Annotated in this window: 37 protein-coding genes; 20 read left to right on the top strand and 17 right to left on the bottom strand. The window is 69.5% G+C overall.

The window, feature by feature from the left end:
• From ACK59X_RS01400 to ACK59X_RS01385, 4 genes are all read left to right on the top strand, one after another.
• Window positions 1–1,375: polyamine aminopropyltransferase (locus tag ACK59X_RS01400; RefSeq protein WP_409954654.1), on the top strand; the 1,375-nt coding region annotated here is incomplete at its 5' end.
• A 211-nt stretch (window positions 1,376–1,586) separates the two neighbouring features.
• Window positions 1,587–5,366, top strand: coding sequence for a PAS domain S-box protein (locus ACK59X_RS01395; protein WP_409954653.1), 3,780 nt, complete (start codon window positions 1,587–1,589; stop codon window positions 5,364–5,366).
• Between the two features lie 75 nt (window positions 5,367–5,441).
• Window positions 5,442–6,437, top strand: a complete 996-nt coding sequence (locus ACK59X_RS01390; protein WP_409954652.1) for an HD domain-containing phosphohydrolase — start codon at window positions 5,442–5,444, stop codon at window positions 6,435–6,437.
• Between the two features lie 197 nt (window positions 6,438–6,634).
• Window positions 6,635–8,353 carry an FAD-dependent oxidoreductase gene (locus ACK59X_RS01385; RefSeq protein ID WP_409954651.1) on the top strand — a complete coding sequence of 573 codons (1,719 nt, stop codon included), beginning with the start codon at window positions 6,635–6,637 and terminating at the stop codon, window positions 8,351–8,353.
• Here the strand turns inward: ACK59X_RS01385 and ACK59X_RS01380 are convergent.
• The 3 genes from ACK59X_RS01380 to ACK59X_RS01370 all read right to left on the bottom strand — a co-directional run bounded on the left by ACK59X_RS01380 (window position 8,350) and on the right by ACK59X_RS01370 (window position 11,313).
• The gene (locus ACK59X_RS01380; RefSeq protein WP_409954650.1) at window positions 8,350–8,991 is read right to left on the bottom strand and encodes an aspartate/glutamate racemase family protein; all 642 of its coding nucleotides are present in this window, start codon (window positions 8,989–8,991) and stop codon (window positions 8,350–8,352) included. The genes ACK59X_RS01385 and ACK59X_RS01380 overlap by 4 nt on opposite strands.
• 20 nt (window positions 8,992–9,011) lie before the next feature.
• A complete protein-coding gene (locus ACK59X_RS01375) occupies window positions 9,012–9,881 on the bottom strand; it encodes a transporter substrate-binding domain-containing protein (RefSeq protein WP_409954655.1) in 870 nt (289 codons plus the stop codon).
• A gap of 76 nt (window positions 9,882–9,957) precedes the next feature.
• The gene (locus ACK59X_RS01370; protein ID WP_409954649.1) at window positions 9,958–11,313 is read right to left on the bottom strand and encodes an aspartate aminotransferase family protein; all 1,356 of its coding nucleotides are present in this window, start codon (window positions 11,311–11,313) and stop codon (window positions 9,958–9,960) included.
• Between the two features lie 165 nt (window positions 11,314–11,478).
• Here ACK59X_RS01370 and ACK59X_RS01365 point away from each other — a divergent pair, with 165 nt between their 5' ends.
• The 4 genes from ACK59X_RS01365 (at window position 11,479) to ACK59X_RS01350 (ending at window position 15,104) form a co-directional block, all read left to right on the top strand.
• Window positions 11,479–12,339, top strand: coding sequence for a MurR/RpiR family transcriptional regulator (locus ACK59X_RS01365; RefSeq protein WP_409954648.1), 861 nt, complete (start codon window positions 11,479–11,481; stop codon window positions 12,337–12,339).
• The gene (locus ACK59X_RS01360; protein WP_409954647.1) at window positions 12,336–12,836 is read left to right on the top strand and encodes a L,D-transpeptidase family protein; all 501 of its coding nucleotides are present in this window, start codon (window positions 12,336–12,338) and stop codon (window positions 12,834–12,836) included. Before ACK59X_RS01365 ends, ACK59X_RS01360 begins: the two co-directional genes overlap by 4 nt.
• Before the next feature lie 76 nt (window positions 12,837–12,912).
• Window positions 12,913–14,277 carry an esterase-like activity of phytase family protein gene (locus ACK59X_RS01355; protein WP_409954646.1) on the top strand — a complete coding sequence of 455 codons (1,365 nt, stop codon included), beginning with the start codon at window positions 12,913–12,915 and terminating at the stop codon, window positions 14,275–14,277.
• A 122-nt stretch (window positions 14,278–14,399) separates the two neighbouring features.
• The gene (locus ACK59X_RS01350) at window positions 14,400–15,104 is read left to right on the top strand and encodes a riboflavin synthase subunit alpha (RefSeq protein WP_409954645.1); all 705 of its coding nucleotides are present in this window, start codon (window positions 14,400–14,402) and stop codon (window positions 15,102–15,104) included.
• A gap of 6 nt (window positions 15,105–15,110) precedes the next feature.
• Here ACK59X_RS01350 and ACK59X_RS01345 read toward each other — a convergent pair whose 3' ends face one another.
• On the bottom strand, window positions 15,111–15,506 hold the full coding sequence (locus ACK59X_RS01345) for a nuclear transport factor 2 family protein (RefSeq protein WP_409954644.1): 396 nt from the start codon (window positions 15,504–15,506) through the stop codon (window positions 15,111–15,113).
• A gap of 138 nt (window positions 15,507–15,644) precedes the next feature.
• Here ACK59X_RS01345 and ACK59X_RS01340 point away from each other — a divergent pair, with 138 nt between their 5' ends.
• From ACK59X_RS01340 to ACK59X_RS01325, 4 genes are all read left to right on the top strand, one after another.
• Window positions 15,645–16,184 (top strand): GNAT family N-acetyltransferase, encoded by a 540-nt coding sequence (locus tag ACK59X_RS01340; protein ID WP_409954643.1) that lies wholly within the window; start codon window positions 15,645–15,647, stop codon window positions 16,182–16,184.
• An 85-nt stretch (window positions 16,185–16,269) separates the two neighbouring features.
• Complete coding sequence (locus tag ACK59X_RS01335; RefSeq protein WP_409954642.1) at window positions 16,270–16,755, top strand: NUDIX hydrolase; 486 nt, start codon at window positions 16,270–16,272, stop codon at window positions 16,753–16,755.
• A 142-nt stretch (window positions 16,756–16,897) separates the two neighbouring features.
• Window positions 16,898–17,200, top strand: a complete 303-nt coding sequence (locus ACK59X_RS01330) for a hypothetical protein (RefSeq protein ID WP_409954641.1) — start codon at window positions 16,898–16,900, stop codon at window positions 17,198–17,200.
• A gap of 42 nt (window positions 17,201–17,242) precedes the next feature.
• On the top strand, window positions 17,243–18,907 hold the full coding sequence (locus ACK59X_RS01325; protein ID WP_409954640.1) for a DUF692 family multinuclear iron-containing protein: 1,665 nt from the start codon (window positions 17,243–17,245) through the stop codon (window positions 18,905–18,907).
• Here the strand turns inward: ACK59X_RS01325 and ACK59X_RS01320 are convergent.
• The 5 genes from ACK59X_RS01320 to ACK59X_RS01300 form a co-directional block, all read right to left on the bottom strand.
• On the bottom strand, window positions 18,894–19,871 hold the full coding sequence (locus ACK59X_RS01320) for a Bug family tripartite tricarboxylate transporter substrate binding protein (RefSeq protein ID WP_409954639.1): 978 nt from the start codon (window positions 19,869–19,871) through the stop codon (window positions 18,894–18,896). The two genes, ACK59X_RS01325 and ACK59X_RS01320, sit on opposite strands and share 14 nt — an antisense overlap.
• A gap of 30 nt (window positions 19,872–19,901) precedes the next feature.
• A complete protein-coding gene (gene tcuB / locus ACK59X_RS01315; protein ID WP_409954638.1) occupies window positions 19,902–21,089 on the bottom strand; it encodes a tricarballylate utilization 4Fe-4S protein TcuB in 1,188 nt (395 codons plus the stop codon).
• Window positions 21,076–22,500 (bottom strand): FAD-dependent tricarballylate dehydrogenase TcuA, encoded by a 1,425-nt coding sequence (gene tcuA, locus ACK59X_RS01310; RefSeq protein ID WP_409954637.1) that lies wholly within the window; start codon window positions 22,498–22,500, stop codon window positions 21,076–21,078. Before tcuA ends, tcuB begins: the two co-directional genes overlap by 14 nt.
• A gap of 146 nt (window positions 22,501–22,646) precedes the next feature.
• The gene (locus ACK59X_RS01305; protein WP_409954636.1) at window positions 22,647–23,627 is read right to left on the bottom strand and encodes a LysR substrate-binding domain-containing protein; all 981 of its coding nucleotides are present in this window, start codon (window positions 23,625–23,627) and stop codon (window positions 22,647–22,649) included.
• 77 nt (window positions 23,628–23,704) lie between these two features.
• Complete coding sequence (locus ACK59X_RS01300) at window positions 23,705–24,532, bottom strand: IclR family transcriptional regulator (RefSeq protein WP_409954635.1); 828 nt, start codon at window positions 24,530–24,532, stop codon at window positions 23,705–23,707.
• Window positions 24,533–24,635: 103 nt separating this feature from the next.
• Between ACK59X_RS01300 and ACK59X_RS01295 the strand changes: the two genes are divergently transcribed.
• Genes ACK59X_RS01295 through ACK59X_RS01275 form a run of 5 tightly spaced genes read left to right on the top strand, consistent with a single transcriptional unit; the run spans window position 24,636 to window position 29,536 of the window.
• Window positions 24,636–25,649, top strand: coding sequence for a tripartite tricarboxylate transporter substrate binding protein (locus ACK59X_RS01295; protein ID WP_409954634.1), 1,014 nt, complete (start codon window positions 24,636–24,638; stop codon window positions 25,647–25,649).
• Between the two features lie 32 nt (window positions 25,650–25,681).
• Window positions 25,682–27,175 carry a class I adenylate-forming enzyme family protein gene (locus ACK59X_RS01290; RefSeq protein ID WP_409954633.1) on the top strand — a complete coding sequence of 498 codons (1,494 nt, stop codon included), beginning with the start codon at window positions 25,682–25,684 and terminating at the stop codon, window positions 27,173–27,175.
• A gap of 14 nt (window positions 27,176–27,189) precedes the next feature.
• The gene (locus ACK59X_RS01285) at window positions 27,190–27,981 is read left to right on the top strand and encodes a citryl-CoA lyase (RefSeq protein ID WP_409954632.1); all 792 of its coding nucleotides are present in this window, start codon (window positions 27,190–27,192) and stop codon (window positions 27,979–27,981) included.
• Window positions 27,978–28,706, top strand: coding sequence for an SDR family oxidoreductase (locus tag ACK59X_RS01280; protein WP_409954631.1), 729 nt, complete (start codon window positions 27,978–27,980; stop codon window positions 28,704–28,706). Before ACK59X_RS01285 ends, ACK59X_RS01280 begins: the two co-directional genes overlap by 4 nt.
• On the top strand, window positions 28,703–29,536 hold the full coding sequence (locus ACK59X_RS01275) for an SDR family NAD(P)-dependent oxidoreductase (protein ID WP_409954630.1): 834 nt from the start codon (window positions 28,703–28,705) through the stop codon (window positions 29,534–29,536). Before ACK59X_RS01280 ends, ACK59X_RS01275 begins: the two co-directional genes overlap by 4 nt.
• 5 nt (window positions 29,537–29,541) lie before the next feature.
• Here ACK59X_RS01275 and ACK59X_RS01270 read toward each other — a convergent pair whose 3' ends face one another.
• The 3 genes from ACK59X_RS01270 to ACK59X_RS01260 are packed head-to-tail and all read right to left on the bottom strand — an operon-like array spanning window position 29,542 to window position 32,787.
• The gene (locus ACK59X_RS01270; protein WP_409954629.1) at window positions 29,542–30,612 is read right to left on the bottom strand and encodes a porin; all 1,071 of its coding nucleotides are present in this window, start codon (window positions 30,610–30,612) and stop codon (window positions 29,542–29,544) included.
• Between the two features lie 37 nt (window positions 30,613–30,649).
• Window positions 30,650–31,645 carry a Bug family tripartite tricarboxylate transporter substrate binding protein gene (locus tag ACK59X_RS01265; RefSeq protein ID WP_409954628.1) on the bottom strand — a complete coding sequence of 332 codons (996 nt, stop codon included), beginning with the start codon at window positions 31,643–31,645 and terminating at the stop codon, window positions 30,650–30,652.
• Window positions 31,646–31,692: 47 nt separating this feature from the next.
• Window positions 31,693–32,787, bottom strand: coding sequence for a 4-oxalomesaconate tautomerase (locus ACK59X_RS01260; protein WP_409954627.1), 1,095 nt, complete (start codon window positions 32,785–32,787; stop codon window positions 31,693–31,695).
• A gap of 175 nt (window positions 32,788–32,962) precedes the next feature.
• Between ACK59X_RS01260 and ACK59X_RS01255 the strand changes: the two genes are divergently transcribed.
• Both ACK59X_RS01255 and mnmA read left to right on the top strand, forming a co-directional pair.
• On the top strand, window positions 32,963–33,904 hold the full coding sequence (locus ACK59X_RS01255) for a LysR family transcriptional regulator (protein ID WP_409954626.1): 942 nt from the start codon (window positions 32,963–32,965) through the stop codon (window positions 33,902–33,904).
• On the top strand, window positions 33,901–35,022 hold the full coding sequence (gene mnmA / locus ACK59X_RS01250) for a tRNA 2-thiouridine(34) synthase MnmA (RefSeq protein WP_409954625.1): 1,122 nt from the start codon (window positions 33,901–33,903) through the stop codon (window positions 35,020–35,022). The genes ACK59X_RS01255 and mnmA overlap by 4 nt, the downstream gene beginning before the upstream one ends.
• Window positions 35,023–35,029: 7 nt before the next feature.
• On the opposite strand, the gene ACK59X_RS01245 is transcribed toward mnmA, so the two are convergent.
• Both ACK59X_RS01245 and ACK59X_RS01240 read right to left on the bottom strand, forming a co-directional pair.
• Window positions 35,030–37,609 (bottom strand): DUF5682 family protein, encoded by a 2,580-nt coding sequence (locus ACK59X_RS01245; RefSeq protein ID WP_409954624.1) that lies wholly within the window; start codon window positions 37,607–37,609, stop codon window positions 35,030–35,032.
• A 2-nt stretch (window positions 37,610–37,611) separates the two neighbouring features.
• Complete coding sequence (locus ACK59X_RS01240) at window positions 37,612–38,718, bottom strand: AAA family ATPase (protein WP_409954623.1); 1,107 nt, start codon at window positions 38,716–38,718, stop codon at window positions 37,612–37,614.
• A 93-nt stretch (window positions 38,719–38,811) separates the two neighbouring features.
• Here ACK59X_RS01240 and ACK59X_RS01235 point away from each other — a divergent pair, with 93 nt between their 5' ends.
• Complete coding sequence (locus ACK59X_RS01235; protein WP_409954622.1) at window positions 38,812–38,955, top strand: hypothetical protein; 144 nt, start codon at window positions 38,812–38,814, stop codon at window positions 38,953–38,955.
• 99 nt (window positions 38,956–39,054) lie between these two features.
• Here ACK59X_RS01235 and ACK59X_RS01230 read toward each other — a convergent pair whose 3' ends face one another.
• The 3 genes from ACK59X_RS01230 to ACK59X_RS01220 all read right to left on the bottom strand — a co-directional run.
• Complete coding sequence (locus ACK59X_RS01230; RefSeq protein ID WP_409954621.1) at window positions 39,055–39,768, bottom strand: Bax inhibitor-1 family protein; 714 nt, start codon at window positions 39,766–39,768, stop codon at window positions 39,055–39,057.
• Window positions 39,769–39,857: 89 nt separating this feature from the next.
• Window positions 39,858–40,421: a hypothetical protein gene (locus ACK59X_RS01225; RefSeq protein ID WP_409954620.1), complete on the bottom strand. Its 564-nt coding sequence runs from the start codon at window positions 40,419–40,421 to the stop codon at window positions 39,858–39,860.
• A 232-nt stretch (window positions 40,422–40,653) separates the two neighbouring features.
• Window positions 40,654–44,203: DUF4132 domain-containing protein (locus ACK59X_RS01220; RefSeq protein WP_409954619.1), on the bottom strand; the 3,550-nt coding region annotated here is incomplete at its 5' end.

Below are 44,203 nucleotides of genomic sequence, written 5' to 3'. Positions count from 1 at the left end.
GGGCTCCTGGCTGTCGCGCTACTTCGAGCGGCAGCTGCCGGCGCACTTCCTGCGCGTCGAGCTGCTGGTGGCGCTGATCGGCGGCGTGCTGCCGGCCACGCTGTTCCTGGCCAACGCCTATGCGCCCGGTGCCTTCCGCCTGCTGCTGTACGGCATGGTGTTCATGGTGGGCACGCTGGCAGGGCTGGAGATTCCGCTGGTCATGCGCATCCTCAAGCGCAACGTGGCGCTCAAGGACCTGGTCTCGCAGGTGCTGACCTTCGACTACCTGGGCGCGCTGGCCGTGTCGATGGCGTTCCCACTGCTGCTGGTGCCGCAGCTGGGGTTGATCCGCACGGGGCTGCTGTTCGGTCTCATGAATGCCTTCGTTGCGCTCTGGGCCGTGTGGCTGTTCCGCCATGAGCTGCGCCGCCTGCGCGCGCATGCCTTCGCCTGCCTGGGCGTGATCGCGCTGCTGCTGGCCGGCCTGGTCGGCGCCGACCACATCACCAGCTTTGCCGAGGACAAGTTCTACCAGGACCGCATCGTCATCAGCACCGCCTCGCCCTACCAGCGCATCGTGGTCACCAACGGCAAGCTGGGCCACCGGCTGTACCTCAACGGCAACCTGCAGTTCGCCGAGCGCGACGAGTACCGCTACCACGAGGCCCTGGTCCATCCGGCCATGGCGGCGCATGGCGCGCCCCGGCGCGTGGCCGTGCTCGGTGGCGGCGACGGCATGGCCGTGCGCGAGATCCTCAAGTACCCCTCGGTCGAGTCCGTCACCCTGGTGGAACTGGACCCGGCCATGACGCGCCTGTTCAGCGAGGACCCGACGCTTGCCCGGCTCAACGGTGGGGCCCTGCGCTCGCCCAGGGTGCAGGTGGTCAACACCGACGCCTTTCGGTGGCTGCAGCAGTGCAAGGCCCCGGGCTGCGACGCGGCGGAAGATGTCTTCGACGTGATCGTGGTGGATTTTCCCGACCCGACCAATTTTTCCATCGGCAAGCTCTACACCAACAGCTTCTACGCGCTGCTGGACAAACGCCTGGCGGCCAGTGGCTACGCCGTGGTGCAGACCACCTCGCCGCTGGTGGCGCGCCAGAGCTACTGGACGGTGGTGCAGACCATCGAATCCGTGGGCCTGCAGACGGCGCCCTACCACGCCCACGTGCCGAGCTTCGGCGAGTGGGGTTTCGTATTGGCCAGCCGCCGGCCCTGGCGCATGCCCGAGGCGCTGCCGGCGGACCTGCGCTTCCTGAGCGCGGGCACGCTGCCTTTGCTGTTCGACTTTCCGCTCGACATGGCGCGCCTGCCGGCCGAGGTGAACCGCCTGTCCAACCAGGCCCTGGTGCATACCTATGAGCGGGAGTGGGGCAAGGTCGTAGGGCATTAGGCGGGCCCCTGAGTCGCTGCGTGCTATCCCCCGGAGCGATCCCGAGGTCCGCACCGGCCTCTGCTTGTGGTGAGGCGCGGGAAGCTGAGTTGTTGCATCCATGCCGCGCGGATGTAACAAACGGGGGTGTGGAGGGGTTTCACGGCTCCGTGCTTGGATCGTTCACCGCGTTCCCGGCAGAATGGATACCAACGCTTACATTTTTCGCCCGATGCTCGACAGATTCTTCGTAGTCGGCGCTGAGCGGGATCCGCAGAACCTCTGGGGGCACGATCCGTGGCTCGTGGCCCTGTCGGTCGTGCTCGCGGTCGCCTCCTCCCTGATGGCGCTTCACCTGGCCGCGCTGGCGCAGCGTGCGCCGGACCGGCTGCGCCGCAACCTCATCGTCGCTTCGGGCTCGCTGGCGCTGGGCGGCGGGGTCTGGTCCATGCATTTCGTGGGCATGCTGGCCTTCGACCTGTGCGCCAACGGGCATTTCGCCCCCTGGGTCACGGCCCTGTCCTTTCTGCCCAGCCTGGTGGCGTCCTGGGTCGCCCTGCATGTGCTCACGCAGGAGCAGCCCACGGGCCGTACCATCACCTGGGGCGGGGCCCTGGTGGGCGCGGGGATCGGTGTCATGCACTACTCCGGCATGGCGGCGTCCGACATGGCGCCCCTGATCCGCTACGACGTGGGCGGCTTCCTGGCCTCGCTGGTGTTCGCCGTGGGCATGGCCATCCTGTCGCTCTGGTTGCGCTTCGGCATGCTGCGCTTCTGGTCGCGCCGGCCCTGGGTGAGCACCCTGCTCGGGGGCCTGGTCATGGGCCTGGCGATCGCCGGCATGCACTACGTCAGCATCGCGGCCGTGCGCGTCGCGGGCAACGTCGCGCCGCTGGGCCCGGTGTCCGAACAGGCCAAGTACATGGCGCTGGCCATTGCGCTGATGGCGGTTCTGGTGGGGTTGGTGGTGACCACGGTCAATATCGGCCTTCGGGCGCGCTGGCTGCTGCGCACCTCCGAGCAGAGCGAGTCGCGCCTGCGCGCCGTGGTGGAAACGGCGATGGACGCCATCGTCATGGCCGATGCAGATGGCAGCATCCGCTCCTTCAATGGCGCGGCGCAGCGCATGCTGGGCTGGACCTCTGACGAGGCCGTGGGGCAGTCGGTGCGCATGTTCGTGGACCCGGCCTACGCGGACAGCCCGGACCGCTACCTGCCGCGCGACCTGGCCCGCGGCGAAGCGCGCCAGGTCGGCAAGGACAAGGACATCCATGTGGTGCGCAAGGATGGCACCCTGTTGCCCGTTCGCCTGGTGGTGGGTCGTGTGGACCTGCCGGGTCCGCCGCTGCTGGTGGGCTTCCTCACCGACCTGACCGAGCGCAAGGCCCTGGAGCTGGAGCGCAGGCGGGGCGAGGAGCAGTTGCGCTCCCTGGTGCGCAACATTCCCGGCGTGGCCTTCCGCTGCCGCTGCGATGCGGACTGGTCCATGCTGTTCATCAGCGATGCCGTCGAGGAGATGACGGGCTGGCCGGCCGAGGATTTCCTGGAGGGCAGCATCTCCTTTGGCCGCATCATCCACGAGGATGACGCCGCACGTGTCGGGCTCGAGGTGGAGCGCGCCCTGCAGGCGGGCGAATCGTATGTGCTGGAGTACCGGCTGCATACGCGGCAGGGCGCGGTGCGCTGGGTGTCGGAAACCGGCCGCGGTGTCATGGGCCCCAGGGGCGAGGTCCAGTGGATCGATGGCGTGATCACCGACATGACGGCCTCCAAGGCGCAGAACGCCGAATTCGTGGGTACTGTCACGGCCATCGGCCGGTCGCAGTCGGTGATCGAGTTCGACCTCGCCGGCCATGTGCTGGCGGCGAACCAGAATTTCCTGGACCTCATGGGCTATACGCTCGCCGAGATCGAAGGCCGCCACCACCGCATCTTCTGCAAACCCGAGTACGCCGGCAGCGAGGCCTACCAGGCCTTCTGGGCGCGCCTGGGGCAGGGCGAGTTCGATGCCGGTGAATACATGCGTGTGGGCAAGGACGGACGCGAGGTCTGGATCCAGGCCACCTACAACCCGATCTTCGACGCGCAGGGCCAGCCGTTCAAGATCGTGAAGTTCGCCACCGACCTGACCGAGCGGCGCCGCATGGAGACCGACCTGCGTGCCGCCAAGGAGCAGGCCGAGCAGGCAGCGGCGGCGCGCAGCAGCTTCCTGGCGAACATGAGCCACGAGATCCGCACGCCCATGAACGCCATCATCGGCTTCACCGAGGCGCTGCTCGACACCCCGCTGGAAAGCACCCAGCGCCGCCACCTGGGCACGGTGCACCACTCGGCGCGCTCCATGCTGCGCCTGCTCAACGACATCCTGGACACGGCCAAGCTCGAAAAGGGCGCGGTCGAACTGGAGGTGGCCGACTTCAGCCTGCGCGAGCTGTGCGACCAGATCCTGGCCTCGCTGCGCATCAACGCCGCCAAGAAGGGGCTGGACGTCATCCTCGACTTCCCTTACGACCTGTCCGACCACTGGCAGGGCGATGCCTTCCGCATCCAGCAGATCCTGCTCAACCTGATGGGCAACGCCATCAAGTTCACGCACCAGGGCCATGTCACGCTGCGCGTGTCGGGGTCCGACGGGCAACTGGTGCTTTCGGTGATCGACACCGGCATCGGCATCGATGCGGCCGGCGTGGAGCGCATCTTCGACCCCTTCGCGCAGGCCGACGCCTCCACCACGCGCCGCTACGGCGGCACGGGCCTGGGCACGACCATCGCCCGCCAGCTGGCCGAGCTCATGGGCGGCACCATCGGCGTCGTGAGCCAGGTGGGCCAGGGCAGCACCTTCACCGTGCAACTGCCGCTGCGTACGGGCCAGGCGCCCGCGGACGGCGGTGCCTCCATGCGCGACTGGCTGCGCGCACCCCTGCCCACGCTGCGTGTGCTGGCCGTGGACGACGTGCCCGCCAACCTGGAGCTGCTGCAGCTCATGCTGGAGCGCGGGGGCCACAAGATCACCACCGCAGACAGTGGTGCCCAGGCCTTCGAGTCCTTTGCACAGGAGCGCTTCGACGTGGTGCTGATGGACCTGCAGATGCCCGACATGGACGGGCTGGAGACCACGCGCCACCTGCGCAGCTTCGAGCGCGCGCGCCAGCGCAAGGCCACGCCCATCATCGCCCTGTCGGCCAGCGTGCTGGAGCAGGACCGGCGCAACGCGCGCGCAGCCGGCATGGACGGCTTTGCCAGCAAGCCGGTCGAGCCCGTGCGCCTGATGGCCGAGATCGCGCGCGTGATCGGTGTGCGCGAGGCCGGCGCCGACCCGGTGTTTGCCGTGACCAGCGCCTTCGGCACCTTGCATCCCCAGGAGGGTCTCAAGGTACGGCCTGAGAGGCCCCAGGTATCGCCACCCGCTGCACCCGCCATCGAATGGGAGCGCGGCGTGCGCCTGTGGACGCAGGCGCGCTACCTGCGCGAGGCCATCGAGCGCTTCATGCAGGAAAGCGGTGTGGCGCTGGCGGGCCTGCTGTCGGCGCACCAGGCCGACGATTGGGACACCCTGGCCGCGCGGGCCCACCGTCTGCGCGGTGCCGCCGGCAACCTGGCGCTGCCCACAGTGGACAAGCTGGCGGCGCAGATCGAGAACGCCGCCCGCGGGCGCGATACCGCGCGCGTGCAGTCCGCGCTGCTGGCGCTTGCCACCGCGCTCGATGCGGTGAACGGCGCCCTGCTCAGCCCCCAGGCACCCGATGCGCAGCGCCAGGGTTCGGCCCCGGCGCCGGCGCCGCTGCAGCAGGACCAGCGCGAGCGGGCGCTGGCTGCCATCGAGGCGCTGGCTGCCGCCCTGGCCCAGGGCGAGTTGGCCGACGCGCCCCTGGCGGTGCTGGAAGCCGAGCTGTCCCCCGTGACCCTCAACAGCCTGCACGAGGCGCTGGACCGCTTCGACTTCGACGAGGCGCAGGCCTGCCTGCAGGCCTTGCAGGGCCACCTGCGCGCTCCCGGGGAAATGCCGGCATGAGCCGGAGCATCGCCAGGTGCGGGACAATCAAGGCATGAACCCGTCCCGCCCGCCAACCTGCAGGAAACCTGCCGCATGAGCACCGTGCAGGAAGACCATCGCCCGCGCCTGCTGCTGGTGGACGACGAGCCCACCAACCTGCAGGTGCTGCGCCACATCCTGCAGGAGCACTACCGCCTGCTGTTCGCCACCGATGGCGCGCGTGCGCTGCAGGTCGCGCAGCATCAGCGGCCGGCCCTGGTGCGGCTGGACGTGATGCTGCCGCAGATGGATGGCTATGCCGTGTGCCAGGCCCTGAAGGCCGAGCGCGCCACCGCGCACATCCCCGTGATCTTCGTCACCGCGCTCACCGAGGTGCAGGACGAGGCACGTGGCTTCGACGTGGGCGGCGTGGACTACATCACCAAGCCCGTGAGCGCGCCCGTGGTGCGCGCGCGCGTGCGCACCCACCTGTCGCTGGTGCGCACCGAGGAGCTGCGCGAGACGCGGCTGCAGATCGTGCAGCGCCTGGGCCGGGCGGCCGAGTACAAGGACAACGAGACCGGCATGCACGTCATCCGCATGAGCCACTTTGCCCATGTGCTGGCGCTGGCGCTCGGCTACTCGCCGGCCTGGGCCGAGGATCTGCTCAATGCCGCGCCCATGCACGATGTAGGCAAGATCGGCATCCCCGATGCCGTGCTGCGCAAGCCCGGCCCGCTCGATGCAGGCGAGTGGGACACCATGCGCCGCCACCCCCAGATCGGCGCCGAGATCATCGGCGAGCACCCCTCGGGCGTGCTGCGCCTGGCCCATGCCATCGCGCTCACGCACCACGAGAAATGGGATGGCAGCGGTTACCCCCAGGGCCTGGCGGGCGAGGCCATCCCGGTGGAGTCGCGCATCGTGGCGCTGGCCGACGTGTTCGATGCGCTCACGGCACGACGGCCCTACAAGGAGCCCTGGAGCACCGAGGACACCGTGGCCCACCTGCGCGCGCAGGCGGGCAAGCACTTCGATCCGTCCATGGTGGAAGTGTTCATCGCTCAACTGCCCCAACTGCTGGAGATCCAGGCGCGCTGGAAAGATTAGGCTCCCCCTGAGTCGCTTCGCGCCTTCCGCCTGAGGGGGAGTTCCCCAGCGCACGCAAGCGAAGCGCCGCATGCGCGGCTTGGCGGCCCTTGCGCGGGGGCGCTGGCCTGAGGCAATGCCAGTTTCCTGGGCTGCGCCAGGTGCCGGCGACCCTTGGGCGCACTCCGGCGGGTTCGGGTGACGTAGAGTACGGCCCCATGTCCCCTGTGCCCCTCTCTTCTCCGCCCTCACCGCGCCGCCGGCAACTGCTGCAGGCTGGTGCCCTGCTGGCTGCGGGGGCTGCGCTGCCCGGCTGCGAGAAGGCGCCGCGCACGCTGGAGGGCGGCTTTGCCGGCATCGACATGGAGCGCGGCCATGCGCTGCGCGAGATGCTCCAGAAAGGTACCCTGCCCGAGCCCGCGGTGGTGCGGCGCGCGCAGGTCATCATCGCCGGGGGCGGGGTGGCCGGCCTGGCGGCGGCGCGTGCGCTGCGCCTGGCCGGGGTGGAGGACTTTGCGCTGCTGGAGCTGGAAGACCAGGCCGGCGGCAACAGCCGTGGCGGCATGGTCGGTGGCATCGCCTGCCCGATGGGTGCGCACTACCTGCCCGTGCCCGGCGACGATGCCAGTGAGGTGCAGGACCTGCTGGAGGAACTGGGCCTGCGCCAGCGCGTGGCCGGGCGCTGGCGCTACGACGAGCGCCACCTGTGCCACAGCCCACAGGAGCGCCTGTACTTCCAGGGCGAGTGGCAGGAAGGGCTGCTGCCCGTGCAGGGTGTGGGCGAAGCGACGCTGGCCCAATACCGCCGCTTCTCCGAGCGCGTGGATGCACTCTCCAAGGCGGCGCGCTTCACCATGCCCATGTCCAAGGCCTTCGCCGACGGCAAGCGGCCGCTGTCGCCTACGCACCAGGCGCTCGATGCCCTGAGCTTTGCCGCCTGGCTAACGCAGGAGGGCCTGGACGACGCGCACCTGCGCTGGTACCTCGACTACTGCTGCCGCGACGACTACGGCGCGGGCACTGAACGGGTGTCGGCCTGGGCCGGCATCCACTACTTTGCCAGCCGCCATGGCTTCCATGCGCCGGGCGATACCGGCAGCGACGACCGCGAAGGCGTGCTCACCTGGCCCGAGGGCAATGGCTGGCTCACCCAGCGCCTGGCGGTGCCGCTGCGCGAAGGCGGGCAACTGGCCACCGGCAGCAGCGTGCTGCGCATCACCGAGGGGCGCCATGGCGTGGAGGTGGATGCGCTCAACCATGCCTCGGGCAATGTCGAGCGCTGGCAGGCGCCGCGCTGCGTGGTGGCGCTGCCCGTGTTCCTGGCCGCGCGCGTGGTGCGCAACCCGCCCGCCTTTGTGACCGAAACGGCCAAGCGCCTGTCCTGGGCACCCTGGCTGGTGGCCAACATCCATATCGATGCGCCGCTGACGGACAGGGCCGGTGCCGCACCCGCCTGGGACAACGTGCTGTATGCCGATGCCAACCCCGGAGGCCTGGGCTATGTGGACGCCGGCCACCAGCGCCTGGACCCGCGCCCGGCCCCCACGGTGCTGACCTACTACCAGGCCCTGGGCGATGTGCCCGACGGCCGCCAGCAACTGGCCACACAGCCCTGGAGCCACTGGGCTCAGGCGGCCCTGCAGGCCCTGACCGGCCCGCACCCCGACCTGGCCCAGCGCGCCACGCGCATCGACATCACGCGCTATGGGCATGCCATGTCCATCCCCACGCCGGGGCTGCTGGGCTGGCTGCACCAGCCGGACCGCTACAAGGCTCCTGGCAGGCGCGTGCGCCTGGCCAGCGGCGAGCGCGTGGCCGTGCTGCCCACGCCGGCCACGGCGCGCCTGGCGTTTGCGCACAGCGACTGGTCGGGGTATTCGGTGTTCGAAGAGGCGTTCACGCGCGGCCACATGGCCGGGCTGCTCGCATCCGGCTAGGCCAAGCAGCGCTTCAAGGCCGCTACTGCGCTGTCCACGGTGGTCAGCACCGGCAGGCCCGTCGTCGCCTCGCACAGGCTGCGTGCGCGGGCCATGCTGAACTGCGCCAGGGCGATCACCTCGCAGCCTTCGCGCTGCAGGCGCTGGGCCTGGGCGGCCACCAGGCTGTCGTGCAACTCGCCGTTGCCTGCGTTCAGCGCGGCCATGGCGCCCTCGGCCAGGGCCAGTTGCAGCGGTGTGCCGGGCGGAAACTCCGGCGGCATGGACTGCAGGGTGGGCGCGAAGCTGGCGATCAGGCCGATGCGCAGGCGCGTGGCCACGGCTTGCTCGACCATGGCCTCGTTGGGCTTGAGCACCGGGATCTGCGGGTGCCGCACCGCCACGCGCTCGATGCAGGGCCCGAAGGCCGAGCAGGTGAACAGGATGGCATCGGCCCCAGTGCCCACCGCATAGGCGGCCAGCGCCTCGAAGCGCGCGTGCATGGCGACGTCCAGGCCCAGCCCTTCGCGCGCCAGGTCGGCCGAGAGGCTGTCGTCCAGCAGGTTCATGCGCACGGCCTCGGGCCAGTCCTGCGCGAAGGCGGTGTTGATGGGCTCCACCGAATGGGCCAGGGCGTGGATGAGGGCGATGCGGGTCATGGTGGGGACGGCGGCGGGGCTCAGATGCCCTTGGAGCTGGGGTTGGCGAAGGCGTCGCGCGTCTCGGCGTTCAGCGGGTAGTTGATGCTCACGTTCTTGGGCGGAATGGGCTGCATGAACCAGCGGTTGTACAGCCTTTCCATCTCGCCCGACTTCATCATGCCCGTGACCACGCGGTCCACCAAGGCCTTGAACTCCGGGTCGTCCTTGCGGAACATCAGCGACTGGTTCTCGGTGCGCAGGCTCTCGCCGACGATGGCGAAGTCCTTGGGGCTGCGGTGGTTGGCGATCAGGCCCGCCAAGAGGATGTCGTCGAGCACGAAGGCGGCGGCGCGGCCGGTCTCGACCATCAGGAAGGAGTGGGTGTGGTCCTTGCCGGCCAGTTGGGTGATCTCCAGGTTCTTGCCCTTGTCGGCCTCGCGCAGCAGGCGCAGCGAAGTCGTGCCGCTGGTGGCCACCACCGACTTGCCCTGCAGGTCGGCCACGCCCTTGATGCCCGAATCGGCGCGCACGGCCATGCGCACGTTGTAGCGGAAGATGTCGGGCGAGAAGGCCACCATCTGCTGGCGCTCGATCAGGTTGGTGGTGGAGCCGCACTCGATGTCCACCGTGCCGTTGGTCACCAGCGGAATGCGGTTCTGCGAGGTCACGTTCTGGTACTTCACCTCGATCTGCGGCATCTTGAGTTCTGTCTTGATGGCCTCCAGGATGCGGTTGCAGATGTCGATGCTGTAGCCCACGGGCTTGCCGCCGCCGTCCAGGTACGAAAAGCCGAACGAGGCCTCCCGGTGGCCGTAGGTGATGGAGCCGCTGTCGCGGATCTTCTTGAGCGTGCCGCCCGCAGGGCTCTGCGCATGGCTGGCGCCGCAGGCCAGCAGGGTGGCCAGCATCAGGGTGGTGGTCAGGGTCTTCATCGGCATGGGAGCACCTTTCAGGTCCAAGTAGCAGGGAGGGGTGGAGAACGGTTCAGCAGGGGCTGGGCTGGCGCGGCAGCGTGGCGGTCGAGGTCACGGCGTTGATCGCCTGCGCCAGCAGCGTGGCGATGGACAGGAGCTGCTCGCGCGTGGCGATGTAGGGCGGGGCCAGCAGCACGTGATCGCCCACATTGCCGTCCACCGTGCCGCCAAAGGGGTAGCACAGCAGGCCCAGGTCCATGGCCTTCTTCTTGAGGCGCGCGTGCACCTTCTGCGCGGGGTCGAACGGCGCCTTGCTGGCGCGGTCTGCCACCAGCTCCACGCCCCAGAAGAAGCCGCGCCCGCGGATGTCGCCCACGTGTGGGTGCTGGCCCAGCGCATCGCGCAGCGCCTGGCCCAGGAAGTCGCCGTCCTCGCGCACCTTGGCCAGCAGGCCGTCGCGCTCGATGACCTGCTGCACGGCCAGCGCGGCGGCGCAGGCCACCGGGTGGCCCAGGTAGGTGTGACCATGCTGGAAGAAGCCGCTGCCTTGGGACATGGCGTCCACGATGTGGCGCTGCGCCAGCACCGCACCGATGGGCTGGTAACCGCCGCCCAGGCCCTTGGCCACGGTGATCAGGTCGGGCACCACGCCCTCCTGCTCGCAGGCGTGCAGGGTGCCGGTGCGGCCCATGCCGCACATCACCTCGTCCAGGATCAACAGCACGCCGTGGCGGTCGCAGACCTCGCGCACCGCCTTGAAGTAGCCGGGCACCGGGGTGAGCACGCCGGCCGTGGCACCGCCCACCGTCTCGGCAACGAAGGCCAGTACCGTGCGCGGGCCGTGGGCGACGATGGCTTCCTCCAGCTCCCGTGCCAGGCGCAGGCCGTAGGCCTCGGGCGTCTCGCCGGCCTGCTGCTCGCGGTAGGGGTAGCAGGGCGCCACATGCGTGGCCTCCACCAGGATGGGGGCGAACGGCGCGCGCCGCCAGGCATTCCCGCCCACGGCCAGCGCGCCCAGGGTGTTGCCGTGGTAGCTCTGGCGCCGGGCGATGAAATGCGTGCGCTCGGGCTGGCCGATCTCCACGAAGTACTGGCGCGCCATCTTGAGTGCGGCCTCCACGGCTTCGGAGCCGCCGCTCACGAAGTAGGCATGGCTGGTGCCGGCGGGCGCCGTGCGCACCAACTGGTCGGCCAGTTGCTCGGCCACCTCGGTGGTGAAAAAGCTGGTGTGGGCGTAGGCCAGGCGGTCGATCTGCGCGTGCATGGCCGCCAGCACCTCGGGGTGGCCATGGCCCAGCGAGGACACGGCGGCACCGCCCGAGGCGTCGAGGTACTCGCGCCCTGCGGCATCGCGCAGGAACAGGCCTTGCCCGCCCACCGCCACGGGCGGGGTGTGCTGCAGATGGCGGTGAAAAACATGGGTCATGCCTGGATCTCCGGAACAGGTGCAAACGTCGATGGAACGAATGTACCGTAAAAACAAAATAAATGGAACATATGTTTTGATAACGGTGCGAAGTGGAACACTCGCACCGCAAGGTGTTCCGCTACAGTGCTGCGACCACCACTCCTGCGCACGCACTCCCCCTCCATGGGCCTGAAAGACACCCTCCGCGCCCGCTTCGACGGCATGACCGCCATGCAGCAAAAGGCGGCGCGCTTTGTGCTGGAACACCCCAACGACGTGGTGACCGCCTCCATGCGCACCGTGAGCGCCCGCGTCGAGATCCCGCCCGCCACGCTGGTGCGCTTTGCCCAGCTGCTGGGCTTCGATGGCTGGCCCGAGCTCAAGGCTGCGCTGGTGCAGGACATGGGCCTTGGTTCCGAGCCCTATGCGCACAAGGCGCGCACCCTGGCCGAGCGCGCGCGCGATGGTGGTGGCGGCCTGGCCGGCGAGATCTTCGCCACGCACCGCGACAACCTCGATGCCACCGAGCGCGCCAGCGTTGATACCCTGCCGCGCGCCGCTGCGCTGCTGGAGAAGGCGCGCGCCGTGCACGTGGCGGGTTTCCGCGCCTGCCACCCGGTGGCCTATTCGCTGATGTACGTGTACCGTTTGTTCCGCGACAGCGTGCACCTGCTCGATGGCCTGGGCGGCTCGCTGGAGATGCAGCTGCGCGCCATGCACAAGGGCGATGCGGTGGTGGTCATCAGCTTCAGCCCGTATTCGCGCGAAGCCATCGCCGTGGCGCGCCAGGCGCGCGCGGCCGGCTGCCAGGTACTGGCGCTGACCGACACGCCCTCCTCCCCGCTGGCGCTGCTGGCGCACGAGGTGCTGCTGTTCTCCACGCAGAGCCCCTCGTTCTTCCCCTCCATTGCGGGCGCGCAGGCCCTGTCGGAAGCCCTGCTGGGCCTCTTGGTCAGCCGCGCCGGCAAGGCCGGCATTGCCCGCATCGAAGGGGCCGAGGCCCAGCTCTTCGAAACCGGCGCCTACCTGCCCCCCGCGCCGTGAGCGCAGCACCGGCGGGCGGCGTGCATCTGCATGTCCAGGTCGGGCTGCAGCAGCTCGACCTGTGGGACAGCGGCACGCTGGTGCGCAGCTACCCGGTCTCCACAGCCCTGAACGGCATGGGCGAGCAGAGCGGCAGCGGCTGCACGCCGCGCGGCCTGCACCGCGTGCGCGCCAAGGTGGGCGTGGGCTGCGACGCGGGCACCGTCTTCGTGGGGCGCCGGCCCACGGGTGAGCTGTACTCGCCCGAGCTCGCGGCGCAGCACCCGGGGCGCGACTGGATCCTGTGCCGCATCCTCTGGCTCACGGGCTGCGAGCCGGGCGTGAACCGCGGCGGTGCGGTGGACACGCTGCGCCGCTACATCTACCTGCATGGCTGCCCCGATGGCACGCCGCTGGGCGTGCCCGCCTCGCACGGCTGCGTGCGCATGGCCAATGCCGATGTGATGGACCTGTTTGACCGCGTGGCCGTGGGCACACCGGTGCACATCGTGCCCTGAGGCAGCCCTGCTCTGTCACGCACCCGTCATGCGCGCCGGGCATCGTCGCAGGTTTACATTTCTGCCGTCTGCGACCATGTCCCGACTTTCCACCCTCGCCGCCAGCGCCCTGCTGGTCTGCGCTGCCGCGTCTTCATTCACGGCCCAGGCCCAGCAGGCCTACCCCGCCACGCTGGCCGGCCACGCCATGATACCCGCCATGAGCCTGGTGCCCGCCCCCAAGGACGCGCCGCAGGACCTGCAGGTCAGCGGCAAGTTCACCACGGGCAAGCGCGTGGAAACGCTGGGCTCGGTCGAAGGCCTGTCGGGCGGCCGCCCCACGGGCATCTCGCTGCCCTTCGCGGGCCAGCCGCTGCAGGGCCACTCGGGCATCAAGCGCATGGCCGACGGCACGTTCTGGATCCTCACCGACAACGGTGCCGGCGCCAAGGCCAATTCGCCCGACTTCATGCTGCACCTGAGCCACTACAACGTGGACTTCAAGAGCGGCCAGTTCAACCGCCTGGCCACCGTATTCCTGCACGACCCGGACAAGAAGGTGCCGTTCCGCATCGTCCACGAAGGCACGGACAAGCGTTACCTGACCGGCTCGGACTTCGACCCCGAGAGCTTCCAGTTCGCCGGCGGCGCGCTGTGGATCGGTGAGGAATTCGGCCCCTACCTGATCAAGGCCGACCTCACGGGCCGCGTGCTCGCCGTGTTCGAGACCCAGGTGGACGGCAAGCTCGTGCGCTCGCCCGACCACCCGGCCATCACCACGGCCGGCGCACCCGATGCCAAGGCCGCGTCCTTCGAGGTCAAGCGCTCCAAGGGCTATGAAGGCATGGCCTCGTCCAAGGACGGCAGCAAGCTCTACGCCCTGCTCGAAGGCCCGCTGTGGAACGAGGCTGCCAAGGCCTATGAGGCCGTCGATGGCACCAAGCAGTACCTGCGCGTGCTGGAGTTCGACGTGAAGTCCGAGCAATGGACCGGCCGCCACTGGAAGTACGTGCTGGAGGCGAACCACCACGCCATCGGCGACTTCAACATGATCGACGGCAGCACCGGCCTCATCATCGAGCGCGACAACGGCGAAGGCACGGCCGACAAGGCCTGCCCCGAAGGACAGAAGCGCACGGACTGCTTCCACGACCTGGCCAGGTTCAAGCGCGTCTACAAGATCGAGCTGACCGACGCCAATGTGGGCGGCCCCCTGCGCAAGGTGGGCTACATCGACCTGCTGTCCATCCAGGACGCCAAGCGCCTGGCGAAGAAGCCGCTGAACAACGGCGTGCTGACCTTCCCCTTCTTCACCATCGAGAACGTGGATGTGGTGGACGGCACGCACATCGTGGTGGGCAACGACAACAACCTGCCCTTCAGCTCCAGCCGCGAGCCGAACAAGGCCGATGACAACGAGCTGGTGCTGCTCGAAGTGGGCGAGCTGCTGCGCGCGAAGTAAGCACACGCCACTGTGCTTATTGCGCAAAGGGCTGTCCGGGAGGCAGCCCTTTTGCATGGCGGGCAGCGCGGTGCGGGGCCGGGTGGCAAAATTGACGGCCAACCCCTGAAAGCCGCGCCACCATGTTCACAGGCATCGTTCAAGCCACGGCAGGCATTGCCGCCATCCATGACCGCGCAGGCCTGCGCACCTTCACACTGGATTTTCCCGAAGGCTTCTGCCAGGACCTGGCCATTGGCGCCAGTGTCTCCACCGACGGGGTCTGCCTCACGGTGACCGAGATCCTCTCGCCCACGCAGGCCAACTTCGATGTGATGCAGCAGAGCCTGAACATCACCACGCTGGGCAGCTATGCCCAGGGTGACCGCGTGAACGTGGAGCGCGCGGCCAAGGACGGTGCCGAGATCGGCGGGCACCCGCTGTCGGGCCACATCGACTTCTCGGGCACGCTGGCCAGCGTGCGCGAGTTCGACAACAACCTGGTGTGGCGCGTGGCCGTGCCGCCCGAGTTCCGCCGCTACGTGTTCGCCAAGGGTTATATCGCCATCCACGGCGCCAGCCTCACGGTGGCCGAGGTGAACCGCGCCGAGGGCTGGTTCGAGGTCTGGCTGATCCCCGAGACGCGCCGCGCCACGGTGTTCGAGGGCAAGAAGGCCGGCGACCGCCTGAACATCGAGATCGAGCGCAGCACCCAGGTGGTGGTCGACACGGTGCGCGAGGCCGTGCAGGAAAGCCTGGGCCGGCTGCAGCCCGTGCTCGAAGCCCTGCTCCAGGAAAAGGGCTTGTCGCTCGAAGACTTCGTGCAGCCGCCGGTGCTACCGCACTGAGGTCCATCAGCCCGCCACGTAGTCCAGAAAGCCCGTGACGCGGCGCAGGCGCCCGTCGGCATCGAGCTCGGCCACATCGGTGCCGCGCGCCACGGGCTCGGCACCCGGGGCTGTGAGCGCCCAGGAAAAGCGCACCACGCCGTGGTGCCCCTCAGGTGTTCCATGCAGTACGAAGCGGTGGCCGGCAAAGCGCTGCTGCGCCCCGGCGATTAGCGCGGCCAGGCCATCGTGGCCCCGGCCTTCCATCATCGGATCCAGGTAGTGGACGTCGGTGCTGAAGGTGCCCTGTACCAGGCGTTCGCGCTCGGCCGCGTCGGTGGCGTTCCAGGCGGCGAGGTAGCGCGCGGCGATGTCGGGGGCGGCGCTGGCGGCGTTCAGGGCAGAGGATTCGGCGGTGTTCATGGCAACTCCTGAAAAAAGGGGTGGATGTGGCGGATGCGGTGGCATCCGGCACGGGCCATTCTTCGCGCCCGCAGTGCCGGCGTCGATGACCTCCGATGTCATGCGCCACGCAAGCTGCCGGGATAATCCAGTCCCTGCATGCCAAAGTCCCCGCTTTCTCCCCCCTCCCTGCCAGGTGCGCCACGCGCGCTGCAGCCGCACGACCTGCCGGGCCTGCTGCAGGTGCAGCTGGCCTGCCATGGCGAGGGCTTTGTCGAAAGCGGCGAGGTCTTCGCGCGCCGGCTGGCCAGCCCGGTGAACTGCTCGCTGGTGCTCGAACGTGACGGGCAGGTCTGCGCCTACCTCGCGGCCTACCGCTCGGTGCAGGGCAAGGTCACGCCTCTGCACGGTGACTTCGAGGCACCGGCCGGCACACCCGACACGCTCTACCTGCACGACATGGCCGTGCTGCCCGCCTGTGCGGGCCAGGGCCTGGCGCAGGCACTGCTCACACCCCTGTGGGCCCAGGGCGCGGCCTGGGGCCTGCGGCACACGGCCCTGGTCTCGGTGCAGGGCTCGCAGGGTTACTGGGAGCGCCATGGCTATGCCGTGCAGCCGCTGGCCGATGCACTGCAGCGCGAGCGGCTGGCAAGCTACGGCGAGGGGGCCGTGTACATGGTGCGAACGCTGGCGCCCTAGCCAGCGCCTTGCGTACGCCATTGGGCCTGTGTGAACGGCGCCACGGGCTGGGCATCCGTCGCAGGCGGTGGTCATAATGGGTGGCATGCCCAACCGCTGGAAACCCAATGTCACCGTGGCCGCTGTCATTGAACGCGATGGCCGCTTCCTGCTGGTGGAGGAAGAGACCACCGATGGCCTCAAGCTCAACAACCCCGCCGGCCACCTGGACCCGGGCGAGTCGCCCATCACCGCCTGCGCGCGCGAGGTGCTCGAAGAGACCGCCTTCGATTTCGAGCCCCTGCACATCATCGGTGTGTACCTCAACCGCTTCACCAAGACGCGCACGGGCGACGACATCACCTACCTGCGTTTTGCCTTTGCCGGCAACCTGGGCACGCACCATGCATGGCGCGCGCTCGATGAAGGCATCGTGCGCACCGTGTGGATGACGGCCGAAGAGATCCGTGCGTGCCCCGAGCGCCACCGCAGCCCGCTGCTGCTGCAATGCCTGGCCGACTACCTGGCCGGCCAGCGCTACCCGGTATCGCTGGTGCACACCGATATCTCGGTGACGCAGGCCCCGGGCTGAGACCGCGCGGGATGCGCAGAGGATTTTTTCCGGACCGCATGTAACCGGCGTGGTGGACGGGACGAACTAACAGGCAGAGAGCGTGGCGCCGCGCGATCTGAACAACCCCTGTTTCGACCCCATCCTTCTGGAGCCATCCACCATGCTGCACACCACCACGTCTTCTTCCTCTTCCTCCGCATCCCTCGCACTGGCCGCGGCGCTGCTGGCCCTGTCCTCTGGTGCCTTTGCCGCCGACGCCCCCAAGGGTTCCAAGGGCGCAGCCATTGCCGCCAACGACAAGGTGCACTGCTACAACGTGCACGAGTGCAAGGGCAACAGCGACTGCTCCACCGCCGAGCACAGCTGCAAGGGCCAGAACGCCTGCAAGGGCCACGGCTTCAAGGCCAAGACCGCAGCCCAGTGCCTGAGCGAAAAGGGCACTATCGGTGATATCAAGGGGTGATGGCCCCTGGTGGCTGTGCCATGCCGCAGCCGCCTGCTCACCATGGCACATGACCCCATCGCCGTGCGCGGCACCGGCTTCGGCCTGGGCCTGCGCACCCCTCACTACGCGGATTTTCTTGCTGCTCCCCAGCCACTCGACTGGCTGGAGATCATCACCGACAACTACCTCGTCGAGGGCGGCAAGCCGCTGGCAGTGCTCGATGCGCTGCGGCGCGACTACCCCATGGCCATGCACGGCGTGGCCATGTCCATCGGCTCGGCGCAGGGCGTGGACCTCGGCTACCTGCGCCAGGTCAAGGCGCTGGCCGACCGCATCGAGCCGCTGTGGGTCTCCGACCACCTGTGCTGGGTGGGGCCGGGCACCGGGCAGTGGCTGCACGATCTGTATCCGCTGCCCTACACCGATGCCTCGGCGCGCCATGTGATCGCCCAGGTGCGCCGCGCGCAGGATGTGCTGGGCCGCCGGCTGGTGCTGGAGAACGTCTCCAGCTACATCCGCTATGCGGACGACAGCGCCAGCGAATGGCAGTTTCTGGCCCACATCGCGCAGGAGGCCGACTGTCTGCTGCTGGTGGACGTGAACAACATCCACGTGAGCAGCGTGAACCACGGTTTCGACCCGCTGGCCTACCTCGATGCGCTGCCCGCACACCGCGTGCAGCAGATCCACCTGGCCGGCCATTCGGACCTGGGCGACCACATCATCGACACCCACGACCACCCGGTGGCCCCGCCCGTGTGGGAGCTGTATGCCCAGGCCTGCGCGCGCTTCGGCGCCGTGGCCACCATGGTCGAACGCGACGACCGCATCCCGCCACTGGCCGAACTGCTGGACGAGATGACCGTGGCGCGGCGCATTGCCGCCGAGCATGTCCCGCGGGCGGGTGCCTTGGAGCAGGCGACCCTTTCCTGGCCAGGCGCCACGCCGCTGCCCGCGCGGCCGCTGCAAATGCAGCAGCAGGAGCTGGCCGACCGCATCCTGGCCGAGCCGCTGCAGCCTCTTGCGGACGATGACCCCGTGGAGGGCCGCCTGGGCATCTACCACCATGCCTACCGCGCGCGGCTGGCGGAAGTGCTGGCCGACACCCATGCCAAGACCTGGCTGTACATGGGCTCGGACATCTTCGAGGCCCATGCACGTGACTACGCCGTGGCGCACCCGCCCACGGTGCGCAGCCTCAACCGCTATGGCGAGGGCCTGGCCGGCGTGCTGCGAACACTCTACCCGGAGAACCCGGAGCTCTACGAACTGGCCCGGCTCGACTGGGACCTGCGCACGCGCTTCGATGGCGCCGATGTACCGGCACTGGACGGCGGTGCCGCATCCGATGGGGCCTGGACCCATCGCCGCGCGGTGCTGCACCCGAGCGCGCTGCTGCGCCCGCTCACCACCAATGCCGTGGCCCTGTGGAATGCCATCCATGCCGATGAGGAGGTGCCTGAGGCCTTGGCGCTGGCGGAGCCGGCCACGCTGCTGGTCTGGCGCAAGGGACACCAGCCGCACTTTCGCACGCTGGACAGGCAGGAGGCGGCATGGGTCGCCCACCTGCAGGCGGGCGCTTCGGTGGAGCAGGCCTGCGGGCTGCTGCAGGCCGAAGGCCTGCTGCCCACGCCCGATGTGCTGGCGCCATGGCTTGCCGGGCTGCTGCGCGATGGCCTGGTGCGCGCCGACCTGCCGGCCGCTGCGGCTGCTACTCCGCCGTGAGCTTGCGCTCGTTGATGATGGCGGCCCACTGGGCCGATTCCTTTTTCATGAAGGTTGTGAGTTCGGCACGCGTGGTGGGCTGCGGCGTCAGGCCATGCTTGTCCAGCGCCTCCTTCACGACCGGGTCGTTGAGCACGGCCACGATCTCCTTGTTCAAGCGGTCCAGGATTGCCGCGGGCGTCTTGCCCGGCGCCACGAAGGCATACCAGTTGAGCGCCTCGAAGCCCGGAAAGCCCGACTCGGCCACCGTGGGGATACCCGGCAGATAGGCCGGCCGTGTGAGCCCGGTGGTGGCCAGCGGCACCAGCCGGCCGGCCTCCACATGCGGCATGGCCGTGGGCGGGGCCGAGAAGTACGAGGCCACGCGCTCGCCCAGCAGGTCCTGCAGGGCAGGGGCGCCGCCCTTGTAGGGCACGTGCACCATGTCGATGCCCGCGCGCTGGTTGAACAGTTCCCCCGCCAGGTGCGAGGCCGAGCCCGCGCCGGTGGAGGCGAAGTCCACGCTGCCGGGTTTCTTCTTGGACAGCTGCACGAACTCGGCCAGCGTCTTCACACCCGTGGCCTTGTGCACCACCAGCACGTTGGGGAAGTTCACCCCGCCCGAGACAGGGGCCAGGTCCTTGAACGGGTCATACGGCAGCTTCATGAGGTGCGGGGCGATGGTCAGCGGGCCGATCGAGCCCAGCAGCAGCACCGTGCCGTCGGGCGCGGCATTGGCGACGAACTGGTGCGCGATGTTGCCGCCCGCACCGCCCTTGTTGTCCACCACCACCTGCTGGCCGATGTTCTCGCCCAGCTTCTTGGCGATCAGCCGGGCTGCCGCGTCGGCCGCGCCGCCGGCGGCGAATCCCACGACCAGGGTGACGGGTTTCTTGGGCAGAAAGTCCTGGGCCTGCGCGGGCGTGGACAGGGCCAGGGTGGTGAGTGCCGTCGCCTGCAGCAACAACCATTGGCGTTTTTTCATCGGTGTGTCTCCTTTGTGGGTCTTTGGGATTCAGTCATCGCCCAGGCCGATGGGGTGGGGCTGGCGCTTTTCCACCGCATGGCGCAGCAGGGCCGCGGTGCGGAAGATGCCGTGGGCGAACTTGCCGTAGGGCATGGTGGCAAAGAGCGCCATCACCGCGCCCAGGTGCAGGCACAGCAGCAGGGCCAGGGCCGGGGTGCCACGCGCCAGCCACAGCGCCAGGCCGCTGGTGCTGGTGAGGAACAGCAGGGCGATGAAGGCCCGGTCCATGGGCTTCTGGGCGGCATCGCCGTGCTGCGGGTGGCGCCGGTGGTTCAGGTGCCACAGGCCGGCCGTGCCCAGCGCCAGGGCGGTGCCGCCCACGGCGCCCAGCAGCTTGGGCAGGGTGGGCAGGTCGTAGGGCGCGGCCCAGCCGAAGGCATAGTGGTACAGCGTGGCCACGCTGGTGGCCGCGAAGCACAGTGCAAAGCCGTAGAAGGTGAGGTGGTGGAAGCGCCTGCGCCACAGGGTGTAGGCATCGTCCGCGTCGTGGCAGCCCTCGCCATGGCCACCATCGAGGTACTTCAGGCGCAGCACCGCACCCGTGGCCTCGACCGCTGCAGGGCCGCTCAGGGGTGCCCCGCTGGTCGCGGGCGATACGTCGCACCAGAAGCGGCGCACGCCCAGGGCCAGGGCCAGCGTGGCGAACAGGAACACCGGCGCGAACAGGCCCACCAGCAGGTTGTGCGGGAACAGGCGGTAGAAATTGCCACCCAGGTTCTGGCCCCACAGCGCCGCCAGGCCCTGGCCCTGCAGCACCACTGCGAGCAGCAAAAACAGCGTGAGCCCTGCCACCAGGGCCAGCGCCAGCGTGAGCCCATTGCGCTGGTACAGCGCGCCCAGCGCGGGTGGCCAGGCGTAGTCGGCATAGGTCTGGCCGCGCACCTGGGCCATGGCCTGCGGCACGTTGACCGCGAATTCGTGCGGCGGAGCGTACTGGCAGGCGTGCAGGCAGGCCCCGCAGTTGTGGCACAGGTTGGCCAGAAAATGGATATCGGCCTGGCCGAATTCGAGGCGGCGCGTCATGGCCGGGAACACGGCGCAAAAGCCTTCGCAGTAGCGGCAGGCATTGCAGATCTGCATCTGGCGCGCGACCTCGGTCTCGGGGGCTGACAAGGAGACGATGGCGCCATCGGCCAGCTCCCGTGCGTCCTGCACCAGGGCCTCAAGCGACTGCATGGGCCACCTCCTGGCTCTGTGCTGCGCGCGCGGCGTTCGTGCCCGCGATGCGCCCGAAAGCCGTGCCGATGGACATGCCGACCCCGGCCGTATAGCCCTTGCCCAACACATTGCCGGCCATCATCTCGCCGGCCACGAAGAGATTCGGGCTGGCCTGTCCGCCGAAGTGCACGGCGGCACTCTCGTCCGTGCGCAGGCCGAGGTAGGTGAAGGTGACGCCGGGCCTGAGGGCATAGCCGTAGAACGGCGGCGTATCGATGGGGCGCGCCCAGTGCGTCTTGGCGGGCACGAGGGCCTCGGTATGGCAGTCGTCGAGCGCGGTGTGGTCGAAGCGGCCCACACGGCAGGCAGCGTTGTAGCCATCGAGGGTGTGCATGAACCGGCCTACGTCCAGCCCCAGCCGCTGGGCCAGTTCGGGCAGGCTGTCGGCCTGCACGCCCGGGAACACCGGCGGCATGAAGCGGCCCACGGCCTGGCTGTCGATGATGGAGTAGCCGATCTGCCCGGGTTGCTGGGCCACCAGCCGCCCCCAGATGGCGTAGCGCTTGGGCCAGAAGTCCTCGCCCTCGTCGTAGAAGCGCTCGGCCTGCTGGTTGACCACCACGCCGAGCGAGACGCAGTCGATGCGGGTGCAGATGCCGCCGTCGTACAGCGGCGCGCGCGCGTCGATGGCCACCATGTGGGCCTGCGTGGGGTCGCCGATGCGGTCGGCGCCGTGGTCCTCCAGCAGGTGGCGCAGCAGCACGCCGCGGTTGTAAGCCGTGCCGCGGATCAGGAAGTTGTCCGATGGCCATTCGCCGCGCTCGTTCTGGCCCCAGGCCTCGCGCAGCCATTCGCGGTTGGACTCGAAGCCGCCGGCGGCCAGCACGCAGGCGCGGGCACGGATGCGCTGGCCGTTGCAGTGCGCGGCGATGAAGCGGCCACCCTCGGTCTCGATGCGCTCCACGGGCGCTTCGTAGCGCACCTGCACCCCCAGGCGCTCGGCGCTGCGGTAGTAGGCGTTGACCAGCGCCTTGCCGCCGCCCATGAAGAAGGCATTGGTGCGCGCCGTGTGCAGTGCGCCGGCCAGCGAGGGCTGGAAGTGCACGCCGTGGCGGCGCATCCAGTCGCGGCAGGTGCCCGAGGCGCGGATCACCAGGCGTGCCAGGTGCTCATTCGTCTGGCCACCGGTCACCTTGAGCAGGTCCTGCCAGAACTCTTCTTCGGGGTAGGCGTCCACCAGCACGTCCTGGGGCGCGTCGTGCATGCAGCGCAGGTTGCGCGTGTGGGCCGAGTTGCCACCGCGCCAGGCGCGCGGCGCGGCCTCCAGCAGCAGCACGCTGGCGCCGGCCTCGCGCGCCATGAGTGCGGCGCACAGGGCGGCATTGCCGCCGCCGATCACCAGCACGTCGGGGGTGGTGATCGTCTCCATGGGTCAGCGCTCCCCTCTGCGGGGAGCGCGGGGGCTCGTCCTGCGCATCATCGTGGTCTCCGGGCGGTGCTGCCGCCGCATGTCGTGGTGGTGCCACTGTAGGGAGACCGCTGCAGGGCGTGCAGCGGGTTCAGGTCATGCAGGTATCACGAATCGTGATGGCTTGGGGCGCTTTCGATCAGGGTGGTGCCGAACCATTGGCCGGCCCCCACCAGGCCGCGCACGCAGTCGGCCACCACCACGCGGGCCGCCAGCGCGGCGGGCGAGAGCTCGTCCTCCGACAGGCTGCACAGCAGGTTCACGCGGCGCGCGGGCGCATCGGTCAGGCGCGCGCACTGGAAGCGCCGGGCGGCATCGGGGTAGCGGCCCATGGCCGCCCAGGGCTGCAGGGTGGAGCCCAGGCCGGCGTCCACCGCGGCCATGACCATGGCCAGGGAGTCGACCTCCAGCACGATGTGCGGGGCCAAGCGGTCGCGCGCGAAGGCGGTGTCCAGCGTGCTGCGCAGGCCGTGCGGGCCGGTGGGCAGGATCAGCGGCTCGTCGCCGAGCTCGGCCACGGTGATGGTCTCGGGCAGGCGGCGCGCGCCCGGGCCGCCGCGCGCGCAGATCAGGAACAGGTCTTCCTCCAGCAGCGGCTGCACCTGCCATCGCTGCCCCGTACCGCTCTGCCTGGCTTGGTGCAGCCGGGTGTCGAACAGCACGGCCAGGTCGAGCTGGCGCGCATGCAGCATGTCGGTAAGGTGGCCCGACATGCCTTCGACCATGTGCAGCCGCACGTCGGGGTAGCGGCTGCGCATGGCCTGCATCAGCGGCAGGCCCAGCACGCCCGAGGTGGTGGGCGCCAGGCCCACGGTGACGGTGCCCGACAGGCGTGCCTGCTGCGCCGCGCGCACGGCCTGCTCGGCATGGCGCAGGGTCAATTGCGCCTCGCGGAAGAAGGCCAGCCCGGCCTCGGTGGGCGCCACGCCGCGCGGCGTGCGGTGCAGCAGGCGGGTGGCCAGCTCCCCTTCGAGCCGGGTGATCTGCTGGCTCAGCGCGGACTGCACCACGTCCAGGTCCAGCGCGGCGCGGCTCATGGAGCCGCGCTCCACCACGCGCACGAAATAGCGCAGTTGTCTCAGTTCCATCGGGGAATCCTTCGGGCCGTGTGCGGCGCGCAGCCATCATCTTGTGTGATGGCGCAATGTTCGCACAAGCGCAGGAGTCACACCCCGTTCGGCAGCAGTGCGGCCAGGGCCTCGCGCATCCAGCGTGCAATCAGCTGCTGGCGCTCGCGTGGCATGCGGTCCAGGGTCGAGGCCACGCTGATCGCGGCGACCGGTTCGCCCTCTGCGTTGCGCACGGCCATGCCGGCGGCCAGCACGCCTTGGGTGGCGTGGTTGCCCACCACCGACCAGCCGCGTTCGCGCGTCGCGCGCACCAGCAGGGCCAGGCGCTCGGGCGTCATGCCGCCATAGTGCGGCAGGGCCTGCGCATTGGCCGCGATGCAGGTGTCCACCTCGTCGTCGGGCAACGCTGCCAGCAGCGCCAGCCCGGCCGCGCCCACGCCCAGGGGCTGGCGCGTGCCGACCTGGATCACCAGGATCTGCACCGGGTGCGTGCCCACGTGGCGCGCAATGCAGTGCGAGGCCGGCCCCTCGCGCACGATGGCAAAGGCGGCATCGCCGCAGGCGCGGCTCACGCGTTCGAGCACCGGTGTCAGGCGCATGGCCATGTTGGGCAGGGCCGTGGGCGCGGCCACGGCCGCCAGGCGCGGCCCGGCCACGTAGTGGAAGCGCCCGCGCCGGGCCAGGTGGCCGCCTTCGAGCAGGGTGGCCAGCAGGCGGTAGACGGTGGCGCGCTCCAGGCCCGCCGCGCGGCACAGCTCGACCACGCGCAGGCCGTCGCGCCCGCTGGCCAGCACGGCGTCCAGCACCTGCAGCCCCCGGCGCAAGGTGCGGCTGCCGGGGTCGTCCAGCGGTTCTTCGGGCAGCGGGGTAGATGTTGAAACGTCCGGCAGGCGGACGTTTCGATTCGCGGGTCGGGAGGGCATGGGAAAGAATTTGTCCGTCGATGCAACCAGTGCGCAGTGTGCCGCAGAGCCACGCCGCAGGGGGCGCCAAGACAGGTTTTCCAACACATCCAGGAGACAAGACATGAGCTCGCACACCACCACCGTTATCGCGCCGCGCCGGCGCCTGCTGGCCCTGGCCGCCGCTGCCCTCGCCTGCACCACCGCCCTGCCCCTGCAGGCCCAGACCGCCAGCGCCACGGGCTGGCCTGCCAAACCCATCAAGCTCGTCGTGGGCTATGCAGCCGGCGGCGCCACCGATGTGATCGCGCGCCTGGTGGCCGTCAAGCTCGGCGACCAGCTCGGCCAGCCCGTGGTGGTGGACAACCGCGCAGGCGCCAACAGCAACGTGGGCGCCGAGAACGTGGCGCGCGCCCCGGCCGACGGGTACACGCTGTACGTCTACACCATCGCCAACACCATCAACGCCTCGCTGTACCCCAAGCTCGGCTACGACCCGGTCAAGGACTTCGAGCCCATCGGCATGATTGCCAAGATCCCCAACATCCTGGTGGTCAACCCCAAGCTGCCTTTGAAGAACCTGGCCGACTACGTGCGCTATGCCAAGGAGTCCAAGGACGGCATTACCTTCGCGTCCTCGGGCAGCGGCTCGTCCATCCACCTCTCGGGCGAGATGTTCAAGATGCAGTCCCAGCTCAAGATGCTGCACGTGCCCTACCGCGGCAGCGCGCCGGCCGTGACCGACCTGCTGGGCGGCCAGGTGGATTCGATGTTCGACAACACACCCTCGGCCCTGCCGCATGTGCAAGCCGGCAAGCTGCGCGCCATTGCCATCACCCGCGCCCAGCGCTCGCCGCTGCTGCCCGATGTGCCCACACTGGCCGAGTCGGGCTATGCGGGCTTCGACGTGCAGTCGTGGTTCGGCCTGGCTGCGCCCACGGGCACGCCGCGCCCCGTGGTCGAGCAACTCAACGCCGCCCTGAACAAGGTGCTGGCACTGCCCGAGGTGCGCAGCCGCCTGCAGGAGCTGGCCGCCACGCCCGATTCGGGCACGCCCGACAAGATGCGCAGCTTTGCCGCCGCCGAGATCAAGCGCTGGCGCGAGGTCGTCAAGGCCTCCGGCGCCACCGCCGAGTAAGCGACCCCTCACCCACCACGACCCTGCTTCCCATGTTCCCCATCGACTTCTTCTGGCGCGCCGCCCAGCGCTGGCCCGACCGCATCGCCATCGACGCGCCCGAGGGCGCCATCCGCTACGACGCCCTGGCAGCACGCGTGGCGGCCCTCGCGGCCGGCTTTACCGCCATCGATCCGGCACCGCAGAGCCGCGTGGGCATCTGCGCGGGCAACAGCGCCGAGCACATCGCCGCGCTGCTGGCCGTGCTGGCCTGCGGCAAGGTGTGGGTGCCGCTCAACCCCAAGAGTACCCGGCCCGAGATCCGCCGCATCATCGATGCGACCGAGCCTTCCATTCTGGTGCTGGACGCGGCCTGCGCCGATCTGCTCGACGGGGCCCCCGGGACCTTGCTGACAACCGCAGGGCTGGCGGACCTGGCCGCCGCGCACGCCGGCGCACTGCGCCCCGTGATTGACCTGCCGGACGATGCCACCCAGGCCATCAAGTTCACGGGCGGCACCACGGGTGTGCCCAAGGGCGTGATGCAGCCCTACCGCGCGTGGATGGCCAACATCACCAACCAGATCCATGCCTGGGGCTTCGATGAGCACGAGCGCTACATCGTGGCCGCGCCCATCACGCACGGTACCTCCACCTACCTGCTGCCCATCCTGGCGCAGGGCGGCTGCCATGTGGTGCTGGGCGGCGCGGGCGCCGAGGCCGTGCGCACGGCTTTCCGCGAGCGCGGCGGCACGGTGTGCTTCATGCCGCCCACGCTGGTCTACATGCTGATGGCGCTGCCTGGCGTCTCGCGCGCGGACTTTCCGCGCATGCGCCGGCTGATCTACGGCGGCGCGCCCATGCCGCCCGAGAAGATCCGCCAGGTGCGCGACTTCTTCGGCCCGGTGCTGGGCACGACCTACGGCCAGACCGAGGCGCCGCAGATCCTCACGGTGATGCAGCCCGAGGACTTCGAAGACCCTGCCAACTGGGCGGCCGTGGGCCGCACCACCTGGTTCAGCGACGTGGCCATCATGGCGCCCGATGGCCACCTGCTGCCCACGGGCGAGGTGGGCGAAGTGGTGGCGCGCGGCGATCTGCTGATGACCGGCTACTGGCGCCTGCCCGAGAAGACCGCCGAAACCCTGGTGAACGGCTGGCTGCACACCGGCGACCGCGGGCTCATCGACGAGCGCGGTTACCTCTACCTCAAGGACCGGCTCAAGGACATGGTGATCACCGGCGGCTTCAACGTTTACCCCGTGGACGTGGAGAACGCGCTGGGCCAGCACCCGGCGGTGCACGAATGCGCGGTGTTCGGCCTGCCCGACGACAAGTGGGGCGAGACCGTGCAGGCCGCCGTGCAGCTGCGCCCCGGCGAGCAGGCTACGGAGGCCGAGCTGATCGCCTTTGTGCGCGAACGCCTGGGCCCGGTGCAGACGCCCAAGCACATCCACTTCCACGAGAGCCTGCCGCGCTCGCCCGTGGGCAAGGTGCTCAAGTCCGCCGTGCGCGATGCCGCGTTGGCAGGAACAACCACCGCCTGAAGGAACCTTTTTTCATGACCTCCACCGCTTCCAAGACCCCCGTCACCCGCCTGTGCACCCACACCCTGACCAGCCTGCATTACCGCGATGCGAACCTGGTGGAGGACCTGATGGGGAAGAAGACCTTCACCGAGGTGATGCTCATGCAGATCCTGGGCCGCGCGCCGCGCGGCGTGGACCTGCGCATTACCGACGTGGTGCTCATCGTGCTCATGGAGCACGGCCTCACGCCCAGCGCCATCGCCACGCGCCTGATCTACATGAGCGCGCCCGAGAACCTGCAGGGCGCCGTATCGGCCGGCCTGCTGGCCGTGGGCAGCTCCTTCGTGGGCACCATGGAGAACTGCGCCGGCCTGCTCGACCGCATCGCGGGCGCGGCCGAACCGAAGGCCGAGGCGCTGGCCATTGCGCGCCACTACAAGGGCCTGAAATCCCCCGTGCCGGGCTTCGGCCACCACCTGCACAAGCCGGTGGACCCGCGTGCCTACAAGCTGCTGGAGATGGGCCGAGCCGAGCCCGAACTGCAGGGCGACCAAATCCGCGCGCTGGAGACCCTGTCCCATGCCGTGGACGAAGTGGCCGGCCGCGCCATCACCATCAACGCCACGGGCGCGGTGGCCGCGCTGCTGGGCGAGATCGGCGTGCCCACGGCGGTGATGCGCGGCTTTGCCGTGATCTCGCGCGCGGCCGGTCTGGTGGCGCACATCGTGGAAGAGCAGAACAGCCCCTCGGGCCGCTTCATCTGGGACACCATCGAGCACGCGATTCCCTTCGTGGGCGGCGCAGGCCAGGAAGGCCAGGCATGAGCGCCAATGAAGGCACCGTGCTCGTCACCGGTGCCAGCCGGGGCATAGGCCGTGCGGTGGCCACGCGGCTGATGGCCGACGGCCTGCAGGTCGTGAACTTCGACATCGCGGCTCCGGAAAGCCTCGGCGCGCATGAAACCTTCGTGCAGGTGGACCTGGCCGACGAGGCCGCCCTGCGCGACGCGCTGGCTCGCTCCGTGGCCGGGCGCGCCATCACCCGCCTGGTGAACAACGCGGGCCTCGTGCGGCCCGCCGGCATCGATGCCGCCACCAGTGCCGACCTGCAGGCCGTGATGGCAGTCAACCTGGCCGCTGCCATCGCCTGCGTGCAGGCCCTGCTGCCGGCCATGCGCACGGCGCGCTTCGGGCGCATCGTCAACATATCGAGCCGTGCTGCGCTGGGCAAGGGCGAGCGCATCGCCTATGCCGCCAGCAAGGCAGCGGTGCATGGCTTCACGCGCACCCTGGCGCTGGAGCTGGGTGCCGACGGCATCACCGCCAACGCCATCGGCCCCGGGCCCATCGCCACCGAGCTCTTCGAGCGCGTGAACCCGCCCGGCGCGCCGGCCACGCAGCGCATTCTGGACACCATCCCCGTGCGCCGCATGGGCCAGCCCGAGGAGGTGGCGCACCTGGTGGCCTCGCTGCTCGACGCACGTGCGGGCTTCATCACGGGCCAGGTGGTCTATGTGTGCGGCGGCATGACCGTGGGGCTGGCGCCATGAGCGCGACAAGCAGCATGCCACCCGCGCTGCCGCTGGACCTGTCGGGCCGCGTGGTCTTCGTGGCCGGCGGCGGGTCGGCCGGGCCGGGCTGGAGCATTGGCCGTGCGGCCTGCGTGACCTATGCGCGCCTGGGTGCCCGCGTCTGCGTGGCCGACCGCGACTCGGCCTCGGCCGAAGAGACCATGGCGCTGATCGAGGCCGAGGGCGGCACGGCCGCCACCTTCGTGGGCGACGTGGCCGAGGCGGCGGACGTGAAGCGCTTGTTCGCCGAAGCGCGCGAGCGCTTTGGCGGCGCCATCGACGTGCTGCACCACAACGTGGGCATCGGCAAGACCGGCGGCCCGCTGGAAACCAGCGCCGAAGACCTGGAGCGCATCCACGGCGTGAACGTGGGCAGCCTGCTGCTGGCCTGCCAGGAGGTGCTGCCGGGCATGGTGGAGCGCGGGCGCGGCTCCATCATCACCATCTCGTCCATCGCGGGCATGCGCTACCTGGGCTACCCGCACCTGGCCTACGGCGTGACCAAGGCCGCGGTCACGCACTTCACCCGCATGGTGGCCCAGCAGTACGCGGGCCAGGGCGTGCGTGCCAACACCGTGGTGCCGGGGCTGATCGACACGCCGCGCATCGCCAACACGGTCGCGAAGATGTTCTCGGACACCAGCCTCGACGAAGCGCGCGCCGCGCGCGCCCGCCAGGTGCCCATGGGCCGCATGGGCACCGCCTGGGACGTGGCCCATGCCTGCGCCTTTTTGGCCAGCGATGCATCGGCCTATGTGACCGGCACCGAGCTGATGGTAGACGGCGGCATTACGGGCAAGTTCGTGTAGCCGCTTCAGAAGCTGTGCATGACACCAGCGGAAACGCCGGTGGCCGTGCGCTTGTTGGCCGCGCCCTGGAAGTTGTTGCGCCAGCGCGTGTGGTCCAGCTCGGCATAGACCCGCGTGCGGCGCGAGAGCTTGTACTCGGCAAAGGCCACCATGCGGCCGTAGCCGTCGTCGGCTGCAGCGGTGCGTGTGCGGTCGATCTTGTAGTAGGTGGCGGTCAGGTCCAGCAGCGGCAGTGCTGCCCAGGTGGCGCCTGTGGACAGCACGCGCTGCTCAGTGTGCGTGGCCGCGCCCGTCTGCGCCTTGCTGCGCCCGGCGTTGGCGGCCAGGCGCACGCTGCCCCATTGCCAGGCCGCGCCCAGCGTGGCGGCATCGAGCGGGCGCAGGTTGGCGTCCTTGAAGGTCTGCCAGGCGCCGGACACGGTGAGGCCGCCATCGGCATAGGCGAGGCCCAGGCCGTGCGAGGACAGGGCCGACGACTGGGACGCGACTTCGCCCACTCCCACCATGGCCCGCGCCGTGAGGCCGCCCCAGCGGCCGCTGAGCTTGACGGCATTGTCCAGCCGGTAGGAGCCGGTGTTGGCGCCCGCGCTGCCGTACTCGGTGCCCAGGCCGTGCTGGCTCAGCGCGGTGACGCCGATGTTGGGGTTGACGCTGGCAAAGCGCATGGCCAGCGGGTCCACGGGCGAGATGGCGTCCGCCAGCAGCGTGGTCTGCCGCCCCAGCGCGATGCTGCCCCAGGCGTTCTGCAGCCCGACCCAGGAGGCGCGGTCGAAGTATTTGGCACTGTTGGCGGGCGCACCGGTGTCGGCGTTGAGGCCGCTCTCCAGGTTGAACAGCGCGCGGGCGCCGCCGCCCAGGTCTTCGCTGCCGCGCACGCCCCAGCGGCTGGTGGTGTGGATGCCGCTGCCCAGGCTGTGTTGCGAGCCCGGCGCAGGCGCGTTGGCGGCGGTGAGCCCGCTGGCATGGCGCAGGCCCAGGTCCACCACGCCATAAAGCGTGAGGCCGGTGGACGCCGTCTGGGCGAAAGCCGGCGCGCAGGCCAGCAGGGCGCACGCGGCGCCGGTCATGTTCTTCATGCGGTCTCCTCGGGATGGATGTTCTTGTTCGGCAGGGTCAATCGGCCGTCAGCTGCGCTTTCTGCACCACGCCCCGCCATTTCGCGAGTTCCTGGCGCACGGTCTGGGCCAGGGCTTCCGGGGTGCTGCTGTCCACCACGGCGCCCTGCTCCTCGATGCGGCGCGCTACGTCCTTGTCAGCCAGGGCGGTGTTGAGTGCCTTGTTGAGCTGGTCCACCACGGCCTTGGGCGTTTTGCCCGGCGCGAACAGCGCGTACCACTGGGTGATCTCCACGCCCTTGATGCCGGCCTCCTCCAGCGTGGGCACATCGGGCATCAGCGAGGAGCGCTTGGGCCCGGCCAGCGCCAGGGCACGCAGCTTGCCGTTCTTCACGTGCGACGAGGCCGAGAACAGGCTGGGGAACATCACCTGCGTCTGGTTGGCCATGGTGTCGTTCATCGCCGGGGCCGAGCCGCGGTAGGGCACATGCGCCATCTGCGCGCCGCTCTCGAGCTTGAACATCTCGGCCGAGAAATGCGGCGCCGTGCCGTTGCCGGCCGAGGCGTAGTTGTAGGAAGTCGGATGCGCCTTGGTCAGCGCCACGAACTCGGCCACCGTCTTGGCGGGCACCTTGGGGTTGATGACCATCAGCGTTGGCGAGTAGCAGACCATGCCGATGGGCTCGAACTGGGTGATGGGGTCGTAGCGCAGCTTCTGCAGGGCTGGGCTCATGCCGTGCGTACCGATGTAGCCGAACAGGATGGTATGGCCATCGGGCGCAGCGCGCGCCACGAACTCGGCGGCAATGGCACCGTTGGCGCCGGCCTTGTTCTCCACGATCACCGACTGGCCCAGCAGCTGCGACATCTTCTGCGCCACCACGCGCGCCATGCCGTCGTTGCCGCCCCCGGCGGCCGTGGGCACGACCAGGGTGATGGAGCGCTCGGGAAAGGCGGCGTGCGCCGCCAGCGGTGCACCGGCCAGCGTGGCGAGGGCCAGTGCGGCGGCCAGCATGCGGCGGCGCGTTGGAGGGAGGGCAGAAGGGTGGGTCATGGTCTTGTCTCCGGTCATGTCGTTGTGGATGGGGTAAGCGAAGGGGATCAGGGGTGGGCTGCAGCGGCTTGTGCGACGAACAAGGTGCCTTCCAGGATCTTTCGGGCCGTGCGCACCAGCGCGGCCTGCACCAGCGTGCATTGGCCGTCCACCAGGGCGAGTTCCACGTCCACGTGGATGCGGCCGGCCGGGTGCAGCACCTCCACGCGGCGCGTGCCCGCGCTGGGCGCGGTGCGCGTGTCGCTGGCCACGGTGCCGGGCAGCACCAGGGCGGCCGCCACGCCGATGGCGCCGGTCACGGCATGCGAGCGGTGGCAGCGCCGCGGCGTGAAGTAGCGCGAGGCGATGCTGCCGGGCGCCGGTCCGTCGGAGACGATCACCGGCTTGGGCAGCACGCTGCCCGAGACATCGCCCATGCCCATGCGCAGCCCGGCCTCGCAGCGCAGGGCTTCGAGGCGTGCCAGCAGCGCGGTGTCGGCATCGAGCTCGGCGGGGCTCTCGTCGCCGCGCAGGCCCAGGTCCGCGGCGCGCACCAGCACCATCACCTGGGCGGCGTCGATGCAGGTCACCGGCAGGCCCTGGATGGTGTCGATGCGCTGCCCGGTCGGGAAGATCTGCCCCGTGACGGCGCCCCAGGCATCAAGGAAATTCATCAGCACCGGTGCGGCCGTGCCCTGCACGCCATCGATGCGCACGTCGCCCTCGTAGTGCACGCGGCCGCCGCGGGTCTGCACCTGCAGGTCGATGCGCGAGCGGGTGTTCACGTTGTAGACCCGTACCCGCGTCACGTCGCCGGTGCGGCTGGCGGGCACCAGGCCCTGCTCGATGGCGAAGGGCCCCACGCCGCTGAGCATGTTGCCGCAGTTGGGGCGGGTGTCCACGCGGGCCTCGTCCACGCTGACCTGGGCGAAGAGGTAGTCCACGTCGCAGCCGGCATGGGCCGAGCGCGAGACGATGGCGACCTTGCTGGTCAGCGAGTTGCCGCCGCCCAGGCCGTCGATCTGCAGCTCGTGCGGCGAGCCCAGCGCTGCTATCAGCGTGCGGTCACGCTCTGCCGGGTCTGCGGGCAGCCAGTTGGCCAGAAAGAACGGCCCCCGGGAGGTGCCGCCGCGCATCAGGACGCAAGGAAGGTGGTAGCTCATGGGTCCGCATGGTGCGGCGCCCCGGTTTTTTTGTGAATTGCATTGTTGGCAATGATTGATGCACTGGGCGCAATAGAATCTGCTGTCTGTAAGTGCTCCAATCAGCGCTGTAAATTGCAACTTTGCGAAGCATTGATGCACGGTGTGCAACGCGCTGTGCACCCCCTGGAGGCCCATGCACCACAAATTCGACCTCGCCGACATCCAGGCCTTTGCCGCCGTGGCGGAGCTGCAGAGCTTTCGCGCCGCGGCCGAATCCATCCACCTGTCGCAGCCGGCCTTCAGCCGCCGCATCGACAAGCTCGAAGATGCCCTGGGCGTGCGCCTGCTCGACCGCACCACGCGGCGCGTGACGCTCACCGCCGTGGGCCGTGACTTCGCGCGCAAGACGCGCCTGTGGCTCGACGACCTGGACGGCATGCTCATGGGCCTGGGCGACGTGGCCGCGCGGCGCATGGGCGAGGTGACGATCGCCTGCGTGCCCTCGGCCGTGTATTACTTTTTGCCGCAGGTGGTCAAGCGCTACCACGAGATGTTTCCGCGCATCCGCGTCAAGGTGCACGACGCCAGCGCCAACGAGGTGCTGGTGGCCGTGGCCCAGGGCGACGCCGACTTCGGCCTGAACTTCATCGGCAGCCAGGAGGCCGAGATCGAATTCAAGCCGGTGCTGGCCGAACGCTTCGTCGCCGCCTGCCGGCGCGACCATGTGCTGGCGCGGCGCAAGCAGGTCACCTGGGCGGAGCTGGGCCAGCACGATTTCATGTCGGTGGGCAAGACCTCGGGCAACCGCCTGCTGATGGACCTGGCGCTGGCCAACGTGCCCGACCGCCCGCAGTGCCTGTACGAGGCCAAGCACGTGACCACCCTGCTTGGCCTGGTCGAGGCCGGCCTGGGGGTGGCCGCCGTGCCCAGCCTGGCCATGCCGGGCAAGGACCACCCCACTTTGGTCAGCATTCCCCTGGTGGAGCCGGTGGTCACGCGGCAGATGGGGCTCATCAAGCGCCGGGGCCGCTCCCTGTCGCCGGCGGCCCAGCAGCTCTATGACCTGCTGGTGGCTACGCGTACTGCGCGCCCGCGCAGCGTGCGGACCGCCAAAAAAATACAATTGGCAGGATGACAGCACCCACCAAGCACCGCGTCGTCGTCGGCCTTTCCGGCGGCGTGGACTCGGCCGTCACCGCCCACCTGCTCAAGCAGCAGGGCCATGAAGTGGTCGGCATTTTCATGAAGAACTGGGAAGACGATGACGACAGCGAGTACTGCTCGTCCAACATCGACTTCGTGGACGCGGCCGCCGTGGCCGACGTCATCGGCATCGAGATCGAGCACGTGAACTTCGCGGCCGACTACAAGGACCGGGTGTTCGCCGAGTTCCTGCGCGAGTACCAGGCCGGCCGCACGCCCAACCCCGACGTGCTGTGCAATGCCGAGATCAAGTTCAAGGCCTTTCTCGACCACGCCATGCGCCTGGGCGCCGAGAAGATCGCCACCGGGCACTACGCGCGCGTGCGCCAGAACCCTGATTCGGGCCTGTTCGAGCTGCTCAAGGGCCTGGACCCCGCCAAGGACCAGAGCTACTTCCTGCACCGCCTGAATCAGGCGCAACTGGCCAAGACCCTGTTCCCCGTGGGCGAGCTGCACAAGACCGAGGTGCGGCGCATTGCCGAGGAGATCGGACTGCCCAATGCCAAGAAGAAGGACTCCACCGGCATCTGCTTCATCGGCGAGCGGCCGTTCCGCGAGTTCCTGAACCGCTACATCAGCCATGCGCCCGGCCCCATCCAGGACGACCGGGGCCGCACGCTGGGCAAGCACGTGGGCCTGTCCTTCTACACCCTGGGCCAGCGCCAGGGACTGGGCATTGGCGGCATCAAGGAAAAGGGCGTCCAGCGCGGCGGTGGCGAGCACGAGCCCTGGTTCGTGGCGCGCAAGGACCTCGCCAAGAACACGCTGCGTGTGGTTCAGGGACACGACCACCCCTGGCTGCTGTCGCACGCGCTCACGGCGCAGGACGTGAGCTGGACGGCCGGCCATGCGCCGCCCCCAGGCACGTACGGCTCCAAGACGCGTTACCGCCAGCCCGATGCGCCCTGCACCGTGGTGGCCGCCGATGGCGCGGGCCTCGCCCTGCAGTTCCCCGACGCCCAGTGGGCCGTGACGCCCGGCCAGTCGGCCGTGCTGTATGACGGCGATGTCTGCCTGGGTGGCGGTGTGATCTCCAGCGCAACCGAATAGCAGTCGGTCAGCGGATCCAGTGCTGCAGCCCGTCGCGCTGCAGGCTGGCTTCGAGCAGCGCCTGCAGGCGCAGGCCGGCGTGCAGGTCCTCCTCGGTGGTCTCGTAGTGCATGCCGGCCAGTGAGGCGGCTGCAGCGTCACTTGCGCCGTGCAGTTGTGCCACCTTGGTAGCCAGGTCCGAGGTCTCCTGCGGGCGCAGGCCGGTGAAGGCCTGGCGCAGGTCCGGCAGGTGGGCCACGAAGGCCTCGTCGTCCCACTGCCGCACCAGCGCATCCAGGCCTTGCAGCAGGGCCGGCAGGCGCAGCAGCAGCTCGGGTGCGGCGGTCATCATGCCGTTCAGGAACTGCACGGCCTCGTGCGGCAGCGCGCCTGGGCCGAAGCGCTGGCGCACCACGGCATCGAGTGCCGCGTCGTCCCAGTGGCCGTCGAGGTAGAGCAGCGCGGTGGCGGCACCGGCAACGCCGGGTGCGCAGCCGGCGCCGGTGGCAAAGCGCGTGAGGTGCTCCACCAGCAGGCCGGCATCGATGGCGCCCGTGCCGGCATCGTCCAGACCCGCCAGCAGGCGCCCCAGCTCGCGCAGCGACAGCAGCAGCCGCACGGCCGGCTCCTGTGCGTCCGGCGCGGTCTGGGCCAGTGGGGGCAGCAGGTACAGTGCCGCAGGCCAGACGCGCAGCAGCAGATCGCGCAGCTGCGGGTTTTGCTGCACACCCAGCGGCTCGCGCGCCCGCCACAGCGTGACCAGGCGGTGCCCGCATTCGACCACGGAGGACAGCGAGGCGTCTTCGCCCAGGTGCTCCGACAGCATGGCCAGCAGCTGCGGCAGCCGTGCGTGCAGGCCCACCAGGCAGGCGCGCTGCAACAGGGCCACGGCGGCGCTGGCGCTGCGCCCGCGGCCGTGCTCGGACAGCGCTGCTTCTTCGCGCATGAGCCGCGCGAGGCAGACCGCCTCCACGCTTGCGCCCTCGCTGGCGAGGGCAATCAGGCGCGCCTCCACCATGGGTGACCAGGCCGCACGCCATTCCTCGAACAGCATGTTCAACCGGCTGCCGCCCATGAAGTCGGGCCCGGCCACCCACTTGGCCAAGTCGGTATCGAGGTAGGCCATGGCGTGCAGGAAGCGGCTGCGCTCGCGGTGGGAAGGCTTGCGGTACAGGTCCAGCCGCACCGTGCGCGCGGTGCTGTCGTCCAGGCGCACGCCGGCCGCGCGGGCCAGGCGGCGCGCATCCTCGATCAGCGGCGGCGAGCCGGCCGAGGGTGGCACGTCGCCGATGCGGGTGCCGCCGAGGAAGGACCGGAGGTCGGCTGTGAAGCCGCGCGTGCCCTCGTCCATCGCGCCCTTGACGAAGCATGAGCGGATCGCGTCCAGCAGGTCCTGCCGGCCCGGCCCGGCATTGCCGCGCAACTCGGCCAGGCGCACGGCCTGCAGCGCAGCGGCCTGCACCAGCGCGGTGGAGACAGCGTCGGTCTGGTCCTGTGCCCGGGTCTGCTGGGCAAAGCGGGCCAGGGTGTCCAGGGCCACGGCGGTGAGGGGGTGGACCGCCGGTGCCATGGCGTGCGCGGTGCCGGCCTCCAGCCCCTCCCACGCCTGCTGGTAGTAGCCCGGCGACGGCATGCCCGCGCTGTAGCCGTTGAGCGCATCGAGCTGCTCGAAGCTGTAGCGGATCAGCCAGGCCTCGGGCTCGGCCGTCTTGGGGGCCCTTTTGGCCTTGGCGCTGGCGGCCAGGGGCTTGGCAGCTTTCCAGCTGCGCAGCAGTTCGGGGGTGTGAAAGCCGCCGGTCACCACGACGATGGGGCCTTGCACTTCGTTGCGCCAGCGGCGGATGTGGGCCGCCATGTGGCGCTCGCGCGGCAGGCTGAGTTCGGCTTCGAGCACCTCGGGCTCGTAGTCTTGCCGGGCCATGGCGCACCAGCTGAACACATCGGCGAACAAGGTGCGCCAGTCGGCCAGGGCCTCGGGTGTGCGCAGCTCGAACAGCCGGTCCCACAGATCATGGTGGTCCACGCAGCCGAGCTGGCGCGCCATGGCGTTCAGGTAACGGCTGTGGGCGAAGTGGCGCTCCTCCATCTGGCTGCGCGCGGCGTCGGGGGCCGTAGTGCCGTCCTCGGCATCGCCATCGCCGCCGTAACGGCGTTCCCATGCCTTTTGGCGCCAGGGCAGGTCGATCAGCGCAACCTGCGCACCCAGAGCCGCACCCTCGCGCACGGCGATCCATTCGGGGCTGTAGTCGCACAAGGGGTAGAAGGAGCTGCTGGTCACCGTTCGGGGGCCGGCTGGCTCACCCTGCTCCGCGTCGTCGTCTGCCGTAGGCGGCTCAGCCTTGCGCTCGCGCGTGGCTTGGCACAGCCAGGCCACCGGGGTGCGGGTCAGCGGGTCGCTGAGCAGGGGCAGCAGGCTGTCCAGGTCGTCCGGCCCCTCGATCAGCACCGCGGCCGGGCGCACCTCGCGCAGCAGGTGGCGCAGTGCCCAGGCGCAGGCCGGGCTGTGGTGGCGCACGGGCACGAAGAAGATGCCCTCGTCGCCGAGCAGCTGCGGCAGCAGGGCCGCGATCTCCGGCGGCAGGCCTGCAGGCTGCGGTGTTGCGCTCACTGCTATTGCCACAGCGAGCGGGCCGCGTCGTGGAACGCCTTCCACTGCGGGTCACGCCGCGCTCGTTCGCGCACCACGGTGTCGAAGTAGTGGCGCACACGCTTGGCGTCGTCCGCACTGTCCTTGAGCACCACGCCCTGCAGCTGGCCCGCGATCTCGCGCGGGGTCAGCTCGCCGCCGTTGAAATGGCGCGCCTGCAGCGCGGCGGCATAGGCCACATTCACCGCCTCGGCGGTGGACATCACGGCATCGAGCCCCTTGATGGCCGTGCCCTCCTGGGTCTGGCCCGCGCGCAGTTCCTGGAAGGTGGTGACCAGGAGCGACACCACGTCGCGCGGCACGTTGACCGGGGCCGCGCTGCCGGCGAGTTCGCGCGAGAGCTGGGCCATCACCAGGTCCACTTCGAACTGGTGGTCGCGGATCGGGCGCACGGTCTCGAAGTTGAAGCGGCGCTTCAAGGCCGACGACATCTCGTGCACGCCCCGGTCGCGCAGGTTGGCCGTGGCGATGATGTTGAAGCCGCGCTGGGCGAACAGCCGTGCGTCGTCGCCGAGTTCGGGGACCATCAGCTGCTTGTCGCTCATCAGCGAGATCAGCACGTCCTGGATCTCGGGCGGGCAGCGCGTGATTTCCTCGAAGCGCACGAGCTTGCCGGCGCGCATCGCCTGGTACAGCGGTGACGGTACCAGCGCGCGCTGGCTCGGCCCCTCGGCCAGCAGCAGGGCGTAGTTCCAGCTGTACTTGATGTGGTCTTCGGTGGTGCCGGCCGTGCCCTGCACCGTGAGGCCTGAATCACCGCTGATGGCTGCCGCCAGCAGTTCCGACAGCAGCGACTTGGCCGTGCCCGGCTCGCCCACCAGCATCAGGCCCTGGTGGCCCATGAGGGTGACGATGGCGCGGTCCACCAGCGGGTCGTCGCCAAAGAACTTCTGCGTGACCTGCAGCTTGGCATCGCCCAGGATGAACTGGCGCACCGCGCGCGGCGAGAGCTTCCAGCCCGGGGGCCGGGCATGGGTGTCGGCCGCGGCCAGGCGGGCCAGTTCGTCGGCCCAGCGCTGCTCGGGCGCCAGGCGCACGGATTGGGTGGCAGAAGGGGGAATGGTGCTCATGGTGGCGTTGGTAGGGACGGCGCCGCTGGGGCAGGGTGAAAAAGCCGATCACAGCTATTTTGGACCAGCTTGGCACGCTCTCGGTGTTGGCACGTGCGCTTTTCCATCGTCAACCGCGCACGCGACGGCCGCTATACACCCGCGGAGGATGCCGCCATCGCAGACCGGACCTTCAAGGGGTTGGACACCAACAACGACCCGCCGCGCCCGGCACCGGCGCGTGGCGATGGGGACTGAAGCCGCGGCAAGGTCCGCACGCGCAAACAAAAAAACCGGGGCATGCCCCGGTGTTTTTTTGAGCGCCCCACCCTGGGATGGGGCACACCATGTACACGGTCAGTCGTCGCTCGACGCCAGGCTGATCAGGATGCGCAGCACATACCAGAGCATCAGCGCGATCGACGCGAACAGGTGCAGCGCGGCACCGGCGGGGCGGTCGGTCGGGTAGTCGTGGATGATGCGCGAGGTGTCGTACAGCACGCAGGCACCTGCGAACAGCACCATGATGCCCGAGAACCAGATGCCGAGCTTGAAGCCGAAGATGGCGCCGGCCACGATGGTGCCCAGGGCCACCAGGCCACCCACCTTGAGGATGCCGCCCAGGAACGAGAAATCGGACTTGCTGGTGAAGGCCGTCCAGGTCAGGGCCGCCACCATCAAGAGCGTGATGAAGCCTGCCGCGCCAATGGCGCCGGGCGCCACGATCTGCGCAATGCCGAACAGGGGCGCGAAGATCAGGCCTTCGGCCAGCACGTAGATCCCGAGGCCCATGAGCTGGGTCTGGGGCTTCTCGGCGTTGTCGGCCAGGTACGAGGCCAGCCAGCCCACCAGCATGAAGGCGCCCATCACGCCCAGCCAGATGAACTTGTTGCCGCTGGCCATCAGCATCTTGGCGGTGGTGTTGGAAAAGCCGCTCAGCATCAGCACCGTCGACAGCACGACGAAGGCCAGGATGGCCGCGCCCAGGTGCTTGTAGGTGGAGACGATGAACTCGCGCCGCTCCAGGGGGGCGCCGGACGGGTCTTCAGGGGTCAGGACATTGGTATTCACAAGGATGCTCCTCGGTGGTGGTTGCTACTTCTCACACAGGGGGCGGCCTTGTGGGCCAGCCCCTGCCTCTCTCTCTCTGGATATCTGAATCAGGCGGCAGCCAGTTCGTCGGCGCGGCGCAGCCTGCGGTTGGACCACACGCCGCCGGCGCCCACCAGGGTCAGGATGACGGCCAGGATCCAGATGCCGGCGCCGCTGAAGGACTGGGCCGTCGAAGCGGCCTCGGCCTGCATGCGCTTGCGCGTGTCTTCGTAGCTGATGACGGCCTTGCCGCCGGTCACCACTTCATAGACGATGTCGCTGTCGCCGCTGTCGTACAGGGCCGTGATCTTTTCGTCGATGATGTCCTGCACGATGTCCTTGGGCGTGCTGTGCGCGATGCGCAGTTTGCGGGCCTCGCCGCCGGCATCGGGCGCCACGGTGATCTCGTAGTACTGCTTGGTGGAGCGGCGCTTGCGCTTGACCGTCACCTCGCTGGCACCGGTGACCTTGCCGGCCACCGTCTGCAGCTGGTCGCGCGCCGTGTAGGCGTGGTCGCCATCGGCCTTCCAGCTGCTCCAGATGGCCAGGCCGGCCAGGCCTGGGCCTGCCAGCAGGATGAGCCATGCATAGCCCGTGATGAAAATCAGAATCTTTCGGACAAAACCCGGCATGAGAATACCTCCCTCAATCATTCACATTCACTGAAAACCCGCCAGCTCATGGGCTGTTTCGGGCTGCGAGGGCTGGATCATCGCGGCAGTCGGGCCCGCAAGATGTCGCAAATTGTGAGAATGGAGAGACCTCACCAAAAAAACGTGAATTCCTTCCGGTTTCGTCGCTCGATTCAAACAGTTACGGCTTGAATTCGGGCTGCGAGGCCCCGAAAAAGGCCTCGCGCGCGCCTCACCAGGGCATCTTCTTTTCCCAATCGGCGTCGAAACCGGTGCAGGCCTGCGCGATCGCCAGGTAGTCGGCGTAGGCCTCGGCCAGCAGCACGGGCGGCACACTGGCCAGCGGCAGCGCGTTGTCGCTCCAGCTGCGCGAGCGGCTGTTCTCGAAACTCAGGGTCTTGAGCGCGGCGGCCACGTTCTCCTCTGGCAGGGTGTTGCCCGAGAACTCGATGGACACGCGCACGCCCACGCTCGCGAAGTCCTTGGTGTATTCGTAGAAGAAGCCGCCGTCCTCGGCCTGCGCACGCTGGTAGCCGAGCTTGGTGAAGGCCCCGCGCAGCGTGAAGCTGTCGCTGACCCAGCCCTGGCGGTCCTTGATCTCCGTGACGGGCAGGCCCTTGTCGTCGGTGAAAGAGAGTGCGGGTGACTGGCGCGACATCTGCGGGAACAGCGGGGCCAGCTTGTAATCCTTGAAGTGCTTGGTCCAGGCCCCGGCCGTGGCCGCATCGACCAGAGAGGCATGGGCCAGGCGCACCTGGGCGCCCTCGCCGAGCTCCACCTCGTCGTCCTCGGTGTTGATCAGGCTGCCATCCTCGGTGGGTCGAAAGCTCTGCAGCGCCGTGCCCTCGGCGTCCACCTCCAGCCACACCAGGCGCTGCACCAGCCGGCCGGCCACCGGGTGGCGGTGCAGGTACTCGCGCCACTCGGCCACCGGCCACAGGCGGCCCGTGCACATGGCCTCGAACAGGCGCGCGGTCTGCAGGTCGATGACCTGCTTGAGCTCCTTCTTGCTCGTGGACAGCAGCGCCTTGGTCTCCTTGGTCTGCGCCGGGTCGTCGTTCTGGCGTGGCTCGGGCAGGGCCTTGATGGCCTTGCCTTCAGGGTTGCGCAGCTCGGGCTTCATGGCGGCGTCGAGCACCATGGTGAAGATGCGGTCGCCATAGGGCAGCGCCAGGGTGCCGGTATCGTCCAGTCCGGCCGTGGGGATGGTGCGGTCGGCCAGTTGGTCCTGCGTCCAGCCGTTGCGGTCGGCAATCTCCTGCACCAGGCCGCGCGCCTTGGTCTGCACCGAGGCCGTGCGGTAGCGGCGCGACAGGCCCAGCATCAGCTGGATCACCACCGGGTCGTTGCCCGGGGCCACGCCTTCGAGCATGGCCTCGATCTGCGAGCGGCGCTGGTAGTGGTCGCGCATGTACTGCTGCAGCAGGGTCACGATCTCGTGGCCGGGCGCAAAGGCGGCCAGGGCCAGGATGCCCTTCTCGCCGATGGCACTGCCCAGGTACTCGGACATCTTCTCGCGCTTGCATTCCTCGAACACCTGCTCCTCCGACTTGGCATAGTCGGCCTCGTAGTACTGGCGGTACTCGGGCTTGGCGTTCTGCCAGCCCTTCTGGTAGGACTGGTAGCGCTGCGGCGCATGCGCCTTGGCGTAGGCAATGCCCTCTTCCAGCGGCGGGTGGCGCGTGTCCTGGGCGATGAACTGGCGCAGCACGCTGCTGCCCAGGGCCTGGCGGCTCGCGGCATCGAGCAGGCCCATGTAGCGCGTGAGCAGGGCGTTGCCGCCGGGCTCCTTGAGCTTGCAGGCCAGTACCACCCACCAGCGCAGCACCTCGGGCTCCACGGCCGTGCCGTCGGCCCAGCGCGCTGCCGGCAGCGCATCCATGGCAAACCAGGCCAGGCCCGCGGGCGGCTTGGCCTTGAGGCCCTTCTTCGCCTCGGCCAGAAGGATGGCGGGCGCCAGGCGTGGCGAGATGTCCTCGCCCAGGCGCTCCAGTGCGGTGAGGAAGGCGGCACGCACGGTCTCGCGGCTTTCCTTTTCGAGCGCTTTGGTCAGGGCAGGAACGGCGTCGGCGTATTGCAGTTCGGCCAGCCAGTTGGCGGCCTCGATGCGCACCTCGCTCTTGGTGTGGGTGAGCGATTCCACCACCTGGCGGCCGATGCCGGGCAGCGTGGACAAGGCCTTTTGCGCCATGGGCCGGTGCGTCTTGCCTTCGCCCAGGGCCAGTTCCATCACGCGCGGCAGCCAGCGGGCCGGGATGGTCGGGAAGGTGGCCAGGGTGCGCAGCGCGGGCCCGAGCTCCAGCGTGCTCGCATAGCGGTCGCCGTTGTTCTGCTGCGCTGCCAGGCCCAGGGCCTGGTCGAGGAACTCGGGGTGCTCGGCGAAGAAGGGCCACACGCGCTCTGGCGGCAGCAGGTCGGTGGCGCTGGGCGTGTTCCAGTAGTCGAACAGGGCCGTGCGCGCCACCTCGATCAGCGGCGTGCCCGAGCGCTTGAGCAGGTCGGCCAGGGCGCGCAGGTCGACGCTGCCCTGCGGCTGGCCGGCCAGCCATTTGTGGAAGCCATCGTCGAACCAGAAGCTGCGGCTGTAGCGCGACACGCCCAGCCAGCGGACCAGGTGCGAGGGACCGAAGGACGGCAGCGCGAACAGCCGGTTGCCATGCGTCACGGCCTGGGCCACCTCGCTGTTGCGCAGCTTCTCCATCTGCTTCCTGTCGAGCTGGCCGTTGAGCAGGGCCAGCGCCTGGCGCATGTCGTCCTCGGTCAGTTTGGACAGGTTGGCATAGCTCTTCTGGCGCCAGGTGTACTTGTGCTTCTGCGTCTTGTTCTCCTCGGCCTCTTCTTCGGCGGCGCGGCGCGCGCGCTCGATCACCTCGGTGCGGTTGGCCATCAGCAGGTCCAGCGCGTCCTGGCCCAGCGGGTTGTCGGCGAACGGCGTCCAGGGCGGGGGTTCGGGCAGGTCCTGCTCCTGGGCCCCGCCTGCGGCATCGATGCGGTTGAGGGCGGCCCGGATCGCCTGCTGCACGGGCTTGCTGGTCTCGCTCGCCAGGGCGGTCTCGAGCAGGCCGCGCGTGGCCTCGGCGGGCAGGCGCGCCAGCAGCTCGGCGGCCTGGCTGCGCTGGCTGGTGTCCCCTTCGCCCAGCAGGGCAGCCAGCAGGCGCAGGCGATCCGCCTCGGCAATGCCTTCAAGGTGGGGCACGGCCTCGGCGCGCACGGTCTTGCTGCCATCGGCGGCCAGGGCCACCAGCAGCGGCGCAAAGGTGGCACGCAATTGCTTGTCCGGCCCGAGGCGCGAGGCCAGCACCACCCGGCCCGAGGCGGAGAGCTGCTGCGGCAAGGCTTTCACCGCGTCCGGGTGCGACTGCATGTACACAGCCAGGGCGGGGGATTTGACCAGGGCGCCCAGCCGGTCGTGGTAGTAGCTGTCCAGGCCCTTGCGCTCGAACACCAGCTGCAGCGCCAGGGTCTCGTCCCGCCCCTCCTCGGCCAGCAGGCGGGCGACGAGATCGACCGTCCAGGCGGCGCGCTCCTTGCCCAGCTCGAGCTTGCTGCTGTTGCCCTCCTTGAAGCTGGCGTGGAGGGCATCGTTGACCAGGTACTGCAGCCAGTCGGGCACGGGCGCGCCGGGGTGCTCGAGCGACTTGCCGGCATCGGCCGCGGCCAGCAGCTTGCCCAGGCGCACCAGCAGGGCCAGCGGCGGCTTGTCGGCGGGCACGCTGGCATAGAACCCGGAGCGGCCGGCCAGGCTCTTCCTGCCCGCGGCCTCCAGGGGTTTGTCGTTGTAC

This window comes from Acidovorax sp., from assembly GCF_046339755.1.
Taxonomy (GTDB): domain Bacteria; phylum Pseudomonadota; class Gammaproteobacteria; order Burkholderiales; family Burkholderiaceae_C; genus Acidovorax.
The sequence above is the reverse complement of the archived record's forward strand: the minus strand, read 5'-3'. Positions and strand labels throughout refer to the sequence as shown.

Excerpts from the sequence above, each read along its gene's own strand:
- ACK59X_RS01240 (WP_409954623.1), bottom strand. The coding sequence starts at position 38,718 with ATGAGCACCATTCCCCCTTCTGCCACCCAATCCGTGCGCCTGGCGCCC.
- ACK59X_RS01340 (WP_409954643.1), top strand. The coding sequence starts at position 15,645 with ATGCCAAAGTCCCCGCTTTCTCCCCCCTCCCTGCCAGGTGCGCCACGC.
- ACK59X_RS01330 (WP_409954641.1), top strand. The coding sequence starts at position 16,898 with ATGCTGCACACCACCACGTCTTCTTCCTCTTCCTCCGCATCCCTCGCA.
- ACK59X_RS01320 (WP_409954639.1), bottom strand. The coding sequence starts at position 19,871 with ATGAAAAAACGCCAATGGTTGTTGCTGCAGGCGACGGCACTCACCACC.
- ACK59X_RS01275 (WP_409954630.1), top strand. The coding sequence starts at position 28,703 with ATGAGCGCGACAAGCAGCATGCCACCCGCGCTGCCGCTGGACCTGTCG.
- ACK59X_RS01350 (WP_409954645.1), top strand. The coding sequence starts at position 14,400 with ATGTTCACAGGCATCGTTCAAGCCACGGCAGGCATTGCCGCCATCCAT.
- ACK59X_RS01385 (WP_409954651.1), top strand. The coding sequence starts at position 6,635 with ATGTCCCCTGTGCCCCTCTCTTCTCCGCCCTCACCGCGCCGCCGGCAA.
- ACK59X_RS01255 (WP_409954626.1), top strand. The coding sequence starts at position 32,963 with ATGCACCACAAATTCGACCTCGCCGACATCCAGGCCTTTGCCGCCGTG.
- tcuA (WP_409954637.1), bottom strand. The coding sequence starts at position 22,500 with ATGGAGACGATCACCACCCCCGACGTGCTGGTGATCGGCGGCGGCAAT.
- ACK59X_RS01295 (WP_409954634.1), top strand. The coding sequence starts at position 24,636 with ATGAGCTCGCACACCACCACCGTTATCGCGCCGCGCCGGCGCCTGCTG.
- ACK59X_RS01265 (WP_409954628.1), bottom strand. The coding sequence starts at position 31,645 with ATGACCCACCCTTCTGCCCTCCCTCCAACGCGCCGCCGCATGCTGGCC.
- ACK59X_RS01300 (WP_409954635.1), bottom strand. The coding sequence starts at position 24,532 with ATGCCCTCCCGACCCGCGAATCGAAACGTCCGCCTGCCGGACGTTTCA.
- ACK59X_RS01260 (WP_409954627.1), bottom strand. The coding sequence starts at position 32,787 with ATGAGCTACCACCTTCCTTGCGTCCTGATGCGCGGCGGCACCTCCCGG.
- ACK59X_RS01370 (WP_409954649.1), bottom strand. The coding sequence starts at position 11,313 with ATGACCCATGTTTTTCACCGCCATCTGCAGCACACCCCGCCCGTGGCG.
- ACK59X_RS01325 (WP_409954640.1), top strand. The coding sequence starts at position 17,243 with ATGGCACATGACCCCATCGCCGTGCGCGGCACCGGCTTCGGCCTGGGC.
- ACK59X_RS01290 (WP_409954633.1), top strand. The coding sequence starts at position 25,682 with ATGTTCCCCATCGACTTCTTCTGGCGCGCCGCCCAGCGCTGGCCCGAC.
- ACK59X_RS01390 (WP_409954652.1), top strand. The coding sequence starts at position 5,442 with ATGAGCACCGTGCAGGAAGACCATCGCCCGCGCCTGCTGCTGGTGGAC.
- ACK59X_RS01395 (WP_409954653.1), top strand. The coding sequence starts at position 1,587 with ATGCTCGACAGATTCTTCGTAGTCGGCGCTGAGCGGGATCCGCAGAAC.
- ACK59X_RS01280 (WP_409954631.1), top strand. The coding sequence starts at position 27,978 with ATGAGCGCCAATGAAGGCACCGTGCTCGTCACCGGTGCCAGCCGGGGC.
- ACK59X_RS01345 (WP_409954644.1), bottom strand. The coding sequence starts at position 15,506 with ATGAACACCGCCGAATCCTCTGCCCTGAACGCCGCCAGCGCCGCCCCC.
- ACK59X_RS01335 (WP_409954642.1), top strand. The coding sequence starts at position 16,270 with ATGCCCAACCGCTGGAAACCCAATGTCACCGTGGCCGCTGTCATTGAA.
- ACK59X_RS01365 (WP_409954648.1), top strand. The coding sequence starts at position 11,479 with ATGGGCCTGAAAGACACCCTCCGCGCCCGCTTCGACGGCATGACCGCC.
- ACK59X_RS01285 (WP_409954632.1), top strand. The coding sequence starts at position 27,190 with ATGACCTCCACCGCTTCCAAGACCCCCGTCACCCGCCTGTGCACCCAC.
- ACK59X_RS01355 (WP_409954646.1), top strand. The coding sequence starts at position 12,913 with ATGTCCCGACTTTCCACCCTCGCCGCCAGCGCCCTGCTGGTCTGCGCT.
- ACK59X_RS01225 (WP_409954620.1), bottom strand. The coding sequence starts at position 40,421 with ATGCCGGGTTTTGTCCGAAAGATTCTGATTTTCATCACGGGCTATGCA.
- ACK59X_RS01380 (WP_409954650.1), bottom strand. The coding sequence starts at position 8,991 with ATGACCCGCATCGCCCTCATCCACGCCCTGGCCCATTCGGTGGAGCCC.
- ACK59X_RS01270 (WP_409954629.1), bottom strand. The coding sequence starts at position 30,612 with ATGAAGAACATGACCGGCGCCGCGTGCGCCCTGCTGGCCTGCGCGCCG.
- ACK59X_RS01305 (WP_409954636.1), bottom strand. The coding sequence starts at position 23,627 with ATGGAACTGAGACAACTGCGCTATTTCGTGCGCGTGGTGGAGCGCGGC.
- ACK59X_RS01375 (WP_409954655.1), bottom strand. The coding sequence starts at position 9,881 with ATGCTGGCCACCCTGCTGGCCTGCGGCGCCAGCCATGCGCAGAGCCCT.
- tcuB (WP_409954638.1), bottom strand. The coding sequence starts at position 21,089 with ATGCAGTCGCTTGAGGCCCTGGTGCAGGACGCACGGGAGCTGGCCGAT.
- mnmA (WP_409954625.1), top strand. The coding sequence starts at position 33,901 with ATGACAGCACCCACCAAGCACCGCGTCGTCGTCGGCCTTTCCGGCGGC.